A 57671-nucleotide genomic window follows, 5' to 3' on the forward strand; every position below is an offset into this window, starting at 1 on the left:
CCGCGGGGCCCGCGTCACGCCCCGGTCACCCGGCCGGGGCCCCCCGCACCCCGGGCCCCCGGCGCCCCCGGCCGTCGATGTCAGGCGGGTCGCGACGCGGCCCGGGTGACCTGAGGTCAGGCCTCGGCGCCCGCGAGGACGGTGTCGATCTCCTCGGCGAGGGCCCGCTTGGGGCGGCCGCCGACGAGGGAGCGGACGAGCTCGCCGCCGCGGTAGAAGTTCAGGGTCGGGATCGACACGACCCCATACGCGGCGGTGACCTGCGGGTTCGCGTCGGTGTCGAGCTTGACGACCTTGACCTTGCCGTCGTACTCCTGCGCGAGCTCCTCGAGGATCGGGGCGACCTGGCGGCACGGGCCGCACCACTCGGCCCAGAAGTCGACCAGGACGGGGACGTCGGACTCCAGCACGTCGGCCTTGAACGAGTCGTCGGTGACGGGGGCGGTGAAGTCACCCATGGGAACCTCCGGTGAGAGACGGGGCCGGCCGTGCGGGGTCGGCGTCGGGACGGTAGGACGTAGTGCCGTTCAGGCGAGGACCGCGGTGACAGCCTGCTCGGGCAGTGACGCGGTGCCGGTGACCTCGTCGAGGTAGGCCTGCGCGTCGAGGGCCGCCGAGCAGCCGGAGCCCGCGGCTGTGATGGCCTGACGGTAGGTGTGGTCCACGGCGTCGCCGCACGCGAAGACGCCGGGCAGGTTCGTGCGGGTCGTGCGGCCCTGGACCAGGATGTAGCCGTTCTCGTCCAGGTCGACCTGACCCTTGACGAGGTCGGTGCGCGGCTCGTGCCCGATCGCGACGAACAGGCCCGTCACGTCGAGCTCGCGCTCGTCGCCGGTGACGGTGTCGCGCAGGGTCAGGCGCTCGACCTTCGCGTCGCCGTGCACGCCCACGACCTCGCTGTTCCACGCGAAGTCGAGCTTCGGGTCCGCGGCCGCACGGTCGGCCATGATCTTGGAGGCACGGAGCTGGTCGCGGCGGTGGACCATGACGACCTTCGACGCGAACCGCGTCAGGAACGTCGCCTCCTCGACCGCCGAGTCGCCGCCACCGACGACCGCGATGACCTGGTCACGGAAGAAGAACCCGTCACAGGTCGCGCACCACGACACGCCGCGGCCCGAGAGCCGCTTCTCGCCCTCCAGGCCCAGCTCGCGGTACGCGGACCCGGTCGCGAGGATCACGGCCTTGGCCGTGTACGTCTCACCGATCGCCGTGCGGATGACCTTGACGTCGCCGTCGAGCTCGACCTCGGTCGCGTCGTCCCACTCGATCTGGGCACCGAACCGCTCGGCCTGCTTCTGCATCGACTCCATCAGCTCGGGCCCGAGGACGCCGTCGGGGAAGCCGGGGAAGTTCTCCACGTCGGTCGTGTTCATCAGCGCGCCGCCCGCGGTCACCGAGCCCGCGAGGACCAGCGGGTTGAAGCCCGCCCGCGCCGCGTACACGGCAGCGGTATAGCCGGCCGGCCCGGAGCCGATGATGACGATCTCGCGGGGGGTCGTGTCGGGGACGACGGCGGGCGTCGTGGGCGTGCTGTCGGTCACTGCTGCTCCTCGGGTGTGTCGCCGCCTTCAACCACGGCCTGCCCCCCATTGTTCCGTCTCCGCGGACGACGGCGCACGCGACCCGGCCGCGCGTCCTCCGGACGGTCCGGCGGCACAGGCGACAGGTTGGCGGCCCCCTCCCGGCTCAGGAGATCTGGATCTCGTTGAGCTCGACGCGGTTCTTGCCCTCCTGGGTCTTCGGCAGCACGTCGATCCACAGGACGAAGCGCTTGGCGGTGACCGGCTGGTCGAAGCTGAGGGTGGTCTCCGTCGAGAAGCTCGCCGAGGCGAGGACCGTGCCGTCGGTGGGATGGTCGGCGTCGGTCGCGCGCACCTCGACGTGGCCGCCCTGGTTGTTGGTGTCGAGGACGATCCGCGTGACAGGGGCAGCCTTCTCGAGCGTGATCTCGTAGCCCACGCCCGACTTCAGCCCGGAGAACTGCTGCGTGTTGTAGGTCCGCGTGTACCAGTACGTCTTGAGGTCGCCGTCGAACGCACGGTCGGCCGCCTCGGGGTGCTCGTTCTGGTCGCCCTGGGGCGGCGGGTCGACCTGCGCGCCCTTGGCGATGACGGGACGGACGTCCTGCTGCGGCTCCTGCGTGGCCTCGGGCGTGGAGCCCGGTGTCGTGGTCGGCTGCGGTGCGGCGGCCGCGGGGGTCGCCCTCTGCTGGTAGACGAGCGCGGGCTTGAAGCCGTGGGTCAGGCCGACGACGGCGAACACCGTCGCGACGACGACGCCCGCGGTGAACAGCGCGAGGACCACCCGCGTGGGGTCGAACCGGTGGCGCTCGACCTCCTCGGCCGACTTGGGCAGCCGGTCGCGCGAGAGACGCGGAGGCTCGGGCTGGAACGGCGCGTTCGCACCGGGCCACCCGCCGTCGGGACCGTTCGGGCCGCCGCCGCCCGGCGCCGCCGCCCAGGCGGCGGCCTGAGCGGGGGGCACGGGAGCGGCGCCCGCCTGCTCCCATGCGGCGGGTGCCGGCGTCGGTGCGGCGAACGTGGGCGCGGCGAGCGTCGCGCCCCCGACGCCCGAGGGGTCGCGCACGACCGCTCCTCCGACGCCCGCGGCGGACGCTGCTCCGGCGGTGGCCGCAGCGGCGCCCGGGTGCAGGACCGACTCGCGCGCGGGCGCCCCTGACGGACGGTCGGCCGACGTGGACTCCACGGGTGCGGAGACGGGCGGGGCGGAGGCGGCCGGCGCCTCGGACGGGAGCGCGCTCCACGGCTCGAGCGCGGCGACGACCTCCGCGGGCGAGTGCGGGCCGGTGCCCGTGGTGAACGTCGCTGCGCACAGCGTCACGAGGTCGCCCGGCGCCTGCGGCGCGAGCTGGTCGAGGCCGACGGGCGCGCCGTCGCGGGAGCGGGGGGCCGGCGTCGGGCGCGGCGCGTCGGCCGCGAGCCAGCCGCCGTCGAGCGCGGTGCCCGGCCAGCGGCCGCTCTGCAGGTGGTAGAGCAGCCCGACGAGGGCGTCGGCGTCCCGCCGCGACCCGACGTCACCGTCGGGATCCTCCCGGCCCACCACGGGGCCGTCGACGCCGAGGCCGGTGACGACCACCCGGGTCCCGACGATGCGCACGGCCTCCGGGCGCAGCGCCCAGTGGTGAAGCCCGCGGCGGCGCGCCGACTCGAGCGCGGCGGCGGCCTCCCCGACGATCGTGCGCGCGACGCTCGCGCTGAACGGCGCGGCTGCGACGAGCTCGCCGACGGTGCGCCCCTGGACCTGCTCGGTGACGACGTAGGGCACCTCGGTGCCGGGGCCGCCGAGCGAGTCGGCGAGGCGGTCGACGCCGACGTCGAGCACGCGCAGGAGGCGTGGATCGCTCACGAGCGCGGCCCGGCGCGCGGCGTCGAGGGTCGCGGCGACGTGGGGGCCCGACGGCAGCACGACGCGGACCTCGCGGCCGAGCACCTGGTCCTCGGCGGCCCAGACGGCCACGTTCGTCAGGTCGTGCGGCAGTGGCGCGGTGAGCGCGTATCGCGCGACGAGCGTGGTCCCGATGTCCGTCACGTGTCCTCGCTGTGTTCGTCGGCCGGCGTGCGCGTTCATCGTACGCATCGGCGTCAGGTCGAGCCTGGAGGCTCGGTCATCGACGCGCGACCCTGCGCAGCTTGTTCACGAAAGGTGCCAGGAGGTCCGACAGCTCGGTGACGCGAAGCAGGCGGAGTCCGGCGAAGTACACCACCGTCATGACCACGCCGGCGACGACGACGGTGACGAGCGCGCCGATCCAGGACGCCGTGCCGTCGCCCGGCAGCGCCCACAGGGCGACCGCGCCGACCGCGGCGGCGAGGAGCGTCGCGACGACCACGCGGGCGTGCTGGCTGAGCACGCGCGGCCCGTCGAGCCCGTGGAGCAGGCGCGAGACGCCGGCCGTGCGCAGGAGGACGGTCGCGGTGTTGGACACTGCCATCGCGACGCCGATGCCGACCACCCACAGGCGCGGGGGCAGCACGAGCGTCCCCAGCCATGACAGGAGGACGAGCAGGCCCGTGGCGGGCACCTGGATCCAGAAGACGGTGCGGCCGTCCTCGAACGCGAAGTACACCCACTTCATGAGGACCATGCCACCGAGCCCCACGAGCCCGAACGCCATGGCGGCGAGGACCTGGGCGATCGCCTGCGTGTCGGCGGCGCCGGCCGAGGGCACGAGGAGCTTGGTGAGCGGTCCGGCGAGGATCGCGACGACGGCGGTCGCGAAGAAGGTGAACACGCCCACGGTGCGCAGCCCGTGGGACAGGAGCCGGCGGACGGCGTCGAGGTCGGTCTTGGCCGCGGCGGCGGCGATGCCCGTGAACAGCGCGGTCGCGATCGACACCGTGACGAGCGAGTGCGGGAGCAGGTAGATCATCAGGGCCTGCGAGTAGGCGGCGTTGCCGGCCACGTGGGTCCCGTCCGCGGCGCCGGACGCGGACGACGCGAACCGCGTGACGAACGCGATCCCGATCTGCTCGAGCAGCACCGCGAGGAACGTCCAGCCCGCCACGTTGCCGGCGGACCGCATCCCGATGCCGTGGACGCCGAGCCGGAGGTGCCAGCGGAACCCCCGCCGGTACAGGGGCACGAAGAGGATGAGCGCCTGCGCGGCGATACCCGCCGTCGCGGTCCCCGCGAGCAGCGCGATCTGCGGCCCGTCCCAGGTGGTGACGTCCGCCGTCGCGCCGCCCTTGACGTACGGGCCGTACACGGCGATGTAGACGAGCGTGCCCGCGATCGCGACGACGTTGTTGAGCACGGGCGCCCACATGAACGGCCCGAACTGCCCGCGTGCGTTGAGGACCTGCCCGAGCAGCGTGTAGATGCCGTAGAAGAACAGCTGCGGGATGCACCAGAACGCGAAGGCGACGGCGAGGTGCAGCTGGTCCGTCGACCAGCCCTTGGTGTAGAAGCCGACGACGGCGCTCGCGCCCAGCGTGAGGATCGCGGTGATCGCGACGAGCGCGAGCCCGGCGAGGGTGAGCAGCTTGTCGAGGCGCTCCTGGGCGTTGCGCGCCTGGTAGGCGCGGATGATCTGCGGCACGAGGACGGCGTTGAGCACGCCGCCCGCGAGGATCGCGAACAGGATGTTGGGGAGCTTGTTCGCGACGTCGAAGGCGTTGGCGACGTCGCCGGTCACGCCGACGGCCGCGACCAGCACGATGTTGCGCACGAGCCCGAGCACGCGGGACACCGCGGTGCCGGCCGCCATGAGCGCGGTGCTGCGGCCCAGCGACGCCTGGGCGCCGGTGGCGGTCTCAGGCTCTGCGCCGGCCGCCGGCTCCCCGGGCACCCCGGCGCCGTCGGGCGCGGGACCGGTGGTGCCGTCCGCCCGGACGACCGGGATCGGGATCGTCGCGGCCTCGAGGTACGCCTCTTCGAGCGCGGGCACCTCGATGTCGCCCAGCGCCGCGCGGCCCGCGACGTCGACGTCGTCGCCCACGACGTCGGGCTGGCTCGCCCAGCGCGCGTCACCACCCCCCGCGCGCTGCGCCTGCGCCCGGCGTTCCCACGGCTTGGGCGCGCGCGACGGCGCGGACCCGCTCAGGCGGGGCCGCTGCGGCCGGCGTGCGTGGCGGGGTCCGATGGCTGGTCCTCACTGGTGCTGGGTGCGGGGTCGTGGCGTGCGGGAGCGTGGTCCGGTGGTGCGGGGACCTCGGGCGACGGTGGGCCCGGAGGACCGACGGTACCGGGCGACGACGGTGCCACGGGGACCTGGCCCGTCGCCTCGGGCGTGCCGGCGACCTCAGCCTCGGGTGCCTGCGCGCGCGTCACGCGGGCGCTGGACCGTCCGCGACGCACCGTACGCCAGATCCCTGCGACCAGCCCGAGCCCCAGCAGCACGACGATCACCGTCGTGGCGACCGTCTCCCAGGACGCGCGCACCCGGACGTCGAACGCGGGCGCCGTCGTGATGCTGCTGCCGCCGGGTGTGAGGAGCTCCACGTATGCGGACACGTTGCCGTTGCCGATGGCGCGGACGGGCACGCCCACGGTTGCGCTGTCGTGCGCGGCAACCGTGACCTCGGGCGTCTTGAGCACGCTGAGCTTGGGGTCGGTGGAGTGCAGCTCGACCCGGACGCGCGCGGGCTGGTCGAGCTGGTTGCGCACCGTGACGGGCAGGTCGCCCTGCGCGCTGATGATGTTGAGGGTGCTCCCGCCGACCACGGAGACGCTGCTCGTGACGGCGCGCGCCGCCTGGAGCGCCGCGCGGACGGCCTCGGTGCGCGCGGTGGTGTCCGAGCGGGAGGCGACGGCGAGCGGCGCGAGCGTGTCGGCCTCGATCGGGGCGGTCAGGGCGGTGGGGTCGTCGGCCACGGTCGCGAACCGGCCGACGGACGTCCGGGCGCTGAGGAGCGCGTCCACGGAGTCGGGGTCGAGCTCCTTGCTCGACGCCGCCGCGGCCACGGGCGCCCGCCGCGCCACGTCGTCGGGCTGCGCCTTCGCGAGGGTGCTGAGCGGCTGCAGCGCGATCCACGGGACGGCGGCCAGGGCGTCGAGCTCGGCGGACGCCGTGGCGGGGTCCGGGTCCCAGGTGCGGGGGAGCGTGGCGAGGAGCTGCGCGGCGTCCGCGGGGTCGGCGTCGGCCTGGCGTGCGACGACGGCCGTCTGGGCGAGGACGAGCTGGAGCGCGGTGGCCGTGTCGTCCGACCGGGCGAGCAGCGAGCTGAGCTGGTCGTCCGCGACCAGGGCGGTCGCGTCCCCGGCGTCGGTCTCGACGGTCGTGACGGCGTCCGGGGTCTTCGACGTCGGGGCGACCGGCGACAGGGAGCCGTCCTCGGTGCTGCGGGTGAGGACGAGCGGGCGGTCCGAGCGGACGGCCGCGGCGAAGGTGACCTTGTCGGGCGTGCCCGTCGCCGGCCACGCGAGGCCGTCGTTCCAGACCCTCCGCAGGTCGGTCTCGGTCTCGGACGCGCCGCAGCGCGCCGTCGTCACGGCGCTCGAGCCCCGGGGGAGGTCGTGGCCGGCGTGGGCGAGCGCCGAGGCGTCCGTGTCGAACGCGGGCAGGAGGTACGTGTCGTGGGACTTCGCGAGCGAGCAGACCTCGCGGGCCCAGCTCGCCGCGCCGCCGCCCGCCGTGGACGCGGACGCCACGAGCGCCGGGTCCGCGACCCAGGTGACGCCGGCGGCGGCTGAGGTGGCGTCGACGACGCGGCCGAGGCGGCCCGACGTCGCCGCCTCGAGCGCGGTCGTGCTCGCCTTGTCGTCGGCGGCATCGAGGGCGGGGCCGGTGATGGGCACGGCCACGGACAGGTTCACGGGTGTCACGGTCTCCGACGAGCCGGCCGCGCCGTCCGCCCCCACCGGGTACCAGAGCAGGAACGAGCGCACCACGGCGAGGCGGGGCGCCGTCGTCGGCGAGGTGCCGGCCCCGTCGGTGATCGTGACCGCGAGGGGACGGGGGCCCCAGACGGCCGTCAGGCCGAGCGTCGCGGCGTCCGCGGTGACGGTCGCGCGCCACGTCGCGCCCGGCGCGAGGGCGTGCGGGTCGTCCTCGGCCGCGAGGACCGGGCCGACGTCAGCGTCCGGCGCGGCCTCCGCCCACGTCTCGACGTCCGCCCGCGTCGACGGGCGGTAGCGGTTGAGCGAGAGCGAGGCGCGTGGCTCCGCGATCGCCTTCTTCGTGCCGTTGTGCACCTCGACGACGACGGTCACGTCCTCGCCCGGTCGCGCGACCGCGGGGCTGATGCTCACCAGGGTCGCGGTGACGGCTGCCTTCGTGGCCGACGGCACGCTGGCCGCCGTGGCGCTGGTGGTGGCGCTGCCGGTCATGGCGCCGCCCGGGGTGCCCGCGGTCGCCGTGGTCGTCGGCAGGAACACGCCCGCGAGCACCGCGAGCAGCAGCGCGGCGAGGGCCGACCGTGCCGTCCGCGCAGTCGGGGCGGGCCGCCGCCTCATGCGTCCGACGCGCGGTGCGTCGTGATGCTCGAGCGCACGTGCGTCCAGGTGGGGCGGCCGCGCAGCGCCTCGTGCGCCGCGTGGGCGATCCGCCGCTCGTTGGGGTACGCCAGACGTGACTCGAGCTCGTCGAGCGGGATCCACGCCGCAGCCTCCGCCTCCTGGTCGGGGTCGTCCTCGACCGTCAGGATGCCGCCCACCGCGCGCAGCAGGAAATGGTGCACGACCTTGTGGACGCGCCGGTCGTCGCCCGTGAACCAGTAGTCGATGGTGCCGACGTGGCTCTCGACGGTGCCCTGGATCCCCGTCTCCTCGCGGATCTCGCGGACCGCGGCCTCCTCGGGCGTCTCGTCGCCCTCGAGGTGGCCCTTCGGCAGGCACCACTCGAGCCGGCCGCCGCGGTTCCGCCGGGCGATCACCGCGGCGCGGGGGACGTCGTCGTCGTCGACCACGAGACCGCCGGCCGAGATCTCCTCCGACACGGGCAGCGACGCCGACGGCGACACGTGGACCTGGCGGAGCTCGTCCGGGTCGACCCACAGCGCATGGCCTCCTGGCGGCGCCGGGATGCCCTGACGTCCTGGAGGTGGCGCGGGCGTGGGCATGAACCAACTTTACCGACCTCGGTAGCGAGGACCGGTCACCCGCCACTCGGTAGGCTTGACCCTCGTGCCCAACCCCACGCCCGACGAGCTCGAGCTGCAGCGCCGCGCCCTCGGCGTCCTGACGGAGCTCGCGCCCTCGGCGATCGAGCTCGGCGCCATGTTCCGGGCGGCAGGCCACGAGCTGTCGCTCGTCGGCGGGCCGGTCCGGGACGCGTTCCTCGGCCGGGCGAGCAACGACCTCGACTTCGCCACGTCCGCGACGCCCGACCAGACGCTCGCGCTCCTGTCCGCGTGGGGCGACGCGCACTGGGACATCGGCAAGGAGTTCGGCACGATCGGCGCCAAGCGCTTCGGGGGGCGCGCCGGACGGCCGGAGGGCGACGTCGTCGTCGAGGTCACGACCTACCGGTCGGACGAGTACGACCACGCGACCCGCAAGCCCGTCGTCGCGTTCGGCGACAACCTCGAGGGCGACCTCTCGCGTCGCGACTTCACCGTCAACGCGATGGCGGTGCGCGTGCCGGACCTGGAGTTCGTCGACCCGCACGACGGGCTCGGGGACCTCGCGGCGAAGGTCCTGCGGACGCCGATCGAGCCGGAGCGCTCGTTCGACGACGACCCGCTGCGCATGATGCGGGCCGCCCGGTTCGCCGCGCAGCTCGGGTTCGCGGTCGAGCCGGCGACGTTCGCGGCGGCTCGCGGCATGGCCGAGAGGATCACCATCGTCTCGGCGGAGCGCGTCCGCGACGAGCTCGACAAGCTGCTGCTGTCCGCGTCCCCGCGCGCCGGGCTGGAGGTGCTGGTCTCGTCCGGCCTGGCCGAGCACGTCCTGCCCGAGCTCCCCGCGCTGCGCCTCGAGATCGACGAGCACCACCGCCACAAGGACGTCTACGAGCACACGCTGACCGTGCTCGAGCAGGCCATCGACCTGGAGACCGGCCCCGAGGGCGCCGTCCCCGCGCCCGACCTGGTGCTGCGCCTCGCGGCGCTCCTGCACGACGTCGGGAAGCCGGCGACGCGACGCTTCGAGGCCGGGGGCGGGGTCAGCTTCCACCACCACGAGGTCGTGGGCGCGAAGCAGGCGGCCAAGCGGCTCAAGGCGCTGCGGTACGACAAGGACACGATCAAGGCCGTGTCGCGGCTCGTCGAGCTGCACCTGCGGTTCCACGGGTACGGCGAGGGCGCGTGGACCGACTCCGCGGTGCGCCGGTACGTGACGGACGCGGGGCCTCTGCTCGAGCGGCTCCACCGGCTCACCCGCGCCGACTGCACCACCCGGAACCGCCGCAAGGCGCGCCGGCTCTCGGACGCGTACGACGACCTCGAGCGCCGCATCGAGCGTCTGCGCGGCGAGGAGGAGCTGGCCCGGATCCGGCCCGACCTCGACGGCCAGCAGATCATGGCGGCCCTGGGCGTCGGTCCGGGCCCCGTGGTCGGGGAGGCGTACCGGTTCCTCATGGAGCTGCGCATGGACCGCGGCTCCGTCGGCGAGGACGCCGCGCGCGAGGAGCTCCTCGCGTGGTGGGCCGCCCGCGCCGAGGCGTAGGTCCCGGACGCACGACGCGCGGCGCGTCGTCGGCCGTGTGGGCGGCGGACGGGAGCATGCTCGGGTGAAGGACGGAACGCCCGACCGGGAGGGACCCACGATGACGATCGCCATGCACCCGTCCGTCGGCGCGGGCACGCAGCCCGGCTGCGCCGACTGCGGGGACGCGCTCCACGACGGGGACGACGCGCGATGCCGCTGGTGCGAGGACAACCGCGCCCGGCACCCGGAGGACTACGAGCTCGTGGCCGTCGTCGTCCCGGAGGCTGTCGCGAGCTGAACGGGTTCGCGGGCCCCCCACCTGCCGAGCACCACCGCCAGCACGACGTACGCCGCGGCCATGGCGGCGAGGGTGGCAGGCGCGTCGCCGTCGTCGGGCAGGGTCGCCGCGGCGAGCGCGGCCGAGCCGACGAAGCCCGCGTTGTACAGGACGTCGTAGAGCGCGAAGGCGCGGCCGCGGAAGGCGTCGTCGACGTCGCGCTGCACGATCGTGTCGACGGCGATCTTCGCGCCCTGGGCGGCCAGCCCGAGCAGCACGGATGCGACGAGGATGGTCGGCAGGGCGACGTGCACCGTGAGCCCCTGCGCGACGGCGGCCAGGCCGAGGCAGCCGACGATCCAGCGCTGCGGGCCCGTGTACCGGCTCAGCGTCGGCGTGAGCACGACCGCGAGGCCGAAGCCGAGGCCCGTCGCCCCGAGCACGGACGCGAACTTGACGGCGCCCGCGTCGACGTCGGACGGGTCGGACAGCAGGTTGCGGCACTGCAGCAGCCAGGCGATGAAGACCATGCCGTACAGGAACCGGGTCACGAAGATGACGCCCAGGCCCTGCGCGGGGGTGCGGCGGGCGAGCAGGTAGCGGGCGCCGTCGAGCAGCTCCCTGCCCGTCCGCCCCAGCTCGGCCCGGAGCTCGCCGCGGTCGCGTACGACCTCCGGCCCCAGCGCCGGCCGCGCGAAGCGGGTCGCGAGCAGCGCCGCCACCCCGAACGCGGCCGCCGCGAACGCCAGCGCACCCGCGTCCTGGGCCTTGCCGTCCGGGAGCGCGAGGCGCGTCACGAACCCGACCGCCCCGCCGACGCCCGCCGCGACCGACCCGAGCGTCGGCACCAGCGCGTTCGCGGTGAGCAGGTGGCTCCGGGGCACCACGTGCGGGAGCGACGCCGAGAACGCCGACAGGAGGAACCGGTTCACGCTCAGGGCCGTCAGCGCCAGCACGTACACGGCCACGCTCACGCCCGACGATGCCATCACGACCGTCAGCGACGCCGCGAGGGCGAACCGCACGAGGTTCCCGACGACCAGCACCTGGCGTCGGCGCCAGCGGTCCAGGAACACGCCGGCCCACGGCCCGACGATGGTGAACGGCAGCAGCATGACTGCGAAGGCCGCGGCGACCTGGGTCGCGGTCACGCCCTTCGGGGACGTCGTCGCGGAGAAGAAGAAGAGGCTCGCCAGGCCCACCTGGAACATGCCGTCGCCGAGCTGGCTCGTGAGGCGGGCGGCCATGAGCCTCCGGAAGCCGGGGAGCTGGCCGAGGTCCCGGAGATCGGTGAGCACCGTCGCCTTCGACGTGCTGTCACCGTCGCGGCCCGGCCCGTCGGTCGCGCCGGTCAGGGGGACATCAGGCTCGGTCGGTACCACCGGCACAGCCTACGTGCGGCCCGAACCCAGGCGGCAACGGACAAAAGCCCGAGGGCCCGGCACGGACGAACCGTGCCGGGCCCTCGAAGGGTGAGACGACTCAGCGCTCCGCTGATGGTCGCTCTGCCGCTGCGCCGTCCTTCAGGCGGGTACCTCGTTCCTCGGTCCCCACCCTCCGGACGGCTCCGCGTCAGCGCTCCCGCTCGCCGCGGATGAACGCCTCGAGCTGCGCGCGACCCTCGGTGTCCTCCGTCTGCACGGGCGGGGACTTCATGAGGTAGGTCGACGCGGACAGGATCGGGCCACCGACCCCACGGTCCTTGGCGATCTTCGCGGCGCGGACGGCGTCGATGATGATGCCGGCCGAGTTGGGGGAGTCCCAGACCTCGAGCTTGTACTCCAGGTTCAGGGGGACCTCGCCGAACGCGCGACCCTCGAGGCGGACGTACGCCCACTTGCGGTCGTCGAGCCAGGCGACGTAGTCCGACGGGCCGATGTGGACGTTCTTGTCGTCCTTCTTGCCGGCGAGCGGGCCCGAGAGGTTCGACGTGACGGCCTGGGTCTTCGAGATCTTCTTGGACTCGAGGCGCTCGCGCTCGAGCATGTTCTTGAAGTCCATGTTGCCGCCGACGTTGAGCTGGTACGTGCGGTCCAGCACGACGCCGCGGTCCTCGAAGAGGCGGGCCATCACGCGGTGCGTGATGGTGGCGCCGACCTGCGACTTGATGTCGTCGCCGACGATCGGGACGCCGGCGGCCTCGAACTTCGCGGCCCACTCGGGGTCGGACGCGATGAAGACGGGGAGGGCGTTGACGAACGCGACGCCCGCGTCGATGGCGGCCTGGGCGTAGAATTTGTCGGCGTCCTCGGAGCCCACCGGGAGGTAGGAGACGAGCACGTCGACCTTGTTGTCCTTGAGGACCTGGACGACGTCGACGGGGGCGGCGTCGGACTCCTCGATCGTCATGCTGTAGTACTTGCCGAGACCGTCGAGGGTCGGGCCGCGCTGGACGGTCACGCCGGTCGGCGGGACGTCGGCGATCTTGATGGTGTTGTTCTCGGACGCGCCGATGGCGTCGGCGAGGTCGAAGCCGACCTTCTTGGCGTCGACGTCGAACGCGGCGACGAACTCGACGTCCGAGATGTGGTAGTCACCGAAGGTGACGTGCATGAGGCCCGGGACGGTGGAGTCCGGGGCGGCGTCCTTGTAGAACTCGACGCCCTGAACCAGGGACGACGCGCAGTTGCCGACGCCTGCGATGGCGACGCGGATGGAGGACATCCTCGCTCCTTACCTTCTCAAGTGCCGGGGCGACGTTCGCCGTCGGCTTGCTGGGTGCCTGCGGACCGGGAGGCCCGGGGCGGCTCGTTACTGCGGTGACCGACGGTCGTGTTCCGCGGTGATGAGCCCGTCCAGCCAGCGGACCTCGCGCTCGACCTGCTCGAGCCCGTGGCGTTGGAGCTCCCACGTGTACTCGTCCATGCGTGCGCGAGACCGGTTGGTGGACTCACGGACCGCCTCGAGCCTCTCGGTGAGCCGGCTGCGCCGGCCCTCGAGGATCCTCAGGCGGGTGTCGGCGTCCGTCTGCCCGAAGAGGGCGAAGCGGACGTCGAAGTTCTCGTCCTCCCACGCGGCAGGCCCGGCCTGCGCGAGGAGGGACTGGAGGTGTTCCTTGCCTTCTGCGGTCAGCTCGTAGACGATGCGGGAACGCTTGCCGGAGAGCGCGGGCGCGAGGTGCGCGGCGCTCAGCTCGGCGCTGTCGGTCCCGACGATCAGGCCCCGGGTCACGAGGGACTTCAGGGCCGGGTAGAGCGAGCCGTACGACAGGGCGCGGAAGGACCCGAGCACGAGGTTGAGCCGCTTCCGCAGCTCGTAGCCGTGCAGCGGGGATTCCTTGAGGAGGCCCAGGATCGCGGTCTCGAGCACGTCGGAACGGCTGCGCACGCGGGCACCTCCCTCAGGAATCAGAGTCGATGTATCGAGTTGATACATCGGGAGGTTACGTCGAGTCGATGCCTCGATGCAAGAACCGCCCGCGGCGGGCGCTTGTGAAGGACCGGCGGACGGCCGGGGCAACTGTGGCGAAACATCCGCCTGACCTGACGAACCGCCCGGTCCGGACGATGGTCGACCGCCTATCCTTCCGGAGGGCGTGGCGTCGGCTCACCCAGCCGTGCAGCAGCGCCCACCCGTGTCCTGACCGTCCGACGAGAGGCTGAGCGTGAGCTCCGCAGGCGACGCGAACGGCGGCCTTCCCGCCCGCCCCAACTTCAGTAGCACCAGCGGTGGCGACGGCGTGGCGCGCGGCCCGGTCCCGCCGCCGCCCTCCATCCGCCCGACGACGTCGCGCACCTCCGCGCGCCCCGGCGCCTCCGCGTCGGGTCGCCCGGGCGCCGGTGGCCGGACGTCGTCGGGGGCGACCACGGGCGCTGCCGCGGGTGCTGCCCCAGGGAGCCGTGCCGCGGTGAAGCGCGGGAACCCGCGGACCGGATGGCGCCGCTTCGTCAACTACCCGCGGTACCACGTGACGAGCTTCCGCCGCTGGCTACCGTCGTGGCGGGTCGTCGTCGGGTCGATCCTCGCCGTCTTCGCGCTCGGGGTCGGCGTGGTCGTGGCCGCGTACGCGACGACGAAGGTCCCGACCGCGGGCGCGGCGTACACGAAGCTCCAGACGTCGACCGTCTACTACTCGGACGGGAAGACCGTCATCGGGAACCTGCGGTCCTCGACGGCCGGCGACGACGCGTACTCGACCCAGAACCGCAAGATCGTCGAGCTCGCCAATCTTCCGGCCTACGTCCCGCAGGCCGTCGTCGCCTCCGAGGACCGATCGTTCTACAAGAACTCCGGCGTCGACCCCAAGGGCATCGCGCGGTCCCTCGTGACGAACCTCAGCACGGGCTCGCGGGCCGGCGGCTCGACCATCACGCAGCAGTACGTCGAGCGCTACTTCCACCAGGGCTCGACCACCGACTACGTCGGGAAGTTCAAGGAAGCGCTCACGGCGATCAAGGTCTCGAAGGAGATCCCGAAGGACCAGATCCTCGAGGGGTACGTCAACACCATCTACTTCGGTCGCGGCGCGTACGGGATCGAGACCGCCGCGGAGGCCTACTTCGGCACCACGGCGAAGAAGCTCACGCCCTCGCAGTCCGCGCTCATCGCCGGACTCATCCCCGCGCCGTCGGTGTGGGACCCGGCGCTCGGTCCGAAGGCCAAGGCGATCGCCACGGACCGCTGGAAGCGCAACCTCGGCTTCATGCTCGACGACGGCTACATCACCCAGGCGGAGTATGACAAGGCCGTCAAGGCCGGGCTGCCGAAGACGAAGACGGTGAAGAAGTCGCAGTCCCTCTCGGGGCAGCGCGGGTACCTCATCGACATGGTGCGCGCCGAGCTCACGGCGTCCGGCATGACGGACGAGGAGATGGACACCAAGGGCATGAAGATCGTGACGACGGTCGACAAGTCCATGGAGGACGAGGCGGTCAAGCAGGTCAAGGCCACCCCGAAGGACGCGTCCAAGTACATGGGCACGGGGCTCGCGACCCTCGACCCGTCGGACGGGTCGATCCTCGCGATCTACGGCGGCACGGACTACCTGAAGAGCCAGTACAACGCGTCGGCCGCCGGGTTCTACGGCATGACGGGCGCCAAGGCGCAGGGCGGCTCGACCTTCAAGGCGTTCGCGCTCGCCGCGGCGCTCGAGGAGGGCTACTCGCTCGACCAGACCTTCGACGGGAGCAACAACCAGGTCATCCCGGGCTGGGGCTCGAAGCCCCTGGCCAACTTCGAGGGGGAGGGCTTCCCCAACGAGACCCTGCGCCAGGGCCTCTACGACTCGGTCAACACCGTGTTCGGCCATCTGAACTCGGAGATCGGGCCGACCAAGACGCAGGAGATGGCCCAGCGCCTCGGCATCAAGAACGTCGGGGACAACGCCGCGAACGTGCTCGGCACCGACTCGGTCTCCGCGCTGCAGATGGCGGAGGCGTACGCCGTCTTCGCGTCGGGTGGTCTCAAGACGACCGCGCACGTCATCAAGAAGGCGACCGATTTCGAGGGTGACGTCGTCTACCAGGGCCCGACCAAGCAGAAGCGGGTCCTCGGCGAGGAGGTCGCCAACGGCGTGGTCTCCGCGATGGAGGACGTCCCCGTCAAGGGCACCGCGAAGCGGCTGCCGGACACCTACCAGAACCCCGTCCAGTACGTGGGCCGGCCGATCGCCGGCAAGACCGGGTCGTCGAACGACAACAAGGCGGCCTGGTTCGTCGGGTACACACCCCAGCTCGTGACCGCGGTGAGCAACTGGCAGTCCTCCAAGGACGGCAAGAAGGAGGTGACCATCACCCCCTTCGGCGACTACCTGTGGAAGCAGTACGGGATGGGTGGCGGCACCTGGCCCATCGCCCTGTGGTCCTACTACATGAAGGACGTCACCGCCGACATGCCGGTCGAGCAGTTCCCCGAGTACGACCCGACCATGTCCACGTGGACCCCGACGGCGACGCAGACGCCCACGCAGACGCCGACCCAGACCCCCACGGACGAGCCCACGCAGGACCAGGGCACGCAGGTGCCCGGCGGGCTGGTCGGCCAGAACGTCGCGGCGGCCCGGATGCAGCTGCGCGCGGCCGGGCTCAAGGTCACCGCGACCAAGCAGTACTCCGACACCGCGCCCGTCGACACGGTCATCAGCGTCACGCCGGGCGAGGGCTCGACCGTGAACCCGGGCACGACGGTCATGCTCGTCGTCTCTCGTGGACCGGAGCCCAAGCAGACGGCGCAGGTCCCGGGCGGGCTCGTCGGGCAGTCGTCCGCCGCAGCGCAGGCGGCCGTGAGCTCGGCCGGCCTCGTCCCGCGGGTCCAGGAGGAGTGGAGCGACCAGCCCAAGGGCACGGTGATCCGTGTCCAGCCGGGCGAGGGCTCCACGGTGGACCAGGGCTCGACGGTGACGATCGTCGTGTCGAACGGCGCGGGCGCGGGCGGCGGCGACGGCGGGGGCAGCACCCCCACGTCGACGCCGACCGTCCCCGGCAACGGGAACGGGAACGGGAACGGCAACGGGAACGGCACCGGCAGCAACGGCGGCTGACCGGTGGAGGCGCCGCCGGATTTCCGATCTGGCGGCGCCCCCCGGTACCCTGGAGCGTTGCCGTGCGCCCACCACCCGGTGGGGGTGCGCCGGGCCGCCGGTCCGGCGTCGTGCACGGCAGACGCAGACCCTCCTGTCACGGAAGGACCGTGACCGTCAAGACCACAGGAGGTGGGTTCACACATGCGTCAGTACGAACTGATGATCATCCTCGACCCCGACGTCGAGGAGCGCACCGTTGCTCCGTCGCTCGACAAGTACCTCTCGGTCGTCACGACCGACGGCGGTTCTGTCGACAAGGTCGACATCTGGGGTCGTCGCCGGCTCTCCTACGAGATCCAGAAGAAGTCCGAGGGCATCTACGCCGTCGTCGACTTCACCGCGACGCCGGCCACCGCCAAGGAGCTCGACCGTCAGCTCGGCCTCAACGAGGTCGTCCTGCGGACGAAGGTCCTGCGCACCGACGCCAACTGAGTCCGGAACCGAGACCGACGAGCACTCACGCTCTCGCGCGGTGACGGCCGGGCGCACCACACCCTCGCGGATGTGGGCGACACCTGGCACCATCGCCGCAACGGGAACGACCGACCGAAGGAGCAGGCATGGCAGGCGAGACCATCATCACGGTGATCGGCAACCTCACGGGTGACCCCGAGCTGCGGTTCACGCCGTCGGGCGCCGCGGTCGCCAACTTCACCGTGGCGTCCACGCCGCGCACCTTCGACCGCCAGTCGAACGAGTGGAAGGACGGCGAGACGCTGTTCATGCGCTGCTCGATCTGGCGGGAGGCCGCGGAGAACATCGCGGAGTCCCTCACCAAGGGCACCCGCGTGATCGCCTCCGGCCGGCTGGTCCAGCGTTCCTACGAGACGCGTGAGGGCGAGAAGCGCACCGTCGTCGAGCTGCAGGTGGACGAGATCGGTCCGTCCCTGCGCTACGCCACGGCCAAGGTCACGCGCGCGCAGCGCAGTGGCGGCGGTGGTGGCGGCTTCGGCGGTGGCGGCCAGTCGTCCGGCGGTTTCGGATCCAGCTCCGGTGGGGCGCAGCAGGAAGACCCGTGGGCGACCGCGGGCCCTGCGTCGTCGAGCTCGTCGTTCTCGGACGAGCCGCCCTTCTAGTCCCACCGCACCCCCCATACGACAACCTCGGCCCCCGCGCCCGCCCCGTCCATCCGACGGCGGCCCGGCACGGACGGTCCGAGGAGTAAACGAAGGAGCAACACCATGGCGAAGCCTGTGGTGCGCAAGCCGAAGAAGAAGTCCAACCCGCTGAAGACCGCCAAGGTCGAGACCGTCGACTACAAGGACGTCGCTCTCCTCCGCAAGTTCATCTCGGACCGCGGCAAGATCCGCGCGCGCCGCGTGACCGGCGTCTCCGTGCAGGAGCAGCGCCAGATCGCCCGCGCCGTGAAGAACGCGCGCGAGATGGCGCTCCTGCCCTACACGTCGACCGCGCGCTGACGGCCGGACAGGGAAGGACAGAACCATGGCAAAGCTGATCCTCACGCACGAGGTCACCGGCCTCGGCGAGCCCGGCGACGTCGTCGACGTCAAGGACGGGTACGCCCGCAACTACCTGGTGCCCCGCGGTCTCGCGACCGCGTGGTCCAAGGGCGCCGAGTCGCAGGTCGCCGCGATCCGCAAGGCTCGCAAGGCCCGCGAGATCGCGTCGCTCGACGACGCCAAGGCGATCCGCGACTCGCTGCAGTCGAAGCCCGTCGTCGTCTCCGCGAAGTCCGGTCAGTCGGGCCGCCTGTTCGGCGCCGTGACCACGGCCGACATCGTGGACGCCGCGAAGGCCTCCGGCTTCCCGGCGTTCGACAAGCGCAAGGTCGAGATCGGGCAGCCGATCAAGTCCACGGGCACCTACACGGTGTCGGTCCGCCTGCACCCCGAGGTGTCGGCGACCGTCACGGTCACCGTGGTGGCCGCCTGAGCCTCGCGCTCGGACACCGCTGACGAGGCCCGACCCCACGACTCGCGTCGTGGGGTCGGGCCTTCGTCGTCCCCGGCGGCGCCAGGTCCGGGTCAGGCGCCGGTGCGCATCCAGCGCGTGCCGCGGGCACGCCAGCCCGTGGTCAGCGCCCGCGCCGCCATGAAGACCCCCGCGAAGGCGAGCCACAACCACGCGAGCCCGGCTGCGCCGTCGGGCGCCCAGGCGCGGACGGCGAGCGCGACCGGCACGTAGACGACGAACGTCGCGACTCCCGCCCAGGCGAGGTAGCGGCCGTCGCCGGCGCCGATGAGGACGCCGTCGAGCACGAACACCCACCCGGCCATCGGCAGGAGCAGCCCGCAGACCGCCATCCCCACCGCGACGGCCGCGCGCACGTCGGGGTCCTGCGTGAACAGCAGGGCGAACCACCAGCCGCCGGCAGCGATGACCACGCCGAGCAGCGCGCCCGCCCCGACGCCCCACTGCAGGGTGCGGCGCAGGATGCGGCGGGTCGTGGCGACGTCGCCCGCGCCGAGCCCGTGACCGACGAGGGCCTGCGCCGCGATGGCGAGGGCGTCGAGCGCGAAGGCGGCGAAGCCCCACACGGAGTTGACGACCTGGTACCCGGCCAGCGCGACCTCGCCGAGGGCGGTCGCGACGAAGACGGTCACGAGGATGGCCGCCCGCAGCGAGAGCGTGCGGACGAACAGGGGCAGCCCGTCGCGGGCGTTGGCCCAGATGCCGCCCGCGTGCGGGACGAGGGAGGCGTGCTCGCGCCGGGCGCCGCGGACCACCGCCGCGCACAGGACGGCGGCCATGCCGAGCTGGGCCGCCGCAGTCCCGATGCCCGAGCCGGCGATGCCGAGGCCGGCGCCGTAGACCAGCGCGACGTTGAGGCCGGCGTTGAAGACGGCGCCGCCGGACGCCACCCACAGCGGGGTGCGGGTGTCCTGGAGCCCGCGCAGCACCCCGGTCGACGCCAGCACGACCAGCATCCCGGGGAGGCCGCACGCGGACCAGCGCAGGTAGACGGCGGCGTAGTGCGCGACGTCGTCCGCGGCCCCGAGGGTGTGGGCCGCCCAGGGCGCCGCGAGGGCGAGGAGCGCGCCGAGCACGATCCCCAGGCCGACCGCGAGCCACAGCCCGTCGACGCCGGACTGGAGCGCCTGCCGTCGCTGGCCGGCGCCGAGGCGGCGCGCCACGGCCGCGGTGGTCGCGTAGGCGAGGAAGACGCACAGGCCGACCAGCGTGGTCAGCAGGGTCGAGGCGACCGAGAGCGCGGCGAGCTGGGCGGTGCCGAGGTGGCCGACGACAGCGCTGTCGACGAGGACGAAGAGCGGCTCGGCGACGAGCGCACCGAGCGCCGGGACGGCGAGGGCGAGGATCTGGCGGTCGAGCGTCCGGGGGGACTCGGGGCTCTCGGCGGCGCGCCTCGGCGTGTCGCGCGAGAGATTTCCGTCCACAGTTCCACAGGCTAGCGAACCGTTGCCGCGCGGCCGTTCCGGGAGCCTTGCCGCGAACGACACGCATGTTGTCCACAGCGTTGTCCACGACCTGTGCACAGCGCTCGGGCAACTGTCCCCAGCTTGTCCACAGCGGCGTCCACAGGTGCGTTTGTGCGTCGTCCGCGGTGCGCCTACTGTCGCGGAGGCTCCTGCGGCGGGACCGTGGACGCAGGACCTCCGGGTTCGTGTCGGGGGGCCGGAGTAGAACAGGTGTTCGTACCAGCGCAGGCCGTGAGGCACGGACGAGAGGGGACCCGGGCGGATGTCGATCGACGAGCTCGAGGCAGGTTACGACGCTCCGGAGGCGGCGCCCGGGGGAGGCTTCGACCGCACCCCCCCGCAGGACGTCGCGGCCGAGCAGTCGGTCCTGGGCTCGATGCTCATCTCGAAGGACGCCATCGCCGACGTCGTCGAGGAGATCCGCGGCACGGACTTCTACCGCCCCGCGAACGAGACGATCTACGACGCGATCCTCGACCTGTACGGGCGTGGCGAGCCGGCTGACGCGATCACCGTCGTTGCCGAGCTCACCAAGCGCGGCGAGCTCCAGCGGGTCGGCGGCGCCCCGTACCTGCACGACCTCATCGCGCGCGTACCGACCGCCGCGAACGCGGGGTACTACGCGCGGATCGTCCGCGAGCGGGCCGTGCTCCGCCGCCTGGTCCAGGCGGGGACGCGCATCGTGCAGCTCGGGTACGCGGCCGACGGCGGCGACGTCGACGACATCGTCAACAACGCCCAGGCCGAGGTCTACGCCGTCACTGAGCGGAGGGCGAGCGAGGACTACGTGCCGCTCTCGGAGATCCTCGGCCCGACCGTGGACGAGATCGAGGCGGCGGGGCACCGCGGCGAGGGCATGGTCGGCGTGCCGACCGGCTTCGCCGACCTCGACCGGCTCACCAACGGCCTCCACCCGGGGCAGATGATCGTCCTCGCCGCGCGCCCCGCGATCGGCAAGGCGCTCGCGCTCGACACGCCGCTGCCCACCCCGACGGGCTGGACCACGATGGGTGAGGTCCAGGTGGGGGACGAGCTCCTCGCCGCAGACGGTCGCCCGACGCGCGTCGTGCGGGCCACCGAGGTGCTCGTCGGGCGGCCGTGCTACCGGGTGACGTTCGACGACGGCACGCAGGTCGTCGCGGACGCGCTGCACGAGTGGTCGACGTCGACGCGGGACTCGCGGCGGGCGTCCGGCCTCGCGGGCACGGTGCGGACCACCGAGGAGCTCGCCGCGACCGTCCACGCGGACACGCCCGACCGCCGGGCGAACCATGCCGTCGTCACGTCGGCGCCCCTCGTCCTGCCGGACGTCGCGCTCGCCGCGCCGCCACGGGTCGTCGGCTCTGCGGTGGGCCGGGGTGAGCTCTCCCGGGTCCCCGTCGAGTACCTGCGTGCGAGCGAGCTGCAGCGCCGTGAGCTCCTCGCGGGCGTCGCCGACGACGCCGGCCACGTGCTGCGGTCGGGCGCGGTCAGCCTCGACCTCGCCACGGGCTCGGTGGCGGGCGACGTGCGGGAGCTCGTGGTCGGGCTGGGCTACCGGACGGAGCCCGTCGCGGACACGGGCGCCGCGAGCGTGGTGTTCGAGGCCGACGACGACGTGTTCGCGCGCGACGACCTGCGGATCCTGCACAAGGAGCTGCGCCCGTCGCGGCGGTTCGCGGCGCGGCTCGTGGTCGCGGTCGAGGCCATCGGCTCGGTGCCGGTGCGGTGCGTCGAGATCGACGACCCCGACCACCTGTACCTCGCGACGCGGGCCATGGTGCCGACGCACAACTCGACGCTCGGCATCGACATCGTGCGGTCGGCCGCGATCAAGCACAACCAGGCCGCCGTCGTGTTCTCGCTCGAGATGAGCCGCAACGAGATCACCATGCGCCTGCTCGCCGCCGAGGCGCGGATCCACCTACAGAAGCTCCGCAACGGTCAGCTCGGCGACGAGGACTGGCAGAAGCTTGCCGCCACGATGGGCAAGATCTCCGAGGCGCCGCTGTTCATCGACGACTCGCCGAACATGACGCTCACCGAGATCCGCGCCAAGTGCCGGCGGCTCAAGCAGCGGAACAACCTCAAGCTCGTGGTCATCGACTACCTGCAGCTCATGACGTCCGGCAAGCGCGTCGAGTCCCGGCAGCAGGAGGTGTCCGAGTTCTCGCGTGCCCTCAAGCTCCTCGCCAAGGAGCTCGAGGTGCCGGTCATCGCGATCTCGCAGCTCAACCGTGGCGCCGAGCAACGGCAGGACAAGAAGCCTGCCATGTCCGACCTTCGTGAGTCGGGCTGCCTCACCGAGGATACGAGGATCCTGCGAGCCGACACGGGTGCCGAGACCACGATGGGCGAGCTGTTCGCGCTCGGTGCCCGCGACGTGCCCGTGTGGGCGCTCAACGACCGGCTCCAGTACGTCCGCCGGCACCTCACGCACGTGTTCCCGACGGGCGTGAAGCCGGTGTTCCGAGTGCGGCTCGCGTCCGGCAAGGAGGTCGAGGCCACCGCGAACCACCCGTTCCTCACCTACGGCGGCTGGACCGCGCTGGGCGAGCTCGAGGTGGGATCGCGCGTGGGGGTGCCGCGCCACGTGCCGGGTCCTGAGCGGCGTGCCGAGTGGGACGACCGCAAGGTCATCATGCTCGCGCATCTGCTGGGCGACGGGTCGTTCGTCAAGCGCCAGCCGCTCCGGTACGCGTCGATCGACGAGAAGAACCTCGCCATCGTCACCGAGGCTGCCGCGGCGTTCGGGATCACGCCGATCCGCGACGAGTATGCGGCCGCGCGCGTGACGACGCTTCGCCTCCCGGCGCCGTACCGGCTGGCGCGCGGTCGGCGTAACCCGATCGCCGAGTGGCTCGATGATCTCGGACTGTTCGGGCTGCGGAGTCACGAGAAGTTCGTGCCCGAGGGCGTCTTCCATCTACCCAAGGAGCAGATCGCTCTCTTCCTTCGTCACATCTGGGCGACCGACGGGTCGGTGACCGTCAACGCCAACGGCCGGAGTGGGCGGATCTACTACGCGTCGACCTCGCGTCGACTCGTCGACGACCTGTCCCGACTCCTGCTCCGGTTCGGGATCTCGACCCGGCTCCGCACCGCGACCCCGAAAGCGAGCTACCGGCCCGGCTACACCCTCGACGTGTCAGGGATCGACGACCAACGCCGGTTCCTTCAGGAGATCAGCGTGCACGGGGAGCGCGGCGGGTCAGCTGCGCGCCTGCTCGAGATCATCCGCGACAAGCAGGCGAACACGAACGTCGACACCGTGCCCCGTCAGGTGTGGGAGGACGTCAAGGACCTGCTCGTCGAGCGCGGCATGACGCATCGCGAGTTCGCCGCAGCGATCGGCACGCAGTTCTGCGGCAGCACGCTGTGGAAGCACGCGCCCTCGCGGCAGCGTCTCGGCCGGATCGCCGCGGTCCTCGAGTCCGAGGAGCTCGAGATTATGGCCGTCAACGACCTGCTGTGGGACGAGGTCGTCGCCATCGAGCCGATGGGGGAGAAGCAGGTCTTCGACGCGACGGTCGTCGGAACGCACAACTTCGTCGCCAACGGGATCGCTCTCCACAACAGCATCGAGCAGGACGCGGACATGGTGATCCTCCTCCACCGCGAGGACGCGTACGAGCGCGAGTCCCCGCGCGCGGGGGAGGCCGACCTCATCGTCGCGAAGCACCGTAACGGTCCCACCGACGTGATCACCGTCGCATTCCAGGGCCACTACTCGCGGTTCGTCGACATGCAGATGTGACCGCAATTGGATCCGATCTTGCGACGGGTGTCGATGTGCACGCTACCTTGTTCAATCTCACATGTGGTTTAAATACCTGAACCGAACAAGACGCGGGCGGCCCCTCGCGTGAAGCCCTCACCATGAGGAACAAGCGCCTTAGGTGGCGCGAGGTGTCGGACCGTTCCGTCGCAACGGGGTGCCACTATGGGTCCACTGTCGTTGCCCCTGTCGCGCTGACTGCGTTCTTCTTGCACGCCGCGATCGGCCCAGTCAGGGCGCGAGTAGGTCGTTGCACCGTGGTTGCCGCGGCGAGGAGCAGGTCGCGTGCGTGAGGCGGCCTACGTCGACGGGAAGGGGGACCGCACGCCGAACGACTGCTCGGCGCCATAGACCTCGAGACGCTCCTGCTCGGTGAATCCCAGTCGCAAGGCGAGACCTACCGAGGGCTCTTGGCGATCTGGGTGGCGAAGCACCGCCGGCTCGCCCGGAAGGGCATCGTCGAGCCAACCGAGTGCCGCCCTGCAGGCTTCCGCAGCGTACCCGTCTCCCCACACCTCCGGTAGGAACAGATGGACCACGAAGCCGCCCGGACGCTGCCGGTCGGCGGACTGGTGTCGCGTGGACACTGGCTACGGAGAGGGCGCCGAGAACTCCGGAAAGACCGCGCGCTGGATGGGGCTGCCGTGCGCGTACCAGGTGAACTCGTCCCAACCTGCGTTGGCATCTGAGTAGCACCACGCCTGCAACGAGTCTGAAGCCGAGTCGAAGGTGCATACGGCGACACCTCGGAGCGCGAGTTTCTGGTGGGCAGACTCGGGGTAGAAGGTTGCGTTCACCGCGCCCGCGGTCTGTGTGGATGGGTAGGCCCAGCCGTCGTGAACCGCCGGGGGAAGGTCATAATTGAACTTGGCTACGAGTTCCGAGAGGTAGTAGTCCGAGCCGTTGGCGTCGCGCGCAGGTCGCAGGAACTGCCGAGCAAAGAACTCTGAAATGAGGCGACTGCTCTCGTCCATGTGCAGGTCCGCCGCGTCCGGGGCTGCTTGTAGGCCTACGCCGGTCAGCGACAAGTCCTCGGTTGCCTCGAACTTCATCAGACTGAACCGTGCACCGTCGTTAGCACGGATCTCTCGAGGCGCCGCCATCGGGCTCCCGATGCAGGTGTAGAGGAGCGACTCGCTCGGCTTGTTGAGCCGGCCAGCAGCCCTGATGAACTGAGCGGGCGGCTCCCACGCGTCCGCAACGTGGTGCATCCCCTTGAGTGGAAGCGTGTGGTCGTCAGGTGCGAGAGCGCGCGCCCTCCACAGGATCGTTCCGGCGGGCGGCCGAAGGGTCAGGATCGGTAGCGACACGTGATAGGGGTCGCCCGGCCGCACGGAGGATGTCGCTACCACCCACATCAGTTCTGCATAGAGCTCGTCTGGTGAGAGCGTCGTGACCTCGAGTGCCTCGAACCCACGGGCGCGCACTTCGAAGACCTGCTTGTCGAACGACATCCACTCATAGTCGTGCATGGCCCCACGACGTCGTGGACGACACGACACCGTCATAGTGAAGAGTCGCACGTGTCCGAGTCACCGTCGACGTACCCTTAGGCTCCGATGCGCGCGGTCACACCTCCGGGGACGCCGTCGCCGACGGGATGTCGCAACGAGAGCATCCGTCCGCGTGGTTGTCCCGGCAGACGTACCCGATGGCACCGTCCACGCACCATTCTGCAGCGTCGTCGGATAGCAGGTCTGGCCCAGCGAGCAGCAGCCGACGCAGCTCGGCGGTGTCCGCGATGTCGGCCGGACGGTTGGTGAACCACTCGTCGAACCAAGGCTTGTCCCGGTGCACGCGCCAGTGGACGTGCTCGCGGTCGTCCGCTGCAGCCACGAACCGATCGACGATGCGTGCCCAGGCTGGTGCGCCGAACCAGCCGTTGTCGAGCGCGCAGAGGTACTCGATCACGGTTCGCAGGCCGAACTCGTGCTCGTGGAGGCGGCACGCGCGGCCCCAGGCGATTGCGTCCTGTGCCATTTCCGCGAGGTCTTCGCGTGGATCGTCCTCGTGCGCCGGGTCGTCGGGGTTGTGGCAGGCCGACCCGAGTTCGAGCACGGACTGTCCGGTCGGCAGGCCCCGCGACGGATTGACGATCGCGAGACCAACTGCGACCCAGTCGATGTGGTCGAACGACAGCATCGAGCGCACAAGCCGGGTCGTGGCCGCGTTTATCCGCATCATCGTGCCGTCGGGCAGCGGGCTCCTTCCGGCGTGCCAATCCTCGACGGGCGTGTTGCGCCACAAGTCAAGGGTGATGCGGGTGGCTGCGAGCCACAGCAGTGCGTCGTCGTCGAGGTGCTCGAACCGGCGGGCGCACTCCTGGGCGCCGTACTGGATCAACTCTCGCTGGTTCGGTCGCGGGTAGCCGTCGGACCCTTCAGTTTCCGTGTAGTCGTAGTCGGTGGCGTACTCGTCGAGGATCTTGCTCAACTCGGCGGGGCTGTCGGCCTCGTCGTACTCGAAGCCGTCGGGACCGGTGACGGTGAAGACGTCGTGGTCCCACGTGACGTGTACGTCGTCCCAGAGGACGACGTGGTCGCACCGGTCGATGGCCCCGTCCGCCACGATCGGCCTGATCGTAATCGGTGCGGTTCTCCCATCGGTCCGCTCGTCGTCCCGCCTGGCCGCCCACGCGGTGATGACGCCGAGGGGCTTTGGGACGAAGGGGCCGACCTCCGTGACGCTGAACGGGGAGTCATTCTCATCGGTGTCGAACCGGCTGTTGATGAAGGCGACCGCTTTTGCAGGCGTGCTGACGATGGTCTCGTCACCACTGTCGTTGTCGACGACTCGCCACAACGCGCTGTTCTTCACGACGATCTCCGATCGCGGCGGGCACACCTAGGACTGGCAGGACGCACCGAGTCACTCGGCGCTGACTCCAATGATGGGGTGACCGGCCCGTCTGTGGGACACGCAGGCGTCTGTCGGTGATGGGGACGATCCGCTTCTTCAGCTCCCGGGTCTCCGTTGCGTCGGACGCGGTCTGACCGGGGCGGCTGCAATCCTCGACATCGGCTTTACGGAGCCAGTTCTGGAGCGTTGCTTCACCGATCCCGAAGTCCGTCGCGATCTGCTTGATGGTGACGCCGCCCTCGCGGCTGCGAGCAATCGCGGCAACATCCTCACGGATCTCCTTGGGGTATGGACCGGCCATGCTGACATCCTCCCCATCAGCGCATCCGGGCACTAACGATCAGCTGTCACTGATACGTTCCTCACGCCCCTGCGAAGCTCAGCGCACGTCACCGAGCAGGACGTCCAGCAGCGCCTCCTCGTGCACCGCCACGCCGTGCTGGCTCATGAGCAACGTCAGCTGTGGGTCCCACGGCGTTGCGACGGGTGACTCGGTGAGCAGCTGCCCTCCAGCACGTGGCAGCGCAGCCGCGTAGTCGCGCGCGTACATCCGCCATGGGCGTGCCCCTGCGGCGATAACCCGGCCCGCGATCGCGACACCTGCCCAGTCGAAGTCGCCGTGGTAGGCGATCTGCCCGCCGTCGGCCAGGACCTGTCGAATGAACATCCAGCCCGCTGACGCCGGATTCCCGGCAGTGCACACCACGATGTTACGCGCACGCTCGCGGGCCATTGCTTGCAGCACCTGCGGGTTCTCGCACACCCACACCTGGGCGCCAGACTCAACCACAGCGCCGGCGATCTCGAGCTCGGACACGGTCAGGTGCGTCACCAAACCCATTTCGGTGCGCTCGCTCATCATGTGAGCCCAGCGAGTTCCGCCGGGCGGCCGGAGACCCCAGACCAGAACGGTGCCGGACACCTGGTCAACGCTGACTTCCATCAGTGACCACAGGTCGCGTCGCTGGCTCGCGGTGGCGGGGATCGGGACGGCGTACGCGGCCGCTGCCGCACGGAGAACGATCGCGGCTGTCAGCGTGGCGTCCAGGCCGTGAGCGGTGCCTGTCGCCGCCGCGGCGATCTCCCCGAGTTCACCGCCACCGCGTCCGTCACCGTCACGCAGGCGCACGAGCTGCCAGACGCGTCCGGCGTTCGCGACCGCAGCGCCGGCTGCTTCCACCCCGGCGCGGGTGAGCAGACCGGTGCGGCGCAGATCGGCGACAAACGAGCCCGCCCAGTCGGCGTCACCAAGGCCCGCGTCTTGGAGGGCCTCGTCAAGCTCGCTCCACACCCGACCCCACCCGGCGGCCGTCTGTGCCTTCGCGGCACCGCGGTCGACCAGTGTGCGGCCCGTGACGGCCTCGATTACGCCGACGACACCTCGACGTGCGGCGCCAGCCCGCAGTGCACTGTCCAGTGCGGCGACGTCGACGCGGACTCGCCCGGGCCGCACGAGGGTGTGGAGGATCTGACCGAGGCGTTCGGCGCCGTCGTCGTCGAGGTCGACGTTCACGACACCGGTCGCAACGAGCCCGCGGCGTTGCAGGTGCGTACCCACGCGTTCCCACACCGGGGTGAGGCCGGGCGAGGCCAGGAACTGCAGCACGCCCTTGCTGGTCGCGGTCATGGCGCACCGGCGCCGGCACGCACGGGCTGCAGGTGGCGGGTGTGGCCGTCCCAGTGCACGTGCGTGGTGATTGCGGGCCCGTTGTTGCGGCGCACCTCGTACACGTCAAGGGCGGGCACCTGTGCGACTGTGCCCCACAGGCCGTGCCCGGTCATCGCGAAGTCCAGGTCGAGGCTGACGAGCAGCCCGAGGAACTGGGCGACAACGACGTTGTCGATCTTCGCGAACGCATCGTCGAGCAGCACGAGCCGCAGCGCTAGACCAGTGTCCGGCAGCCCGGTCAGGAACGCGTCCATCGCGGCGAACAGCGTCGCGTACGACACGAACCGGGTCTCGCCCTGCGACAGCTTCGAGCGCGGCGTGATCGGGCGGCGCTCACGGGCGCCGGGTCCCAGGATGAACACCGACATCCTGTGCCACACGCGGTAGTCGAGCGCGGCCTGCAGGTGCGCGGTGTACCCGGCGGACGGGTCGAGGTCGGCGGCCCGGTCGACGAGCGTCTTGATGAGGGTGACCAGGCGGTCGTCGTCCGCTTCGCTACGGGTGTCGTAGCTGCCCATGGCGAGCTCGGCGAGCTCGCGGATCTCGTGGGCGGTGTCCTCCGGCATCGCCCACGCAACCGATAGGCGGATTCCCTGCCCGGTACGGATGTGCTGCAGCGAGGTGTTCATGTCCTGCACGAGCGCTAGAGCCTGACGCAGGCGGACTCCGAGCTCGCCAGCGACGCCCTGCAGAACGAACGTCGTGAACACGCGCCGCTCCTGGTCGTTGAGGGCGGCCTGTCCGTCCAGGAGCGCAGCGTGCAGGGTGGCGTGCGCGGCCGTAGCCGACCATGACCCGGTGACGTCGGTGAGGGTCACGATCCGTATGTCGTGCTCGAGGTCCCACGTCACGTCGAACACCCCGGCCAGGCGAGTGGCCATCGTCTGGATCGCGGCGTCGATCTGCCGGGGGCTGACCGACCCGGCCGGCAGCACCGCCAGCGCGCCCCGGCAGGCGCGTGTCACGTCCGCGGGCCTGTCGTTGACGGCGGGCAAAGGGACGTCAGCGTCGCCAACGGCCGCGGGCTGCACACCACGCAGCTGTGCCTGGGCGTGCAGATGCGCGATCTTCTCGTTCATCACCCCGGTAAGCCGCTCGGCGTCCCGTCCGGTCTCGCGGACGAGGGCGAGCGCCTCGGCTGCCGCGCCGATCAGGACGTCCTGCAAGCGTGTGCGCAGCGCCTTCTGCTTCGCCTCCGCGGTCTGGAGGGCGCCCTCGGCAGCGCGCAGCTCGGCCATGACGGCTTCTCGGTCGACTCCGACCGTCTGCTGCAGCGTGGTGAGTTCTGCGTGAGCCTGCACCCAGCGGGCGTGCAGCGTGCGCGCCTCGCCCAGCTCGCGGTCCAGGTCGCTGGTCGCCTGTGCGGCGCCGGCCGTGCGTCGCTCGTGTTCGGCGATCGCGGCCGCGATCGCGTCCATGAGCTCTGCCAGCGCGTCGCACCCGTCGACTGCCGTGGTGCACGTCGTGACGAGCGTGCGGAGCCCGTTGACGTCCGGGTCGAGGTCCTGGTGTGCGCACGCACTGGTGTGCTCGAGGTGCTCGAGCGTCCAGGCGGCGCGGGCCTCTTCGACGACACGGGCGGCGTCGCGCGCCTTGGTCTCGAGCTTGGCGGCGGTCTGCTGCAGCGTGCGGGCTGAGGACCGCAGCCGGATGACGGCGTCCCCGGTCGGTGCTGTGCGCAGGTGGTTACGCACCCGGTCGGCGGTTTCCTGTAGGGCCTGCAGCGCCCGCGCGCGGTCGTCACGTGCCGTGTCGAGCGCGTCGAGCTCTGCGGCGATCTGCGCCCGTCGGGCAACTCGTGCTGCGGCGCGCGCGGCCGCGCCGACGTGTACGGCGGCGGGACGAGTGTGTACGCCACGTAGGTGCCCGTTGCGCCAAGCACCGGTCTGGGTGACGGCCACGGGTTGCTCCAGGTCGTTCCATCCGACGCGCTCCAGGACCGCTCGCGTGACGTCGTGGTCGAGTTCGCTCGCGGGGTCGGGGCGCAGTACCGCGGTCAGGTTGCGCGCCGCGAGCGGCCCGGTCGCGTCGACGAGGACCTGGCCGTCGCTGATGTCGCGCGCGCCGCGTGCGCTCAGGGATGCGGTCAGCAGGCCGCTGGCCAGCAGTGCCGCTTCGATGCCGGCCTGCACATGATCGGGGACGTCGTCGGTGAACTCCACGGCCTGCCACAGCGGGATACCGTCGGGGACGTCAGCGGTGTGCCCTGGGGCGGCGGGTGGTGCGGGGTCTTGCGCGCGCTCCAGGCGCCGGTCCTCGTCCTGCAAGGCCGTGCGCAGCTCGTCGTCCTGGCGTTGTTGACGGCGCAGCTCGCTGGCCTGCTCGCGGAGTGTCTCCAGCGGCTCGCGTGCCAGGTCGGCAGGCACCTCGCGCAGGCCGGCGACGTCTCCGTCGTCGTCGCGGTCCCCGGTCAGCGCCTGGGAGTCCGTCAGCACGTCGGCCAGCATTTGCGGCCACTGGACTGGTCGCAGGAGCTCGGTGGTGGTGTCGTCCTGAGCCCACGCGGCCCACGCCTGAGCGAGCGAGACGGCGGCCGCGTCCCGTTCGTCGCTCCTATCCTCGGCGCGCTGTGCCGCCTCGGCTGCGTCAGTGCGCCGCCGCTCGACCGCATCTTCCTGCCGAATGAGCTGCTCAAGGCGTTCGTTCAGGTCGTGGGCGATGCTGGCCCGGTGCTGCGCGATGTCACGACGGGTGCGCGCTGCGGTACGGGCGTGCTGTGTGGCCGCGACGACCGCGTCGAGATCTGCTGGCTGTACGTGCAGGACGTCCGGGCCGGGCACCGTGTGCTGCTGCGCGTCTACGGTGGCGTCCCGGCACCAGGTCTCGTGCCGGACGACAGCCGCGGTGCGGGTCACGTTCCAGGTGAGGGCGAGGTGGTGAGGCAGGTGCGCGTCGATCATCGCGTCCGCGACCTGGCGCGCCTTGGCGCCGGCGCGACCGACGGCGGCCGCGACCGCTGCAGCCTGCTGGTCGGCGGATCCCACCTCGCGCTCGAGCACGCCGGCCGTGGTGCGCACCGTGCGCCAGCCCTGGTCCGCGGAGCTCTTGATGGCCTTGGCCGCTTCTTCCTGGGCGGCGAGATCCTCGACCTTCGCGTACCGGTCCGAGCGGCGGATCGCGGCGACCGTCGCACCGAGCCGGGTGACGTCCTCCTCCAGTCGTTCGAGGTCGACCTGCGCGCGCTCCTTCTCCACGCGTGCCTGCTCCTCGAGGTCGACCGCCGCCTTCGCCTCACCGTTCGCTGTGCCGGCCGCGGCCGAGGCCTCGACGACGTCGGCGACGGTGGCGCGCAACGTGGCCGAGGCGTACCGGGAGTACACGTCGAGGAACTCCTGGACGCTGTCGCGGCTTCCAGCAAGCCGTGATTGCGCCTCGCGGGTCTCGCGCAGCGCGTCGAGCTTGCTGCCGGCGTCCGCGAGGGTGGTCTCCGACAGCGGTGGCATCGCCTCGGCGAGGATCTTGGTCAGGTTTCCGTCGTCGATCTTGTTCCCGACGTCCGGGGCCCGCAGCGTGTGCAGCAGCTGTATGAGGCCTGTGAACCGCTGTAGGCCGTTGTCGCCGTGCAGCCCGAACACCTCGACGCGGACCCGGTCGCGGTGCGTGGCCGGGCTGTCGGTGATGCGGTCGGCACCGATGAGTTCGGTGAGCTGGGCGCGCGGCAGGGGCTCGCGACCGGGGCCGAGCAGCGCGAGGTCATGACCGACGCGCAGCGGCGTGGTGAAGTACCACGCGTCGGCCTTGGCGGTGGCGTGCGAGAACCGCACGAGGGCCCCGAGCGTCAGGTACTGCGGGCCGTCGTCCGTGAGGCGTTCGAGCTCGAGCCACAGGTACCCGAGCCGGTTGCCTTCACCGTTGCCGCCGGCGCGCATGAGTTCCTCGAGGCGGACCTTGCCCTGCCCGGTGGCGTCCATGCGGCGTCGGTCGGCGTCCAGCAGGAACGGAAGGAGGAGCTCCAGGGCGCGCGACTTGCCGGCGCCGTTCGTGCCGCGCCAGATGCACCGGCCGCCGGAGAACTCGAACGTGGCGTCGTAATAGAACCACACGTTCACGATCCCGGCGCGGTGCAGCTGCCAACGTCCCGGGTGGGTCTTGGCGGTCATCGGCTCGAATGTGAGGTCGTTGGCCACAGGGTCTCCTAGCCGAACAGCTCGTCTTGGGTGTGGGTCGCGTCCAGGCGTGCCCGGGCGCGCGTCTGGGCGGGGGCCTGCTGCGGCTGCGGGCGGAACCTGGCGGCCGCTGGCGCGAGTACGAGCGCATCCGCGGTGGGGTACGCCAGGGCGAGCGCGGCGAGGTTCTCGGTGACGTGCTCCCGCAGGACGAGGGGCGCTTCGCGGTAGCGCTCGGCCCAGTTCTTCCCGTACCGCTCCAGCAGGTCATCGATCTGCGCGTCGACCTGCGGCCACGGCACGCCCAGGCCACGGCGGGCGGTCTCGTCGACGACCGCGGTGACGCCGGGCTCGGGGCGGTAGGTGTCGGTCAGGGCGTCGACGAGCAGCAAGCTGGCCTGCATGACGGTGCCCTGCCCGGGGAACGTGATGTCGGTCAGGACGCCGTCCGGGTCGAACGCGAGCGCGCCCTCGGCGCGCACCTCGAGCACGAGTCCGAACGCGTCGAACAGGACGCGGGCCAGCTCGTTGCGTTCGCGGGACAGGACGTCGCGCTCGGCGTCGGTGAGCAGGTCACGGTCGACGACGGGGTGCTCGACGAGCTTGCGGCGAAGGGAGCGCCGCGGTTGTTCCGGACCGGCGCCGCTGGCTCCACCTTCGAGGAGAGCTTCCGGTCCCGGCAGGGTGTGCAGGGGTCGGGCGAGCAGGTGCGGCAGCAGGGTCCGATTGACGCTGAGCAGGACCTCCTCGGAGCGCTCACCCCAGCGCCCGACGGACCCTTCGGTCTCCTCGACGACGCCGTGCTCAATGAGCCACGCGAGCGCGTCGACCAGGTGGCGGCGTTCGCTGTACCGGTCGTCGACCTCGACGCCGGCGACCTGCCCTTCGGCGCGGACCTGGTCCATCAGCCGCGACACCAGAACCTGTTCACCGATGTCCGCGGTCAGCAGGGCCGCGCACACCAGGGCCAGGTAGGTGTAGGTCCTCGAGCTGAACGGTGCACCGGACGCCCGTCGCGCACCGCGCGCGGGTGGGTGCGGCCCGGGTGGCTCCTTCAGCAGCCGCGCGAATGTGGGCTCGACGACAAGGCGGTACCCGAGGGTCGTGGCGAACATGCCGGTCAGGTACGTGGCATGCACCCGCACCAGGGTGAGGTCCTCGGCGCGCGTGGCGGCGGTCAGCATGGGGTGCGCGAGCAGCGCCCGCGCAGCTTCCCGGCGTGAGGACGCCTCGTGCGCTCCGTGCAGCATCGTGGGCACGCTCATGAGCTCACCGCCTCGTCCACGTCGTCGTCGACGGCGGCCGCGCCTAGCGGGTGGACGCTCAGGGCGACGTCGTCGATGCGCAGGACACCGTCCGGGCTGACGCACCGGGTGGCGGCACCGGGGGTGGCGCGCACGTGCAGGTCGACACCGAGGTCGGGGTCGGACGTCACTGCCAGCTCGCCGCTGCTGGTGGGCATGGTGCCGGCCGCGAGCGCGGACGCGAGCAGCTCGAGCAGGATATCGCGGGCCGCGGGCGACAGCCGGGCACCGTTCAGGTCGCCCGCGGAGGTGAGCTCCCCGCTGGCGGCGGCCCGGTCGGCCGCTTCCTGGTCGGCGTCCATTTGCAGGCGGACGGCCTCGAGGCCGGGGTCCAGGACTGGTGAGCTGCGTCCGCGGGCGGTGCGATCGCCGCGTTCGCGCAGGGACACGGGGACGTCGACGGGATCGGACGTCCACCAGGACGTCGCAGCGGACCCCGTGTCACCTTCCTCGGGTCCAGCGCTCAGGTGCCGGGCGGGGTACAGCCCGAACACGGCGTCGAAGATCTCGTGCGCGTCGCTGTCGGCGGCGACCGCGAACCACTGGGCCAGGCGCAGCAGGTCACCGTGCCGTGAGAGTCCGGTGCCAGCGGCGGCGAGCATCCGCTTGGCGTTCGCGAGCAGCTGGTTGAGGGCGAGCTCGGTCGCTTTGCGCAGCTCGTCGGGCTTGGAGCGTCCGCCGCCGGCACGGTAGTACGCGTTCAGGGCCTCCCAGTCGGACCGGACGCGCCCGGGCGACCGCTTGGCGGCGGTGCCATCGACGTTCTGTAGCGCGGCCGCCGGCGCGAGGGTGGCCAGGATGTACTCGAGGTGCTCGTCGAGCTCGGCGAGCAGGTGGGCGAGGGTCGGTGCGTGGCGCGAGACGTCCGCGGAGACCAGGTGGACGTAGTCGACCAGGAGAGTCTTGAAGGTGGCGTAGTCCTCGCCGGCCAGGTCATAGCGGGTCAGGACGGTGGGCAGGTACCCGTAGAACTCCGAGACGGAGTCCGCGAACAGCTGGTGCGCGGCGAACAAGGTGGACACGTCGGCGGCGAGCTGGTCGGGGCGTGCGTCTCGGTCCTGCGCGGCACTCAGGATCGCGGTCAGGGTGTCGCTCATCCCGCCGAGAAGCTCGCGGGCCACCTCGCGCACGCCGTTGACCTCGGCCATCAGGTCACGCACCTGCCGGTGCACCATGCCGCCGAGCTTGGACGGCTGGTAGCGGGCCCGGGAGCGCAGGTAGGCCGCGATCGTAGTGACCCGAGTGTCGCGCACGGACTTGACGAGGTTGCCCCACGCGAGGAGCTGGTCGCAGCGTCCCTCGACGTCTTCGGGCGACAGCGATAGGCCGGCGCGGGTGAGCCGCTCGTGGATGTCGGCGGCGGACAGGTCCGCGAGCAGGCTGTCGGTGAACAGGTCCATGACGGCCATGTACTCCACCGCGAGGTCACCGGTTACGTAACGGAACAGCTGGCGGCGGGCGCGCAACTCTTCGGCGTCGCTCACCTCGCTCATGCGCGCCTCCGGAACGGTGATTTGCCTGCGTGCCTGACGATAAAGGTTGGCGCTGACACGACCAATGGGTGCCGCGCGGCCTGACGTGCACCGACGTGGTCCTCGCATGACTATGAGGGTCGCCGCAACTGTCTCGTACATGCCTTGTAGACGGTGCGCCCAACCAGCCATGTCGCCATCCCGAGCGCCAGCGCGGCTGCGGCGTACCAGTGCGGCTCGAGAGCCGTGCCAGTGCGTTCGCCCGGTTTCCGGTGCGGCGACCACTCCGCGGGCGGGCGCGAGAACCCACGCGAGCGCGACCGTGGCAAGGATCGTGCTGAGCGAGCTACTGGGTCTCCAGCCCAGGAGCGATGCAACGTACTTTGCGCACCACTCGCGACGCTCCTGGGATCGCGCAAAGTGCAGTGTCCGCGCATTCCGTGCTGCACGTCGACACCCGTCACCAGAGGAAGAAGCGGCTTGTGTGGTGCCAGGTGTCAGGCTGTTCCGTCACAACGGGGTGCCACCATGGCTCCACCACTGTCGCTCTGCCGCGTTGATTGCGTTCTTCTTGGACGCCCCGGTCGGGTCAGCCAGGGCGCGAGAAGGTCACCTCGCTGTGGTTGCCGTGGCGGGGTGGGCCCCCGTGCTTGGGGTGGCCTACTTCGACGGGGTGGGGAACCGCACTCCAGACCACTGCTCTGCTCCGTAGACTTCGAGACGGCGTCGACGTCGGAGACGAGTCACGCCTGGGCTGGCTCGCCGACCGCACCGTGATGACCCCGACGCTCACCCGCGTCGTCATCGCGTCTCTGGCACCCGACCGCCGCATCAGCGGCCAGCTCGACACCATGAACCTGGTCATCGCGCCGCGAGCGGTGCCGCAAGCAATGCTCGCCCCTCTCGTCCACCGGTTCGCCCACGCCATGATCGACGCACCACCGGAAACGGCCCGGGCCTATCTCTCGCTCTGCGTGGCACGTGGCAGCGGTGCGAAGCGGACCACATGGGCTGGTGCGGCACGGCGTCTCGGCTACGAGCCCGGCGACGGCGAGCGGCTCGCCCGCGCGGTCTCGGCGCGCGTCCGGTTCGACCCGGCTACGAGCCTGCGGACCATCCGTGCCCTCGCCCAGCAACTCGATCCGTCCGCCAACTACCGCGGCCTCGAGGACGCCGTACGTGCCCGTGCGCGCGAAGAGCAGTGGTTCCTCACTTGGGTTCGATGCCACCGACCAGGTACCCGGCCCGGGTCGCGTCCGTACGCGGTGACGTGGCTGTGGACCCACGCCGCTTCGGCCCGTCTCGATACGACGCCCGCCTGGTCCAGCCCACCGACACTCGTCCGCAAGGCCGCCTACCGGCGATTTGCTGCGTCTCTGACCCCGGACCAGAAGCTCACGCTGTGCCGCGTCCTCGACTGCGGGAGCACGCCATGACAAGAAGCGCACCAACCCGCCCGCATCCGACGCTCGAGGTCGAGCCGCACCTGAGCTGGGACTGCCTCGACGAAGGGCACGAAACCTGCCCGGGCGACGTCTGGGACCCCGTTCTGGAGGACCGGCCCCCGTGCGAGTGTCTGTGTCGCGCACCCATACGGAGCTCGCAAACCTCGTTCGCGTCGGCGGCATGAGCACGAGGGAGGACAAAGGTGCGTGAATGGCTCATCGTTCCCGACCCCCGACCCTCCTGGCATCGCCTCGCGGCTTGCGCCGGTGACGAACGGTTCTGGGAGACCCCGCTCCGTGGCAGCCAGAAGCTTGCGCGACTGCGCGCGGTCTGTCACGGGTGCCCGGTCCGCGACGCGTGTTTGACGGCGGCCCTGGCGGAGGAGGCCGGCCGTCCCGCGTGGACGCTGTCCACGGTGCGGGGAGGGCTCCTACCCGCCGAACGCCACAAGCCACCGTCCACCAGACGCTGAACAGGGCGCAGGACAAGGAAGAGCGAGCTGCGTCCTCAGGGTGCCGACCAACGAGCGGCGGTCTCCTGGGCAAGCTCGTTCACTGATCCCACTGGTCGGTCCTCACGCAGCCACTGCATCGGGCTCAGTTCGTCGAGCGCAGGTGACGGTGCGTTGAGCCAGGCTGCGACGGCCCACCCGTCGCTGTCGGTGTCGCGGAACCGGGCGAGTATGCGTCGCAGAGCCGGGTCGACCTCACCGCCAGTGAACTGGAACGCGGGGTACGCCCAGTGCCCGTCGGCGGTCTTCGAGGCCAGGATCGTTCGGCGCCTGATCCGGTCGAACACCGCCTGCCGGCTGACTGGCGTGCCATTGCGGGACAGGACCTTGCGCACGCCGTCGGTGTCGTAGAACGGGCCCACGCTGTCGTCGTAGACATGTCGGCGCGGGACACTCGCGACCATCCGGCCCGCCACCGCGACAGGTTCGTCGCGAGTGGTGACCGCACCGCTCGCGTACAGCTCGTCGAGCCCGTCCGAAAGCTCGGCGACGAGCTGCGCCTTGTGGGCTTCCCGATCCGACCTGCTCACCACGGTGCGCCGCCTCCTCGTAGCCATGCGTCAAGGCGTCAAGGCTCTCTGGCAGGGTATGGCCCGGCCAGGCGGGGCGTCAACGGAGGGGCTTGTGCGACGAGCGCGACGCGTCGGAAGTGGCGCGGAGTCCCCGGTATGACGCCAGCAGTTGGGGCGTACCGTGCAGGCCGCACTGGAACGCATAGACCATCCGGACCCCTAAAGGGTGCCGCCGCGTGCGCGTCGGGCAGAGCAAAGCCCCGGCCGTCTGATCGGCTCGCGCGAGCTACAGGGACGGTTCCGGGGCGTTGGCACCACGCTACCGCAGTCGGAGGAAGCAGATCGAGCTCACAGCACCCCCGACCACAGACGGGTCGAGACGCGCCGTCGTCGTGACAAAGTCCCCGCCAATCCTGCTGCGAGATGCGCTACCCCGACGACGAGAAGGCCCCCGTGGTGCCCCTGCGTGGCGCTGGGGTCAACGCAGGACGGTGCCGGTGCGTCGGGCGTGACGAGCGCCTGCATGGCCGCGAGCTCCCAAGCGATCGGACCTGCGAAGTCGTGGTACGCCAGACTGCTCTCCCCGCTCGGCCGCTAGCGGATCTGTCAGCGAGCAGTGCTCCTGCCTGGGAAATCACCCGATCGTGATGCATCCCAGCACCTAAGGTACGAGTCGACGCGAACGGTGGGCGCAGCACTCGACCTCCAGTTAGATGTCGCACCCATACTCAAGGATGGACAGCGTCATCTCGAAGGGGCTCACCATGGATCCGTTCTCTTTGCTGGGTGTGGTCGCGCCTGGCGCCGCCAAGGGAATCGGCAGCGTGGCTGGGAAACAGGTCGCGAAATACCTCGGGAAGCGCACTCAGCGCATCCGAGTTGCACGAGCGGTCTCCAAGCGGGCGGCAACCGAGGACATCACCGTCAGCGGGCGGCAGTTGAACCAGTGGCTGAAGGCCGACGACGTACGCCTCAGCATCGCAGCCGGAGACTCGGACTCCCTCCGTGGTTGTGCGCACCGGCTGACATTGGAGGCGACCCCGGACGGCTTGAGCCCCGACCGTGCCGGGGCTCAAGTGCTTCAACTAGTGCTGGACGAGTCGCTGCGGCGAATGTCGGCTGGGGACGCGGAGGTGGCGTCGACGCGGCGTCTCGAGCACGCCATCCACGCCTCAGAGGAGCGCATTCTGCTCGCCTCTGGTGGCGACGAGGCCGCGTTCCTCATGGCTCTCGGTAAGCTTCATCCCTGGCGGGCGACCGAAGCTGTAGAACTCGCAGAACGCTGGACCCGCCTTCGGGCGCTGGTCATCACACTGGTCGGCAGGCGGGAGCGACGGTCGCTGCTGCAGAACTGGACCGCCGAACCGCCGCATGGCCTAGCCGACGCGCCTGCCGAGGTGTGGTGCTGGTTCGCCTGTGTCGCAGCCGACTACGGGGCCAGTGAAGCAGCAGTCGCCCTGGTCTCCAAGGGTGTCGAGCACGGAGCTGACCCGTCCTACTGGTGGGCGCGAGCTGGCCTGATCATCGGCACCGGCACGACGGACGACACCGCACGAGCGCAGGAGCTTTGGAGAAGGTCGGTGCCGAAGCACACCCTCGCGGCCGCCGGTGAGGCCATCACCGTCGGGAACTACACGGCGGCCGAGGAACTGCTCGACGAATGGAAGCCCCAGACGCCCAACGACCGGTCGATCAAGAGCATCCTTCAGGCGGCCGCTGCGGCTGGGCGAGGAGACCTGAACCGAGCGATCGCGATCGGCCTCGAGACGGTGAAGTCGCATCCCGAAGGAAGTGGCAACGCCCTGCGCACTGCGGAAGCACTATTGACGCGCGGCCACAACAGGCAGAGCGACCACCCGCTGGATGACTTCGCACGTGCCTACCGGTTGGCCATCGCGGCACGAGACTCCCGACGCAGTTGGCTCGGTGACAGCGTTGCGCCAATCTTGACCGCCGTGAAGGCCTCCGCGCTGGCCACCGACACCGACCTTGCCTGGAAGCTCACCCAGCAAGCGCCTGAAGGCACCGCGCTCGAACACGAAGCCCGTGACAAGCGGCTTCGCCGAGAGTCTGCGATGCTCGCCGCCACCATGGGCCGCCTCGAGCACGCACAGATCATCGCTAGAGGGCTCGGAGACCCGTTCGTCACCCACACGGTCGAGGGCTGGGCAGCGTTCATTGATGAGAACCCCGAGCGGGCCGAGGCAGCCTGGCTGAGCGCTTGGGCCAGCGCTCCGGACGACACGGCAAGGCTCCAGACCGCCGCGGCGCTGGCGCCACTCGGGCGGAGCCTGCCAGACCTCGACTTGCTGCCCGAGGGCTGTAGCCAGGCGATCCAACGCATCCGTACCGTTCACGAGGTCATGAGCACCGCTGACTCTGACATGTCCCTGCTGCGTGCCCGCGCCTCGAACTCTGAAGAGCTGACCGTCGTTCTGGCCGAGCGCCTCGTTGCTCAGGACAAGCCAGCCGACGCCGCCGGAGTGCTCGAGGCGGGTGCGACTCGCTGGAACCACGCACTGATGATGAAGATGGCTGCGTCGCGGTACATGGCGGCCGGCTGCTACCAGAAGGCCAACGACGTTGCTGCGACCGCTCTGTCCATGGGCGGCCCGGCATGGGCCGGTCGGCTCGAGTGTCTGTCCATCCAATTCGACGCTCTTGAGTCCCTCGGCGAGTTCCAACGTTCGCTACCGCTCGCACGCGAGATGGCTGCCATGGTCCCGGCGAACCTCACGATCCGCTGGGCCTTGGTCCACAGCCTGGCCCGCGCCGGAAGGATCCCCGAAGCCTGGGCAGCGTTGACCTACAACGGTCAGGCCGCGGAACCCCGCAACGCTGGTGACGCCCAGACCTGGATCGGGCTCGCAGCCCAGTGCGACGACAGCGTCGAGTTCGTCAAAGAGTCCCTGGAAATGATGAACGCATGGCAAGATGAGCCCGACCTGGTTGGCGTGTTCCTCGCCCAGATCTACTCCGGCCTCCGGCGCCACGAACGCGATGTCGCTGATGCCGACATTGCGGAGCTTCACAAGGCCACCAACGCGTTCACCGAAGCGCATCCCGACAACGCGGTCTTCAGGAAGGTCACCCTCGACGAGAACGACCTCCTGGGCTCGCTCGCCGAGATCCTGAAAGAAGCTGCGACCGAGGATCCGGCGCTCAAGGACATCCGCGAGCGAGTCGAACGTGGCGAGTTTCCCCTGGGCTTGCTCGCCGAGTGCTACCGCCGCCCGTACGTCGAAGCCTCCATCAAGCGCGGCGCCGGCTCGGTCTTTAGCCACCATCCGCCAACCGCGTACGTCGCAGCTGAGGCAGCAGCTGCCGCGCTCGGCGCGAGCGTCGTCATCGACGGCACCGCCGCTGTGACCCTCAGCCTTCTGGAACTGGGCATCGTCGACCAGCTCCTCGGCGCCTTCCTGACCGTCGAGACCACCGACTCGGCCTACCGGGATGCACTCGCCTCTCAGGACAGCCTCAACATGCTCTCGACCATGACGCTCGGCTGGGATGTCGAGAACCAACGCCCGCTCATCACCGAGACCGACGAAGCTGAGGCGCAAGCCCTTTCACGCCGGGCCGACCGTGTCGTCGAACTGCTCTCCAGGTCAGAACGCCGAGGTTGGCCTGGCCTCAAGCGGTTCGCAAAGTTCGGCGGGGAAGGCGCCTGGCTCAGCGCCCTCGACTTTGCGCTCTCCGAAGAGCGGGCGTTCTGGTGCGACGACCGCTCCCTGCGCCAACTCGCAGCATCCGAAGGAGCTCAGACCTTCGGAACGGTCGACCTCATCGCGGCACTGGTCTCTGCCGACAGACTCACACCGGATGTCGCCGCGGCCGTTCAAGCCACACTGATCGCCGGGTTCCATGTCGACTTCGACTTCGACGCCGACGTTATGGAGCTCGCCGCCGAGATCGGTGGTTGGCAGCCCAAGGGCGCAGCGATTGCCCTTTCTCGCGCCCACTCGTGGCGGGTTCCTGCCGACTGTCTGCGCTTCGCTTCCGACGCGATGGCGCTCGTTGCGACGGACTCGCCATCAGCACTTGCCGGCTGGACCTGGGCAGCGGCCGTCGGACTGGTCCGGATCACCGGCGGCAATGTCGAGGGCGCCTCGGAGAACATCCGCATCCTCCTGAGCTACCTGACCGCACAATCCTGGCTTCGGCCCGATACCTTCCCGTTCGTCATGCAGGGCATCCGGACCGCCACCACCGAACTGCCCGGCGTGACGGACCCGCTACGAACCGTCATCGAGCGGATCTTCGCGGCCATCAGCGAGAAGCACGGTGCGTCGCAGGCAGCCGAGTTCATCATGATGCTTGTCGCCAACCTTGATGAGACGGACCGCCTCACCGCAGCCGAGGCCATCCTCACGTCGGGCGACATAGGGTCCGTACTTGCACAGATCTCCTCGATACCGCGCGCCGCAGACCGCGATACTCAGATCAGGATCTAAGAACACGCCCGCCCACCGCCAAGAGGGGAGCGCCTTCCTATACGCAGTGCCTCGCTGCCCGCGACCACCTGCGGCAGGTTCGCCTTCCACGATCCAAGTAAGCCCGCAGCCTGCCCTTCGTTCGATGACCCGTGGAGTCAACGGTCACCGGACCTTGCCAACTCAGGCTCGAAGTCGCCCAACGCCCGATTGGAAGCGATGCACCTAGTTTGAACGTCATCGGCGACACGCGCGGGATCGAGTCAACTATCTCGGCGTGTCCGACCGAAATTTCCTGCACGTCGACAGCGGACGCCGTTGTCGAGGAACAGGCCGATGACGCGGCGGACGACGACGCCGCCCGGGCAGGACGATGTGTCCTCGCCGGGCGGCGTCGTGGTGGGCGGGTGCGGCTAGGGCGTGTCTGACAATCGTTTGATCCAGGCGATGACGCCGTGGAGGACGACGGCGGCGCGGTAGACGATGGCGTGCTTGTCGTATCGGGTGGCCAGGGCGCGCCACTGCTTGAGGTCGCAGAAGCTGCGTTCGATCACGTTCCGGTTCTTGTAGTCGGCCTTGTCCAGTCCCACGGGTCGCCCGCCTCGTGACCCGCGCCGCTCGCGGTGACCCTTCTGGTCATCCGGTTCGGGGATCACGGCCTTGATCTTGCGTGCGCGCAGGTGGCCTCGGATCGCCCGGGAGGAGTAGGCCTTGTCGGCGCGGACCGCGTCGGGTCGGGTGCGGGGGCGCCCGACCGGGCGGCCCACGCGCAGCTGGGCCATGAGCGGCACGAACATCGGCGAGTCCCCGGCCTGGCCCGGGGTCACCAGCGTGACCAGCGGCAGCCCGGCCCCGTCCACGAGCTGGTGGACCTTGGTCGAGAGCCCGCCACGTGAGCGCCCGATCGCATGGTCAGGCGGCTCGACGCGCAGATTCTTGTAACTCGACCCAGCCCCCTGTGAGGCGCGTGGTGTTCGTCGCGTGCTGATGCGCGCGGGCGATCGTGGAGTCCACCGACAGCGACCAGTCGACCAGACCCGCCGCATCGGCCGCGGCCGTCAGCCGGGCGTGGACCTCGTCCCAGGTCCCGTCGGTGGCCATGCGGTGGTGCCAGGTCCAGACCGTCTGCCACGGTCCGAACACCCCGGGCAGGTCACGCCAGGCGATCCCCGTCCGGTACCGGTAGACGATGCCCTCGAGCATCGTGCGAGCGTCCGAGAACGGCCGGCCCCGCCGACCCGTACGCGTCGGCAGCATCGGTTCGATCAACGACCACTGGGCATCGGAGAGCACCTGGAATCGCGACACCCGTCCAGGCTTCCAGCCCGAGCGCCCGAATCTTTGTCAGACACGCCCTAGACGCGCGGGGCGTCCGAGAGCGGCACGGGCGCGGATCGCTCGCACGTGCTGGCGACGGCCACCGTCGCACCCTTCTCGGCAGCCGTGAGCAGCGACGTCATCACGTCGAGCACGTGATAGGCGAGGTCGCCGTTCGCCCGTGCGGTCACCCCGTCCGGTGTGGCGGCGAGGTCGGCGAGCCCGTAGCCGCGGGCGCCGTCGCGGTAGCCGGCGCTGACCGGCAGCGTCTGCCAGTCGTCGTCCAGGGTGTGCAGCTCGACCGCGCCGTCGAACCCGTTCGGGTCGGGGACGACGAGCGACCCCTTCTCGCCGTGGATCTCGATCCGGGACGCGCGCGACGCGACGGTGTCGAAGCTCATCACGAGCGTGGAGAGGGCACCGGACTCGTGCCGCAGCACGCCGGTGACGTGCGTCTCGACGTCGACCGGCACGGCCTGGCCGGCGCGGGGGCCGGAGCCGATGGTGCGCGTGGCCCGGCTGTGGCTCGCGGCGCCGACGACGGACTCGACCGGCCCGAGCAGCGTGACCAGCGCGGTCACGTAGTACGGGCCCATGTCCAGCAGGGGGCCGCCGCCGGGCTGGTAGTAGAAGTCCGGGTTCGGGTGCCACCGCTCGTGGCCCGGCGTCACCATGGTCGCGGTCGCGGCGACGGGCGTCCCGACGAGGCCGTCGTCGACGGCCTTGCGGGCGGTCTGCACCCCGGTGCCGAGCACGGTGTCCGGGGCGCACCCGACGCGGACGCCCGCGGCCCGGCCCGCCTCGACCACGGCACGCGCCTCGTCGAGCGTGGCGGCGAGCGGCTTCTCGCCGTAGACCCCCTTTCCTGCGGCGATGGCCTTGAGGGCGATCTCCGCGTGCGCGGCGGGGATGGTCAGGTTGAGCACGACGTCGACCTCGGGGTCGGTCACCAGCTCGTCGACGGTGAGGGCGCGGACGTCCTGCTCCGCGGCGACCGCCGCGGCCCGCGCCGCGTCGAGGTCGGCGACGGCGACCAGCCGTACCGCCGCGAGGCGTTCGAACGTGCTCAGGTAGGCACCGGAGATCGCCCCGACGCCGACGATCCCGATCCTCAGCGGCTTGCCCACAGGATGCCCCTCTCGATGATGGTGCGGACGTTCGGGTCCTCGACGACGTCGAGGCTGTGTCCCGGGGTCGAGACGAACACACGGCCCTCGCCCCACAGGCGTGTCCACACCGCGGGGCACGTCACCGGTCGGTGCCACGGGTGGAAGTCGGGCGCGGCGAGCGTCGTGGTCGCCAGCACGTCGTTGTACTCGTCGCTGAGCACCCAGTACTGCTCGGTGGTGAGCTCGAAGTCGCTCAGCCCGGCCACGATCGGGTGGTCCGCCTTCTCCGGGACGATCTCGACCGTGTAGCGCACGAAGTTGTCCGTGCTGTCGCCGGCCAGCTCCTCGCGGGGTGCCTTGGCCGGGTGGGTGGCGAACTGGCCGCCGATCAGGTGCAGGTAGTCCGAGCTGTTGCGGAAGGAGTCGGCGATGCCGCCGTGCCACCCGGCCAGGCCCGCGCCGCCCCGGACGGCGGCGGTGAGGCCCTGGAGCTCGTCCCCGGTGATCGTGCTCATGGTGACGGTCTGGACGATCACGTCCACGCCCGCCATGTACGTAGCGTCCGCGTAGACGGCCGTCTCGTCCTCGACGCGGACGTCGTAGCCGTGCTCCTTCAGGAACGGGACGAACGAGTCGGTGGTCTCCACGGGCTGGTGCCCGTCCCATCCGCCCCGGACGACCAGCGCGCGTCTCTGCCTGTGGTCTGTCATCTGGAACTCCCCATTTGTTGCGCAACATTGCGACGAATCTCTTCGGAGGTGCGGGAAGTCTTTCACAGGGGTCGGCACCGAACAAGGACGTGCCGCCACGGTCTTGAGCCGAAGAAGTTGCGCAACTTCCGTCGTCGGCGCTAGCCTCCGGACGTGCCCGCCGAACGCCCCGTCACCCTCGCCGACGTCGCCGCCGCCGCCGGGACGACCGTCCCCACGGCCTCCAAGGTGCTCCGTGGCCGCTCCGACGTCTCCGCCGCCACCCGCACCCGGGTCATGCGGGCCGTCGAGGACCTGGGGTATCGAGGCCGCGCGCGTCGCACCCCGGCCGTGAGCGACGGGGGACCGCAGCTCGTCGACCTCGTCCTGAGCGGTGTCGACGGCACCTGGGCCAACCGGGCGCTCAGCGGTGTGGAGCGTGCCGCCGCCGCGGCCGGGCTCGACGTCGTCGTCTCCGTGGCCCACCAGCCCGATGACGCCTGGCTGGCGCGGCTGCTCGCACGCGGCTCCCGGGGCGCCGTCGTCGCGCTCGTCGACACCACGAGCGAGCAGCTCGCGGCGCTCGCGGCCGCCCGCGTGCCCATCGTCCTGCTCGACCCCGTGACCCAGCCGCCGCGCACGGTCGCGAGCGTCGGCGCGACCAACTGGACCGGGGGGCGGACGGCCGCCGAGCACCTCCTCGCGCTCGGCCACCGCCGGCTCGCCGTCCTCGCGGGCCGGCGCCGGCACCTCTACAGCCAGGCACGCGTCGACGGGTTCCGCTCGGCGCTCGCGGAGGCCGACGTCGCGCTGCCCGAGGCCGCGGTGGTCCACGGCGACTGGACGCGCACCGGCGCCGCGGCGCTCGCGGCCGACCTGCTGGCCGGGCCCGACCGCCCGACGGCGGTCTTCGCGTGCTCCGACACCATGGCGCTCGGCGTGTACGACGCCGCCGCCTCCGCAGGACTGAAGGTCCCCGACGACGTCGCGGTCGTCGGGTTCGACGACCTCCCGGAGGCCGAGTGGGTCGTGCCCGGGCTCACGTCCGTCCGCCAGCCCATCGCGCAGATGGGGGAGGCGGCGTTGCGGATGCTGCTCCGGATCAGCGACTCCTCGCTCGTCGCGGGCGCGGACGCGCCGCGCGAGGAGCTCGCGACGACGCTCGTCGTGCGAGGGTCCACGAGTGCCGCCGCGTGAGCCGGGCCGCTGCGGTCACGTCCCGGCGGGCGTGAAGAGCTCCTCGTAGCCGAGCGCGAGCAGGTTGTCGTAGGACGTCTGGAGACACTCGAGCGCGGTGCGGCCGTAGAACTCGTCCTGCTCCACGAGCAGGTACTCCGCGCCGATCTCCTTGCCGGCCTCGACGATCGCGGGGAAGTCGAGGTTGCCCTCGCCGACCTCCGCGAACTGCACGATGTGCTGCAGCTCCTCCTGCCACGGGGACGGGTCGCCCGCGTCGAGCGCCTCGTAGACGGCCGGGACGAGGTGCCCGATCCGGTAGTCCTTGAGGTGGACCATCGCGACCCGCCCGTCGGCGCCGTACCGGCGCAACGTCGTCACCGGGTCGAGCCCGCCCCGCTGCACCCAGTGGACGTCGATCTCGAAGCCCACCAGCGGGGAGCGCTCGGCGACCACGTCGAGCAGGTAGCGCCCGTCGTACTTCGCGAAGTCGACGTGGTGGTTGTGGTAGTACAACCGGATTCCCTGGGTGGCCAGCGCCTCGGCGACCTCCTGGCACCGGTCGGCGAACTGCTCGACCCGCGCCGTCGAGGCCATCGCCGCGGGCGGCAGCATGCCGATGCGGATCATCCGGGCGCCCAGCGTGTGCGCGTCCGCGACGAACTTGTCGAGGTGGGTCGTCAGCGACTCGCCGCCCCCGCCCGAGGTGAGGCCGCCCGAGATGGACGCGATCTCGACGCCCAGCTCGTCGCGGACCCGCGCGAGCTCGGCCACGTTCGCCGCGCTCATCTCGACGGTCGAGATCTCCGCGGCGCGGTAGCCGATGTCGCGCACCTTGCGGAACGTCTCGAAGAGCCCGCTCCGGGCGAACTCGTCTCGCAGCATCATGGTCTGGACGCCGATGGTCGTCACCGGGACTCCTTCGTCGGTCGGCTGGAACGGTCAGGGGGGCGCACGGTCGCCTCGAGCTCGAAGCGGGAGGACAGGGCCTCGCCACCGGCCAGCACCAACGGCCCGAGGGCGTCGTCCGGGTCGTACGGGCGGCAGGCGGGCTCGAGCGCGACGGCGTCGACCGAGCCCCACCAGGGGAAGCCGACCGTCCCCCCGTGCTCCTGCCAGACGTGCAGGTACGGGAACAGCTCGGGGTCCCAGCGCAGCGTGACGGCCGTCCCGGCGTCGTCGTTGCGCAGCACGACGTCGCCGCGGCCCTTGGCGCGCACCGACCGGAAGCCGCCGGGGGGGCGGTCCCCGCCGGGGAACGCCGCGTCGAGGGGGTCGCCGCCGAGGGTCAGGGTCGAGCCGGGTCCGGCGAGCGCGCCGCCGAACGTCGGGTGCTCGGTCCACGTGAACGCCGCGGGGCGGCGGGAGTGGTTGACGACCCGCTGCTCGACCGCGACGCCCGTCGCGGTGGCGTGGACCGTGCGGCGCACCGTCAGCGGAGCCGTCCGGAGCACGACCTCGAGGGTGCAGGAGCTTCCGTCCAGGTCGAGGACGCGCCACCTCCGCCAGGCCGCCTCGCCGTGGAACGGGTGCTCGACCCGGTCGACCGTGCGGGCGTCGCCCGCGTGCGGGACGAGCGTGTGCCAGCCGCCGGCGTACCGGCGGTGCCACTCCTCGTTCGAGCTCGTGGACGGGAACGCGCTCGACCAGTCCTCGTCCTCCCACGGCAGCCGGAGCAGGAGCTCCGTGGCGGTCGCGGCGTGCTCGAGGGAGGCCACGCGGGCGCCCGTGCGGTCGACCGCGAGCGCGAACTCGCCGCCCGGCGAGCGAAGCCTGAGCCGCTCGCCGGCGTCGTCCGGGCCCGTCACGAGATCGAGTACTGCCGCGAACGGCGGACGGAGGGCGCGAACGAGGCGTGGAAGATCGTCGACGCGGCGCCGATCGCCCCGGCCTCGCCCTGGACCAGCGACCGCTGGACGGCCACCCGACGCGCGCCGTGCGCCGTCGGCAGGGTGTTGACCGCGCGGTCGATCGCGTCCACCAGGATCGGCTGCAGCTCCGGGGCGAAGGCCGGCCCGCCGACGACGAGCAGGGGCAGGTCGAGGAGGTCGATGAGGGCGACGGCGCCGAGCGCGATCACGTCGGCGATCTGGTGCGCGGCGGCGACCGCGGCCGGGTCGCCTGCGCCCGTCTCGGCGCACATCTCCCGGAACGTCCGGGCGGACCCCGCGTAGCCGCGCTCCCGCGCGATCTCGGGCAGCGCGACCGTGGGGTTGCACTCCCGGACGAGCTGGGGCCGGCCGGCGTCGTCGAGGAGCCCGAGGCGGATGGCGCACAGCTGGCCGAACTCGCCCGCGTTAGCGCTCCCACCGCGGTACGTCTCGCCGTTCAGGACGAGGCCCGAGCCCATACCGGTACCCACGTACAGGTAGACGAAGTCGCCCGCACGCTCGGTCCGGCCCACCCACTGCTCGCCCGCCGCGGCCGCGGTGCCGTCCTTCTCGAGGACGACGGGGCAGCCGAGCCGCTCGGCGAGCATGCCGCGCAGCGGCACGTTCCGCCAGGCCCGGGACAGCGGCAGGTCGAGGAGCTGGCCGTCCGGCGTGATGGGCCCGGGCACGGCGACGCCGACCCCGAGGAACGTGGTCGGGTCGATGCGCGAGTCCGTCACGACGGCATCGACGCACCCCGCCACGATCTCCACCAGGGCGTCGGGGGCGACCCCGGCGTCGAGGGGAACGGTGCGCTTGTCGAGGACCGTGCCGTCCAGGTCGGTCAGCACCACCGAGACGAGCTCGGGGTCGACGAGCACCCCCGCGGCGTGCGCCGCCTCGGCCCGGAGCCGGACGGGGGTGCGCGGCTTGCCCAGCCGTTCCGTGCGCTCGGCCGCGCCCTCTGCCAGCAGTCCCCGCTCGAGCAGGACCCGCAGGATCCGGGAGACCGACTGCTGCGTGAGGCCCGTCTGCTCCGAGATCTCGGTGCGGGTGATCGTCCCCGCGAGCCGGATCGTCTCGATGATGGTGGCCTCGTTGAAGGACCCGAGGTCGTACTGGTTGGCGCCCGGCTGGCTGCGGTCGCCCCAGGGGCGAGGGCGTCGCGCGGCGTAGGACCGGACCTCGTGACGACTCGGCGTGTCGGTCAGCTCGGTCACGGTGCCTCCAGTGCTCCGTCGGGTCGGCGGACACCGGCAGCCCAGGCGTCGTGTCCGGAGAGCTCGGCCGGATACCGGGCCGCCATCTCCTCGTCGATGTCGATCCCCCAGCCCGGCGTCTCGTTCGGGAACAGCCATCCGTCCTGGATCCGCAGCGTTCCCGGGAAGACGTCGTGCGTGGCCTCATTGTAGAGGTGGCCCTCCTGGATGCCGAAGGCGGCGGAGGTGACGTCGAGGGCGACGTTCGCGGCGGCGCCGATGGGCGAGGTGTCACCCGGCCCGTGCCACGCCGTCTTGACGCCGCACAGCTCCGCGAGGTCCGCGAGCTTGCGCGCGGGGGTCAGCCCGCCGATGTCGGAGACGTGCGACCGGATGAAGTCGACGCCGCCGTCGCGCACCAGCCGGACCGCGTCCGTGAACGACGTCGTGAGCTCGCCCACCGCGATCGGCACCGGGCTGGCGGCGCGTACCTCGGGCAGCCGGTCCCAGTGCTCGGGAGGCAGCACGTCCTCGAGGAAGTACGGGCGGTACGGCTCGACCGCTCGTGCCAGCCAGACGGCGTCCTTCGGGGTCAGGCGAGAGTGCACGTCGTGCAGCAGCTCGATCCGGTCGGGCAGCGCGTCGCGGACCGCCTCGAACAGCGCCGGGACGCGGCGCAGGTAGTCGCGCGCGCTCCAGCCGTTCGGGTACGGGGCGTCCGGGTACTCCGTGGCGACGCGCGGCGCCCCGTACCCGCCCCCGCCGGGCGTGGAGAGCTGGATCCGCACGTGCCGCCACCCGGCGTCCACGAATCCCTGCGCCTCGTCGACCACCTCGTCGGCCGTGCGTCCGGCGGCATGGATGTAGGTGTCCGCCGCGGCGCGCACCTTCCCGCCGAGCAGCTCGTGCACTGGCATGCCCGCCCGCTTGCCGGCGATGTCCCAGAGGGCCTGGTCCACGCCGGAGATCGCGTTGTTCGTCACGGGCCCGCCGCGCCAGTACCCCGAGAAGGCCGCGAGGCGGGTGAGGTCGCCGATGTCGCCGGGGTACCTGCCGACGAGCAGCCGTGCGAGGTGCTCGTCGACGAAGGTGCGCACCGCCTTCCACCGCTGCGTGAAGGTGGCGCACCCGAGGCCGTAGAGGCCGGGGACGTCGGTGTCGATCCGCACCACGACCAGCGCCGTGCCCTCGGGGGCTGTCGTGATGGCGCGGACGGACGTGATCCGGACGTCCTCCCGGCCGGGCCAGGGGTTGGCGAACGTGTCGAGCGGCATGGGGGAATCAGTCTCCTTCTGGGGTGCGTGTCAGAGCCCGGACGGCAGGTCGAGCGTCGGGAGGTCGATCTCGTGCTCGGCCCGGAACCCGATCAGCTCGCGGGCGGGCGTGAGATCGATCGGCACCTCGCGGCCGACGAACCGCCTGGTCCGCGTGACCTCGGGGGCGAACGCGTCGAACAGGTCCTCGGTCCGGTAGGGGGCGAGCGTGCGGTCCGCAGCGAGGAAGAACGCGTGCGCCCCCGTCGTGGAGGCCGTCAGGGACAGCTCGACGGAGCGCGCCGCGTCCTCGGTCGTGAGGTACGACCAGCCCTCGAGCAGCCCGCTGCGCGGGTCCTCCGCCAGGCGGAGCGACTGGTCGCGCAGGGACTCCTCGGAGTTCACGTGCGGGAACCGCAGCGTGACCACGTCGATGCCCCAGTGTCGCCAGGCCATCCGGGCGGTGCTCTCGTCCTGGTGCTTGGACAGCGAGTACCAGTCCGCGATGTCGACCGGGAGGTGCGTGTCGTACGGCACGTACGCGGGCCGCACCTCGTGGACGTTCTGCGGGAGGCCGCAGGCGTTGATGCTGCCCGCGACGACCGCCCTGCGGATGCCGAGGGCGCCCGCCTGCGCCAGCACGTTGAACGTGGACACCACGTTCGTGGAGTACACGTCGAACGGCGGGGCGATGTCCCGGTGCGCGAGCGCGGCCAGGTGGACCACGGCGTCGGCGCCCTCGAGCGCCTCCGCCACGTCGTCCTGCGACCGCGTGTCGCCGACGAGGACCCGGTCCGCCTCGAGCGACGGGTCGTCGTTGATCGAGAGGGCCGTGACCCAGGCGCCGGCGGCGCGGAGGCGGCGGGTCGTGACCGATCCGATCCGGCCCGACGCCCCGGTGACGAGGATCTTGCTGCCTGCGAGGGTGCTCATCCCTTGATTCCTCCAGCGGTGCCGACCCCGCGCAGGAACTGCTTCTGGAAGATCAGGAACAGCACGACGGGGATGATGATGGACAGGAAGACGGCCGCCATCTGCACTGACAGGGGCGAGTTGCCCGTCGCGAGCGTCGGCAGCGCGACGGACACCGGCTGGAGCTTCGGGTTCGACAGCACGAGCATCGGCCAGAGGAAGTCCTTCCAGGCGCCGACGACCGAGAGCAGCATGATGACGCCGAGGATGGGGCGCGACAGCGGGAGCACGAGCGACGTGAGGATGCGGATCGGGCCGGCGCCGTCGATCCGCGCGGCCTCGAGGTACTCGCGGGGGATCGAGTCGAAGAAGCGCTTGAGCACGACGACGTTGAACGCGCTCGCGGCGGAGGGGAGCCAGACGGCCCAGAACGTGTCCTGGAGCCGGATGTGGACCAGGGGCATGTCGAGGACGGTCAGGTAGAGGGGCACGAGCGAGATCACGCCGGGCAGGAACAGCGTCGCGAGGATGGCGCCGCTGAGCACAGGCGCCCACTTGGGGCGCAGGACGCTCAGCAGGAACGCGGCGAGCGTGCTGATGAGGAGCGTCGCGATGGTCGAGCCCGCGGCCATGATCACGGTGTTGACGAGCGAGCGGCCGATCTGGGCGCCGTTCCACGCGCGGGTGAGATTGCCCCACTCGTTGGGGGTGAACCAGATGCCCATCGGGTTGGTGATGATGTCCTGGCTGGTGGACACCGACGCCTTCGCCGACCAGAGCAGCGGGCCCAGGCAGGCGATGATCAGGCCGATCAGGACGATCGTCTGGACGAGGATGAGCCAGAACCGGACGCTCCCGCGCTTGCGGTCCGCGTGGGAGATCAGGCCACGGTCCTTCGGGGCGGCCGGACGGCGCCTGCCGCGCCGGGCCCGCTCGGGGGCTGTGGGCTCCGTCGCGACGGCCACGTCGGCGGCGGTGGTGGGTGTGTCGAGGACGCTCATGACGGGCTCCACCTCTTGGTCACGAAGTAGTAGACGACGGAGAGCAGGCCCAGGGCGGCCGCGAGCAGGACGCTCAGAGCGGTCGCGGCGCCGAAGTCCCCGTTGACGAAGGCGTAGTTGTAGATCTTCAGGAGGATGGTCTGGGTGGCGTTGTTGGGCCCGCCGCCGGTGAAGAGGAACGGCTCGGTGAAGATCTGGAAGGTGCCGATGAGCTGGAGGAGCATCATCACGAGGATCACGCCGCGCAGCTGCGGGATGGTGATGTGCCAGACGCGGCGCCAGATCCCGGCGCCGTCGATCTCCGCGGCCTCGTAGAGCTCCGTCTGCACCGAGCCGAGCGCGGCGATGTAGATGATCGCGGTCGAGCCGGCGCCCGCCCAGGTCGCGTAGAGGACGATCGACGGCATGGCCATCGCCTCGGAGTTCAACCACGGGTACGGGCCGAGGCCGATCCACCCGAGCATGGTGTTGAACATGCCCTCGGCCGACGGGTCGTAGAAGAACTTCCAGAGCAGGATCGCGGCGACCGGCGGGATGATCGCGGGCAGGTAGGCGAGCGCGTTGTAGAGCCCGTCGTGCTTGCGGAGCTCGTTGATGAGCACCGCGAGGAAGATCGGGACGGGGAAGCCGATGACGAGCGCCAGCAGGGCGAAGTACGCCGTGTTGAGCGCCGCCTGCCCGAGCCCCGGGTCGGCGAGCACGTACTGGAAGTTGCTCCAGCCGACCCACTTCGCCGGTGCGACGAGGTTGTTCTTCTGCAGGCTCAGGACGAGGCCGCGGACGACGGGACCCCAGCTGAAGTAGAGGAAGATCAGGACGACGGGGATCGCGAACAGGACGGCGTGGAAGCCGCCGCCGCGATACCAGCGGGTGAGGCCGGATGTTCGTCGGCGCTTGGGCACGGCTTCGTGTTCGGCCACGAGAGTGGTGCTGGTCATGGTGGTTCCTCCCTTCGAGGGGGGACCGGCCGGGCGCCGGTGGTCTGTCGCCCGGCCGGTCGTCGGCGCTAGCGCGAGGCCTGGGCGATGATGCCGTCGACCGTCTTGTTGGCGGCGTCGACGGTCTTCTGGATGTCGACGTTCTTGTCGGTCAGCACCTTCTGCACGACGGGGTCGAGCGCGGCGTAGGTCTGCTGCGTCCCGGACACGGGCTCGGGGATCAGCGCGAGCTTCGAGCTGGTGTAGCCCGCGAAGTTCTCGAGCGGCACGTTGATGTACGGCTTGATCCACTCGAGGTAGCGGTTGTTCACCTCGTCGGAGACGGGCGGAAGGCTGGGGAGGCCGACGGGCTTCTTGTTCGCGTTGTTCGTCTTGGCGTCGGCGATCGCGACGTCCTTGTCGTAGTACTTGTCGAACTCGTAGAACTTGATCCACTTCGCGGCGGCGAGGAGCTGGTTCGGGGTCGCCTTGATGTTGAACAGCTTGAGCGTGCCGCCGGTCAGGGTGCCGTTCTCGCCGTTGCTCTGCGGCAGCGCGGTCTGGCCGAAGTCCTTCGGGTTGAAGCCGTACTGCGTGGTGATCGGGTCGTAGATGTCGGGCGCCTGGAGGAGCATGCCGATCTTGCCGGCGCCGAACGCCTGCCGTGCGGCGTCCTGGTCGTACAGGAACTGGCTGCCCATCGAGTCGTCGGTCCAGCGCATGTCGTGGAGGACCTGCAGGGACTCGACGGTCGCGTCGCCCATGTCGGCCTTCTTGCCGGCCTCGTCCTGGACCGTGCCGCCCTTGCTGTACGTCATGGTGGTGAGCATCCAGCCACCGGTGTTGTTGGTGGTCATCTGGGTGTAGCCCGCGACGCCGGGGACCTTGTCGTGGATGACCTTCGCGTCGGCCCGGACCTCGTCCCACGTGGTCGGGGGCTTGTCGGGGTCGAGCCCGGCCTTGGTGAAGATCGCCCGGTTGTAGGCGAGGCCGACCGAGAAGAGGCCGGTCGGGATGGCGTAGATCTTCCCGGAGTCGTCCTTGACCTTGTCGAGGGCGAGGGGGTTGAGGTCCTTCACCATGTCGAGCTCTTCGAGGTACGGCGTCATGTCGGGCACCTGGCCGTTGGCGATGAGCTCGTGGCTGTAGGTGAGCGAGACGCCCATGACGGTCGGCAGGGTGCCACCCGCGAGCTTGGCCTGGAACGTCTGGGCGTCCCAGGTCTCGGCGATCGGCTTGACCGTGATGTTCGGGTTGGCCTTCTCGAACGCCTGGATGCGCTTGTCGAACGCGGCGCGGTCCTCGGGCTTGTCGGCGGTGGGGTAGTCGCCCACGGTGATCGACACCTTGGCCTTGGCGTCGAGGCCGTCGGTGCCCTTGCTCCCGCCGTCACCTCCGCCGCTGGAGCACGCCGCGAGCGCGACGAGCGTTCCTGCCATACCGACTGCGGTTGCGAGCCGCAGCGACAGTTTCCTCATTGAAACTCCTCGGGTCGGGGCTCGTGTGCCGAGCCGGCCGTGGCGACAATAAAACCAAGAGTGTTAATTAGTCAAGAACGGCGCGGTGCCGAGGGCGCCCAGGGCCCCGCCTCAGGACAGGAGCAGCGTGTGCGGCTGGGGGGAGAGCAGCTGGTCCAGGACGAGGCACGCGGCGCCGATCGCGCCGACGTCGTCGCCGAGCGCGGAGCTCGCGAGCCGTGCACGCCGGAGCGCCGGGTACGGCCAGGAGTCCAGGATCGGCGGCACGACGGCGAGGAAACGGTCGCGCAGGTGGGGCCACATCGGTCCGCCGAAGACGATCAGGTCGGAGTCGAGCAGCGAGGCGGCGGTGCCGACGCCGTGACCGACCCGACGCGCCCAGCCGTCGATGACGTCCGTCGCGACCTCGTCCCCCGAGCCCGCGAGCGTCGCGACCTCGGCGAGCCGGCGTTCCGCGTCTCGGGGACCGACGGGCGTGACCTCGGGTGCCAGCACCCCGCGCTCGATCGCCTCCTCGACCACGGCGCGCGTCGTGCACGACGCGTCCAGGCCGCCGATCTCGCCCGCGTTCCCGGAACCCCCTCGGACGACGAGGTCCCCGGCGACGATGCCCATCCCCGCGCCCGTGCCCAGGTAGAAGAACACGAGGTCGGTGGACCCCGAGGCGACGCCCGCCCAGCGCTCGCCGACGACCGCGGCGACGACGTCCTTGTCCATCACGACCGGCAGCCCGGTGGTGCGGGCCACGTGGTCCCGGACGGGCACGCGGTGCCAGCCCTCGAGCTGCGGCGGGTCGACGACGGAGCCCTCCGTGTGGTCGATCGGCCCGGGTGCGGCGATCCCGACGCCGACGACACGGTCCCGCGGGACGCCGGAGCTGCGCAGCACGGCCTCGACGGCAAGGCTCATCTCCTCGAGCGTCGCGTCCTGGTCGACGACCGCGGGCGTCGGCCGCCGGAGCCGCTCGACGACGGTCCCGGCCAGGTCGAGGACGACGTAGGTGATCGCGGCGGGGTCGAGGTGCACGCCGACGGCGTAGCGACTGCCTGGCTCGACCTCGAGGACCACGCGCGGTTTGCCGCCGGTTCCGCTGCGCTTGCCCGTCTCGACGAGCAGCCCGCGTGCGATCAGCCGGCGGCAGATGTTGGAGACCGTCTGCGCGGACAGGCGCGTGCTCGCCGCGAGCTCGACGCGGCTCAGCCCGCCCGTCGCGCGCCGGACCGCGTCGAGGACGACGGTCTCGTTGAAGTCGCCGACGCGCGGCAGGTTGCTCCCCCGGCGGACCGGAGGTCGGTCGATGGTGGTCATGACGCCTCGCTCCGCCGACGTTCGGTGCCCGGACCCGGGCGACCCATTGTAAATCAAAGTGATTGATGAGTACGATCGCCGGCATGGCCGACACAGTTTCGTGGCAGCTCTCCGGTTTCGGCGACGAGATCGACCCCGATCCGCGCGTGCAGATCGCCGTCCTCCAGGCGCTCGGCGCGCAGCACCTCGAGGTGCGCAGCGCGTGGGGCACCAACGTCTCCGACCTCACCGACCAGCAGGTTCGTGACCTCCGCGCCCTGCTCGACGACGCCGGTCACCGGGTCAGCGCCGTCGCCTCGCCGATCGGCAAGGTGGACATCGCGCAGGCCCGCGAGGAGCGAGACCGCCTGCGCCGGGTCGCGGAGGTCGCTCGCTCCCTCGGTACCCGGTACGTGCGGATCTTCTCGTTCTACCGCCCCGAGGGCGTGCAGGCCGATGCGGTCAGGGACGACGTGCTCGGCGCGCTGCGCGTGCTCGCCGACATCGCGGCGGACGCCGGCGTGGTGCTGCTGCACGAGAACGAGAAGGGCATCTACGGCGACACGCCGGAGCGCGTCCTCGATCTCGCGCGCAACGTGGCGAGCCCGGCGTTCCGGCTCGCCTGGGACCCCGCGAACTTCGTCCAGGTCGGCGTGCGCCCGTACAGCAGCGGCTGGGCGGACCTCGCCCCCTACGTGGACTACCTCCAGGTCAAGGACGCCGACCTCGCCACGGGGCAGGTCTGCCCGGCCGGCGAGGGCGACGGCGAGGTCGAGGCGACCGTCGCTGCCCTGGTGGCCGCCGGATACGCCGGCTTCGCCTCCCTCGAACCCCACCTCGCGGTGGCCGGGCGGATGGGTGGGTTCTCCGGCCCGGCCGCCTTCGGCACCGCCGCGCGCGCCTTTGCCCGCATCACCGAACGAGCAGGAGTCTCACTCTCATGAGCACCACCACCGGAGCGCCCGCACCGCTGCGGGTCGCCGTCGTCGGCTGCGGCGTCATCGGACGCCTGCACGCCGAGGTCGCCGCGCGGTCCGCCGACCTCGACGTGGTCGCCCTGGTCGACCCGCACGACGAGCGGACCGCGGCCGTGTCCGACGAGCTCGTCGCCGCGGGGAGTCGCGCTCCCCGGCGGTTCGCGGCTCTCG

The 57671-nt window shown here is 71.2% G+C and carries 45 protein-coding genes (1 of these 45 only partly in view); 14 read left to right on the plus strand and 31 right to left on the minus strand.

Annotated features, from left to right (window positions below; translation table 11 throughout):
• Window positions 1-116 precede the first annotated feature (116 nt).
• The 6 genes from trxA to ACLQ14_RS00975 form a co-directional block, all read right to left on the minus strand.
• On the minus strand, window positions 117-458 hold the full coding sequence (gene trxA / locus ACLQ14_RS00950; RefSeq protein ID WP_425808925.1) for a thioredoxin: 342 nt from the start codon (window positions 456-458) through the stop codon (window positions 117-119).
• A gap of 69 nt (window positions 459-527) precedes the next feature.
• Window positions 528-1544, minus strand: coding sequence for a thioredoxin-disulfide reductase (trxB, locus tag ACLQ14_RS00955; protein ID WP_425808927.1), 1017 nt, complete (start codon window positions 1542-1544; stop codon window positions 528-530).
• A gap of 145 nt (window positions 1545-1689) precedes the next feature.
• Entirely contained in the window at window positions 1690-3552 is a 1863-nt protein-coding gene (locus ACLQ14_RS00960) for a hypothetical protein (RefSeq protein ID WP_425808929.1), read from the minus strand.
• 76 nt (window positions 3553-3628) lie between these two features.
• A complete protein-coding gene (murJ, locus tag ACLQ14_RS00965) occupies window positions 3629-5461 on the minus strand; it encodes a murein biosynthesis integral membrane protein MurJ (RefSeq protein ID WP_425808931.1) in 1833 nt (610 codons plus the stop codon).
• Window positions 5462-5562: 101 nt separating this feature from the next.
• Window positions 5563-7917, minus strand: a complete 2355-nt coding sequence (locus ACLQ14_RS00970) for a DUF6049 family protein (protein ID WP_425808933.1) — start codon at window positions 7915-7917, stop codon at window positions 5563-5565.
• Window positions 7914-8522, minus strand: a complete 609-nt coding sequence (locus tag ACLQ14_RS00975; protein WP_425808935.1) for an NUDIX hydrolase — start codon at window positions 8520-8522, stop codon at window positions 7914-7916. Before ACLQ14_RS00975 ends, ACLQ14_RS00970 begins: the two co-directional genes overlap by 4 nt.
• Window positions 8523-8586: 64 nt before the next feature.
• Here ACLQ14_RS00975 and ACLQ14_RS00980 point away from each other — a divergent pair, with 64 nt between their 5' ends.
• Together ACLQ14_RS00980 and ACLQ14_RS00985 are read left to right on the plus strand one after the other, a co-directional pair.
• Window positions 8587-10068, plus strand: a complete 1482-nt coding sequence (locus tag ACLQ14_RS00980) for a CCA tRNA nucleotidyltransferase (RefSeq protein ID WP_425808937.1) — start codon at window positions 8587-8589, stop codon at window positions 10066-10068.
• 100 nt (window positions 10069-10168) lie between these two features.
• Window positions 10169-10348: a hypothetical protein gene (locus tag ACLQ14_RS00985; protein ID WP_425808939.1), complete on the plus strand. Its 180-nt coding sequence runs from the start codon at window positions 10169-10171 to the stop codon at window positions 10346-10348.
• Here ACLQ14_RS00985 and ACLQ14_RS00990 read toward each other — a convergent pair.
• From ACLQ14_RS00990 to ACLQ14_RS01000, 3 genes are all read right to left on the minus strand, one after another.
• Entirely contained in the window at window positions 10303-11709 is a 1407-nt protein-coding gene (locus ACLQ14_RS00990; protein ID WP_425808941.1) for an MFS transporter, read from the minus strand. The two genes, ACLQ14_RS00985 and ACLQ14_RS00990, sit on opposite strands and share 46 nt — an antisense overlap.
• Before the next feature lie 190 nt (window positions 11710-11899).
• Window positions 11900-12991: an inositol-3-phosphate synthase gene (locus ACLQ14_RS00995; RefSeq protein WP_425808943.1), complete on the minus strand. Its 1092-nt coding sequence runs from the start codon at window positions 12989-12991 to the stop codon at window positions 11900-11902.
• An 87-nt stretch (window positions 12992-13078) separates the two neighbouring features.
• Complete coding sequence (locus ACLQ14_RS01000) at window positions 13079-13654, minus strand: PadR family transcriptional regulator (protein ID WP_425808945.1); 576 nt, start codon at window positions 13652-13654, stop codon at window positions 13079-13081.
• A gap of 277 nt (window positions 13655-13931) precedes the next feature.
• Between ACLQ14_RS01000 and ACLQ14_RS01005 the strand changes: the two genes are divergently transcribed.
• The 5 genes from ACLQ14_RS01005 (at window position 13932) to rplI (ending at window position 18740) form a co-directional block, all read left to right on the plus strand.
• On the plus strand, window positions 13932-16805 hold the full coding sequence (locus ACLQ14_RS01005) for a transglycosylase domain-containing protein (RefSeq protein WP_425808947.1): 2874 nt from the start codon (window positions 13932-13934) through the stop codon (window positions 16803-16805).
• A gap of 183 nt (window positions 16806-16988) precedes the next feature.
• Window positions 16989-17279: a 30S ribosomal protein S6 gene (rpsF, locus tag ACLQ14_RS01010; RefSeq protein ID WP_425808949.1), complete on the plus strand. Its 291-nt coding sequence runs from the start codon at window positions 16989-16991 to the stop codon at window positions 17277-17279.
• Window positions 17280-17407: 128 nt separating this feature from the next.
• The gene (locus ACLQ14_RS01015) at window positions 17408-17923 is read left to right on the plus strand and encodes a single-stranded DNA-binding protein (protein ID WP_425808951.1); all 516 of its coding nucleotides are present in this window, start codon (window positions 17408-17410) and stop codon (window positions 17921-17923) included.
• A gap of 105 nt (window positions 17924-18028) precedes the next feature.
• Window positions 18029-18265, plus strand: coding sequence for a 30S ribosomal protein S18 (gene rpsR / locus ACLQ14_RS01020; protein WP_284292650.1), 237 nt, complete (start codon window positions 18029-18031; stop codon window positions 18263-18265).
• 25 nt (window positions 18266-18290) lie between these two features.
• Window positions 18291-18740 carry a 50S ribosomal protein L9 gene (rplI, locus tag ACLQ14_RS01025; RefSeq protein ID WP_425808954.1) on the plus strand — a complete coding sequence of 150 codons (450 nt, stop codon included), beginning with the start codon at window positions 18291-18293 and terminating at the stop codon, window positions 18738-18740.
• A 92-nt stretch (window positions 18741-18832) separates the two neighbouring features.
• Here rplI and ACLQ14_RS01030 read toward each other — a convergent pair whose 3' ends face one another.
• Window positions 18833-20203 carry an MATE family efflux transporter gene (locus tag ACLQ14_RS01030; protein WP_425808956.1) on the minus strand — a complete coding sequence of 457 codons (1371 nt, stop codon included), beginning with the start codon at window positions 20201-20203 and terminating at the stop codon, window positions 18833-18835.
• A 304-nt stretch (window positions 20204-20507) separates the two neighbouring features.
• Between ACLQ14_RS01030 and ACLQ14_RS01035 the strand changes: the two genes are divergently transcribed.
• Window positions 20508-23981: a replicative DNA helicase gene (locus tag ACLQ14_RS01035; protein WP_425808958.1), complete on the plus strand. Its 3474-nt coding sequence runs from the start codon at window positions 20508-20510 to the stop codon at window positions 23979-23981.
• Window positions 23982-24301: 320 nt separating this feature from the next.
• Here ACLQ14_RS01035 and ACLQ14_RS01040 read toward each other — a convergent pair whose 3' ends face one another.
• The 8 genes from ACLQ14_RS01040 to ACLQ14_RS01075 all read right to left on the minus strand — a co-directional run bounded on the left by ACLQ14_RS01040 (window position 24302) and on the right by ACLQ14_RS01075 (window position 35433).
• The gene (locus ACLQ14_RS01040; protein ID WP_425808960.1) at window positions 24302-24589 is read right to left on the minus strand and encodes a GNAT family N-acetyltransferase; all 288 of its coding nucleotides are present in this window, start codon (window positions 24587-24589) and stop codon (window positions 24302-24304) included.
• A 3-nt stretch (window positions 24590-24592) separates the two neighbouring features.
• Window positions 24593-25456: a hypothetical protein gene (locus ACLQ14_RS01045; RefSeq protein ID WP_425808962.1), complete on the minus strand. Its 864-nt coding sequence runs from the start codon at window positions 25454-25456 to the stop codon at window positions 24593-24595.
• 115 nt (window positions 25457-25571) lie between these two features.
• Window positions 25572-26819 carry a hypothetical protein gene (locus tag ACLQ14_RS01050; RefSeq protein WP_425808964.1) on the minus strand — a complete coding sequence of 416 codons (1248 nt, stop codon included), beginning with the start codon at window positions 26817-26819 and terminating at the stop codon, window positions 25572-25574.
• Window positions 26773-27162 (minus strand): transposase, encoded by a 390-nt coding sequence (locus ACLQ14_RS01055; RefSeq protein WP_425808966.1) that lies wholly within the window; start codon window positions 27160-27162, stop codon window positions 26773-26775. Before ACLQ14_RS01055 ends, ACLQ14_RS01050 begins: the two co-directional genes overlap by 47 nt.
• Window positions 27163-27240: 78 nt before the next feature.
• Window positions 27241-28488 (minus strand): TIGR02679 family protein, encoded by a 1248-nt coding sequence (locus tag ACLQ14_RS01060; RefSeq protein WP_425808968.1) that lies wholly within the window; start codon window positions 28486-28488, stop codon window positions 27241-27243.
• On the minus strand, window positions 28485-32630 hold the full coding sequence (locus tag ACLQ14_RS01065) for a TIGR02680 family protein (RefSeq protein WP_425808970.1): 4146 nt from the start codon (window positions 32628-32630) through the stop codon (window positions 28485-28487). The genes ACLQ14_RS01060 and ACLQ14_RS01065 overlap by 4 nt, the downstream gene beginning before the upstream one ends.
• 35 nt (window positions 32631-32665) lie before the next feature.
• A complete protein-coding gene (locus ACLQ14_RS01070) occupies window positions 32666-33901 on the minus strand; it encodes a TIGR02678 family protein (RefSeq protein WP_425808972.1) in 1236 nt (411 codons plus the stop codon).
• The gene (locus ACLQ14_RS01075) at window positions 33898-35433 is read right to left on the minus strand and encodes a TIGR02677 family protein (protein WP_425808974.1); all 1536 of its coding nucleotides are present in this window, start codon (window positions 35431-35433) and stop codon (window positions 33898-33900) included. Before ACLQ14_RS01075 ends, ACLQ14_RS01070 begins: the two co-directional genes overlap by 4 nt.
• A gap of 755 nt (window positions 35434-36188) precedes the next feature.
• Between ACLQ14_RS01075 and ACLQ14_RS01080 the strand changes: the two genes are divergently transcribed.
• Window positions 36189-36848: a hypothetical protein gene (locus ACLQ14_RS01080; protein WP_425808976.1), complete on the plus strand. Its 660-nt coding sequence runs from the start codon at window positions 36189-36191 to the stop codon at window positions 36846-36848.
• Between the two features lie 212 nt (window positions 36849-37060).
• Entirely contained in the window at window positions 37061-37330 is a 270-nt protein-coding gene (locus ACLQ14_RS01085; protein ID WP_425808978.1) for a WhiB family transcriptional regulator, read from the plus strand.
• A 35-nt stretch (window positions 37331-37365) separates the two neighbouring features.
• On the opposite strand, the gene ACLQ14_RS01090 is transcribed toward ACLQ14_RS01085, so the two are convergent.
• A complete protein-coding gene (locus tag ACLQ14_RS01090) occupies window positions 37366-37902 on the minus strand; it encodes a hypothetical protein (RefSeq protein ID WP_425808979.1) in 537 nt (178 codons plus the stop codon).
• 713 nt (window positions 37903-38615) lie between these two features.
• On the opposite strand from ACLQ14_RS01090, the gene ACLQ14_RS01095 reads away from it, so the two are divergent.
• Window positions 38616-42335, plus strand: a complete 3720-nt coding sequence (locus tag ACLQ14_RS01095) for a PIN domain-containing protein (protein ID WP_425808980.1) — start codon at window positions 38616-38618, stop codon at window positions 42333-42335.
• Between the two features lie 392 nt (window positions 42336-42727).
• Here the strand turns inward: ACLQ14_RS01095 and ACLQ14_RS01100 are convergent.
• From ACLQ14_RS01100 to ACLQ14_RS01110, 3 genes are all read right to left on the minus strand, one after another.
• Window positions 42728-43622, minus strand: a protein-coding gene (locus ACLQ14_RS01100) for an IS5 family transposase (protein WP_425808982.1) whose coding sequence is annotated in 2 segments (ribosomal slippage) — window positions 42728-43270 and window positions 43272-43622 — 894 coding nt in all. Because the reading frame shifts where the segments join, the coding sequence is not laid out codon by codon here.
• A gap of 47 nt (window positions 43623-43669) precedes the next feature.
• Complete coding sequence (locus ACLQ14_RS01105) at window positions 43670-44758, minus strand: Gfo/Idh/MocA family protein (RefSeq protein ID WP_425808984.1); 1089 nt, start codon at window positions 44756-44758, stop codon at window positions 43670-43672.
• The gene (locus ACLQ14_RS01110) at window positions 44743-45450 is read right to left on the minus strand and encodes a ThuA domain-containing protein (protein ID WP_425808986.1); all 708 of its coding nucleotides are present in this window, start codon (window positions 45448-45450) and stop codon (window positions 44743-44745) included. Before ACLQ14_RS01110 ends, ACLQ14_RS01105 begins: the two co-directional genes overlap by 16 nt.
• 153 nt (window positions 45451-45603) lie before the next feature.
• On the opposite strand from ACLQ14_RS01110, the gene ACLQ14_RS01115 reads away from it, so the two are divergent.
• Entirely contained in the window at window positions 45604-46626 is a 1023-nt protein-coding gene (locus ACLQ14_RS01115; RefSeq protein ID WP_425808988.1) for a LacI family DNA-binding transcriptional regulator, read from the plus strand.
• A 15-nt stretch (window positions 46627-46641) separates the two neighbouring features.
• On the opposite strand, the gene ACLQ14_RS01120 is transcribed toward ACLQ14_RS01115, so the two are convergent.
• The 9 genes from ACLQ14_RS01120 to ACLQ14_RS01160 form a co-directional block, all read right to left on the minus strand.
• Window positions 46642-47517, minus strand: a complete 876-nt coding sequence (locus ACLQ14_RS01120; protein ID WP_425808990.1) for a sugar phosphate isomerase/epimerase family protein — start codon at window positions 47515-47517, stop codon at window positions 46642-46644.
• The gene (locus ACLQ14_RS01125) at window positions 47514-48413 is read right to left on the minus strand and encodes a hypothetical protein (RefSeq protein WP_425808992.1); all 900 of its coding nucleotides are present in this window, start codon (window positions 48411-48413) and stop codon (window positions 47514-47516) included. The genes ACLQ14_RS01120 and ACLQ14_RS01125 overlap by 4 nt, the downstream gene beginning before the upstream one ends.
• Complete coding sequence (locus ACLQ14_RS01130) at window positions 48410-49696, minus strand: ROK family transcriptional regulator (RefSeq protein ID WP_425808994.1); 1287 nt, start codon at window positions 49694-49696, stop codon at window positions 48410-48412. The genes ACLQ14_RS01125 and ACLQ14_RS01130 overlap by 4 nt, the downstream gene beginning before the upstream one ends.
• A complete protein-coding gene (locus ACLQ14_RS01135; protein WP_425808996.1) occupies window positions 49693-50949 on the minus strand; it encodes an enolase C-terminal domain-like protein in 1257 nt (418 codons plus the stop codon). Before ACLQ14_RS01135 ends, ACLQ14_RS01130 begins: the two co-directional genes overlap by 4 nt.
• A gap of 30 nt (window positions 50950-50979) precedes the next feature.
• On the minus strand, window positions 50980-51861 hold the full coding sequence (locus ACLQ14_RS01140; protein WP_425808998.1) for an NAD-dependent epimerase/dehydratase family protein: 882 nt from the start codon (window positions 51859-51861) through the stop codon (window positions 50980-50982).
• Complete coding sequence (locus ACLQ14_RS01145; RefSeq protein ID WP_425809000.1) at window positions 51858-52841, minus strand: carbohydrate ABC transporter permease; 984 nt, start codon at window positions 52839-52841, stop codon at window positions 51858-51860. Before ACLQ14_RS01145 ends, ACLQ14_RS01140 begins: the two co-directional genes overlap by 4 nt.
• Entirely contained in the window at window positions 52838-53779 is a 942-nt protein-coding gene (locus tag ACLQ14_RS01150) for a carbohydrate ABC transporter permease (RefSeq protein WP_425809002.1), read from the minus strand. The genes ACLQ14_RS01145 and ACLQ14_RS01150 overlap by 4 nt, the downstream gene beginning before the upstream one ends.
• Window positions 53780-53847: 68 nt before the next feature.
• Window positions 53848-55197 (minus strand): extracellular solute-binding protein, encoded by a 1350-nt coding sequence (locus ACLQ14_RS01155; protein WP_425809003.1) that lies wholly within the window; start codon window positions 55195-55197, stop codon window positions 53848-53850.
• A gap of 150 nt (window positions 55198-55347) precedes the next feature.
• A complete protein-coding gene (locus ACLQ14_RS01160; protein ID WP_425809004.1) occupies window positions 55348-56544 on the minus strand; it encodes an ROK family transcriptional regulator in 1197 nt (398 codons plus the stop codon).
• An 83-nt stretch (window positions 56545-56627) separates the two neighbouring features.
• Between ACLQ14_RS01160 and ACLQ14_RS01165 the strand changes: the two genes are divergently transcribed.
• The gene (locus tag ACLQ14_RS01165) at window positions 56628-57467 is read left to right on the plus strand and encodes a sugar phosphate isomerase/epimerase family protein (RefSeq protein WP_425809006.1); all 840 of its coding nucleotides are present in this window, start codon (window positions 56628-56630) and stop codon (window positions 57465-57467) included.
• Window positions 57464-57671 carry the beginning of a Gfo/Idh/MocA family protein gene (locus ACLQ14_RS01170; protein WP_425809008.1) on the plus strand. It continues 977 nt past the right edge of the window, so the window shows 208 of its 1185 coding nt (coding positions 1-208); it begins with the start codon at window positions 57464-57466; the stop codon falls past the right edge of the window. The genes ACLQ14_RS01165 and ACLQ14_RS01170 overlap by 4 nt, the downstream gene beginning before the upstream one ends.

This window comes from Luteimicrobium sp. DT211, assembly GCF_049844995.1.
Taxonomy (GTDB): domain Bacteria; phylum Actinomycetota; class Actinomycetes; order Actinomycetales; family Cellulomonadaceae; genus Luteimicrobium.

Coding starts and splice junctions, on each gene's coding strand:
- trxA (WP_425808925.1), bottom strand. CDS start 458: ATGGGTGACTTCACCGCCCCCGTCACCGACGACTCGTTCAAGGCCGAC.
- ACLQ14_RS00970 (WP_425808933.1), bottom strand. CDS start 7,917: ATGAGGCGGCGGCCCGCCCCGACTGCGCGGACGGCACGGTCGGCCCTC.
- ACLQ14_RS00975 (WP_425808935.1), bottom strand. CDS start 8,522: ATGCCCACGCCCGCGCCACCTCCAGGACGTCAGGGCATCCCGGCGCCG.
- ACLQ14_RS00985 (WP_425808939.1), top strand. CDS start 10,169: ATGACGATCGCCATGCACCCGTCCGTCGGCGCGGGCACGCAGCCCGGC.
- ACLQ14_RS00995 (WP_425808943.1), bottom strand. CDS start 12,991: ATGTCCTCCATCCGCGTCGCCATCGCAGGCGTCGGCAACTGCGCGTCG.
- rpsF (WP_425808949.1), top strand. CDS start 16,989: ATGCGTCAGTACGAACTGATGATCATCCTCGACCCCGACGTCGAGGAG.
- ACLQ14_RS01015 (WP_425808951.1), top strand. CDS start 17,408: ATGGCAGGCGAGACCATCATCACGGTGATCGGCAACCTCACGGGTGAC.
- rpsR (WP_284292650.1), top strand. CDS start 18,029: ATGGCGAAGCCTGTGGTGCGCAAGCCGAAGAAGAAGTCCAACCCGCTG.
- rplI (WP_425808954.1), top strand. CDS start 18,291: ATGGCAAAGCTGATCCTCACGCACGAGGTCACCGGCCTCGGCGAGCCC.
- ACLQ14_RS01035 (WP_425808958.1), top strand. CDS start 20,508: ATGTCGATCGACGAGCTCGAGGCAGGTTACGACGCTCCGGAGGCGGCG.
- ACLQ14_RS01045 (WP_425808962.1), bottom strand. CDS start 25,456: ATGTCGTTCGACAAGCAGGTCTTCGAAGTGCGCGCCCGTGGGTTCGAG.
- ACLQ14_RS01055 (WP_425808966.1), bottom strand. CDS start 27,162: ATGGCCGGTCCATACCCCAAGGAGATCCGTGAGGATGTTGCCGCGATT.
- ACLQ14_RS01060 (WP_425808968.1), bottom strand. CDS start 28,488: ATGACCGCGACCAGCAAGGGCGTGCTGCAGTTCCTGGCCTCGCCCGGC.
- ACLQ14_RS01065 (WP_425808970.1), bottom strand. CDS start 32,630: ATGACCGCCAAGACCCACCCGGGACGTTGGCAGCTGCACCGCGCCGGG.
- ACLQ14_RS01070 (WP_425808972.1), bottom strand. CDS start 33,901: ATGAGCGTGCCCACGATGCTGCACGGAGCGCACGAGGCGTCCTCACGC.
- ACLQ14_RS01075 (WP_425808974.1), bottom strand. CDS start 35,433: ATGAGCGAGGTGAGCGACGCCGAAGAGTTGCGCGCCCGCCGCCAGCTG.
- ACLQ14_RS01080 (WP_425808976.1), top strand. CDS start 36,189: ATGACCCCGACGCTCACCCGCGTCGTCATCGCGTCTCTGGCACCCGAC.
- ACLQ14_RS01095 (WP_425808980.1), top strand. CDS start 38,616: ATGGACAGCGTCATCTCGAAGGGGCTCACCATGGATCCGTTCTCTTTG.
- ACLQ14_RS01110 (WP_425808986.1), bottom strand. CDS start 45,450: ATGACAGACCACAGGCAGAGACGCGCGCTGGTCGTCCGGGGCGGATGG.
- ACLQ14_RS01135 (WP_425808996.1), bottom strand. CDS start 50,949: ATGCCGCTCGACACGTTCGCCAACCCCTGGCCCGGCCGGGAGGACGTC.
- ACLQ14_RS01140 (WP_425808998.1), bottom strand. CDS start 51,861: ATGAGCACCCTCGCAGGCAGCAAGATCCTCGTCACCGGGGCGTCGGGC.
- ACLQ14_RS01145 (WP_425809000.1), bottom strand. CDS start 52,841: ATGAGCGTCCTCGACACACCCACCACCGCCGCCGACGTGGCCGTCGCG.
- ACLQ14_RS01150 (WP_425809002.1), bottom strand. CDS start 53,779: ATGACCAGCACCACTCTCGTGGCCGAACACGAAGCCGTGCCCAAGCGC.
- ACLQ14_RS01155 (WP_425809003.1), bottom strand. CDS start 55,197: ATGGCAGGAACGCTCGTCGCGCTCGCGGCGTGCTCCAGCGGCGGAGGT.
- ACLQ14_RS01160 (WP_425809004.1), bottom strand. CDS start 56,544: ATGACCACCATCGACCGACCTCCGGTCCGCCGGGGGAGCAACCTGCCG.
- ACLQ14_RS01165 (WP_425809006.1), top strand. CDS start 56,628: ATGGCCGACACAGTTTCGTGGCAGCTCTCCGGTTTCGGCGACGAGATC.